Raw genomic sequence first — 57,671 nt, forward strand, 5'->3', positions numbered from 1 at the left:
AAAGTGATTACTTTGAGAAAGTAATGTGCATTTTATCAATATATATATAACGAAAAGAAGTTAGTCACCTATATATAGTAGGTGATTAGCTTCTTTTTCTCATTACATGGACTTTTTCAGTGCCCTCCAAAAAAGGGACGTGGTTTAACTTTTGCACGCGGTACCACCCTTATTGAAGAATATGATCCTTCCACTCAACGATTAACGGCTCGTCCGTTCTTTGCTACTGTTTGTTTCACAAAGAAAGCTCAAGGAATTGTAATTCGTGTTATCTTTGTGTCGATTTCCACCAACCATCGACTCTCTTTCTACAGGGAGATAACTACTACTAGATTTCCTGTCATCACTTTTCCATGTTTAATTGTCGTTACTAAAAATCATTTTCTCTTATTAATCTTCTAAGTAATGTTTCCATACTCTTTTGTTCCTCTACAGACAAGCCAGAGACGATCTCGATTTCACCTTTATGAAATTGTGGATAAAGTTCCTCCATCACTTGCTTACCCTTATCTGTCAACACAACGTAGGTCATTCTTTTATCTCTAATATCACTTTTTCGGAAACATAATTCTTTTTGTTCAAGCGTTTTGGTTATATTGCTGATTGTAGCCTTTGAGACACCAGCTGACTGTGCTAATTTTTTCGTTTCAATGGATTCCCAGATCCACAAATCATATAGCATGGAAAAGGCGGTCCAAGATAACCCATATTGAGATAAGACTTCTCGTTCCATTTTGTTTCTTAATCCTTGTGCGATTCGATATATATTCGTAGCGATTAAAATCGCATCCAGATTTAGCGAATGAATAGGGATTTTCGTTAAACGGTTGATGGTATCGATTTCTTCAGGAAGAAGTTCCCCATCCTCATTAAATGAATGAATAATGAATCACCTCATTAAGTTTTCATAATCGTTAGCTATGAAACGATATTAACAAAAGAATATTAAGAATGCAACAACATATTAATTCCACTTTGAATATTTTTTCCTAAACTATCCTGCTGCTTACATATAGTACAATCCTTCAAAATCATACCTGCACTTTAATATTCAGTTTTTTATAAAAATGTTCTTCAATTAAATGGCCCGATTGCTGAATAAAAAAGACAGCCAACTTATCTTTGCATCGTCATATTACACAATAAAATCAAACAGGGGAGGGAAAATCGGGGGAACTTAAATTCTCAATGCCATTAGTGTCTGGAATACTCTATATTTGTCAAAAGCGATAGAATATCAAAAAGGATTAGGTGACTTTAATGAGGACTTGCTGCATCATATGTCTCAGTGAGGCTGGGAGCATATTAATTTACTGGGAGAATACCATTTTAATTCGGAGAAAAAGGTCTCGTTAGATTCTTTAAGACCGTTAAGAACTTCTTAACGGTCTTAAAATCCGGGTAACCGTCGGGAAAATTTGCTTAGCATTGTAAATCCGCATATTCCTGACGCTACCCCATGCCCATCAAGCTAACTAAACAAATTTCCCCCAAAATGAAAAAAACGTTATTCTTTCAGTAAAATACTTGAAAAGGATGACGTTTTTTCATGGATCTCTCTCTTTCTGAAGAATTACATCTCTTCTCACAAGAATTACAACGTTTTCTATCTCCAATCGTCCTACAAAAAATCGCCAAACAGGTTGGTTTTGTACGACGATCTAGTAAGTATCAAACGGATGAACTCATCACGCTTTGCGTTTGGCTCAGCCAAGAAGTCGCGAATACATCCCTTACGCAACTAAACCAGCTAATATCATTACAAAGAGATTAGCTGGTCTTTTGTTCACCGGTCAAAATGATGAAAACTACGAAACTTTCAACTTAATAGGTTTTAAGCAATTGGAGCGATAAAACAGACACCTCTTCGTCTTCTAAAGTTATGACACAAAGATAAGGTAAAAATAAAAACTAGATTCTCTTCTTTTAAAAAGGAGAATCTAGTTTTTGGCCAATTTATCAATTATTGAAACCTATTATGATTAATGACAATAAAGTTATTTAATAAACGGAGGGTTACAGTTCAATTCTCATCAAACCAAGTTTGATGAAATGTGTATAATTAAGAAACAAGACAGACAGCAGCAAATAGAAGATTTAAAAACGAACTTAGTAATTTGACAGTCTGAACTCTAATCTGTTAAAGATGGAAGTTTCAAATTTTTGTGCTCTTAATTATATACAATACCACCATCAATCATAACTGATTGTCCAGTCATATAATCAGAATCTGAGGATGCTAAATAAGAAACAAAGTTTGCCACGTCTTCTGGTTCTTGTGTGCGCCCTAATGCAATGCCTTCTGAAAACTTTTTAAAGGCTTCTTCTTGTTCCAATCCCATGTATTCAACCATGCCCGCATCAATTCTATCCCACATGCCTGTTCCGACAATGCCAGGGCAATATGCATTCACTGTGATTTTATCTTTTGCATATTCTTTAGCTGCAGCTTGCGTGAATGCACGAACAGAGAATTTTGTTGCTGAATAAGCAGCTAACATCGTAAATGCTTGATGTCCTGCAATACTGCAAGCATTAATGATTTTTCCGCCTGTTCCCTGTTTTTTCATTTGTTTAGCAGCAGCTTGGATGCCATATACTACACCAAACACGTTTACTTGGAAAAGTTTTTCTAACTCAGATGGTTGGATATTATCAATAGGTGCTACTTGTTCAATTCCTGCATTATTAATGAAAACATCTACGCGTCCAAAATGATCCACAGCTGTTTTGACTAATGCTTCTTGGTCTTCCGGTTTAGATACATTCCCAACGAACGAGGCTACGTTTATGTTTTGTTCTTTAAATTCTTTAACAGTAGTATTCAGTACTTCTTCGTTCATATCGCTTAATATGATTGCAAACCCATCACTTGCTAATCTTTTTGCAATCCCTTTACCAATTCCTTGGCCTCCACCCGTGATAACTGCTGTTTTTTGATCAGACATTGCAACACCTCCTAAAATTTTCAAAGGGTAGATCGTACGATTCATCTTACTAGATCTTTTCCTCTTAATAGCTTCACACCTACTATTAATCTTTATTTCTCGTGCCTCTTATAGAACTAATAGATAAGGTGACTCTATATATTTAGTTAAAATAGTTAAGAAATCTGCTGCTGTAGCACCGTCTACGATTTGATGGTCGAAGGTTACACTAAATGGAATTTTCTTAACCGATTTGACTTTGCCCTTTTCAGTTAAGATTAATTCATCTTGGAAAGCCCCTACTCCTAAAATACCTGTTTCTGGCGTATTCAAAATAGGTGTAAAGTATTCAATTCCACTGGCTCCTAGGTTTGTAATCGTGAATGTCGATCCAGAGAGCAAATCCCCGCTTGCCTCACCGTTTCTAGCTTTCCCTGTTAATTCCTTTATTTCCCTTGCAAGATTACCGATTGTTTTTTGATGAGCATCCTTTATAACAGGGACTACCAAGCCATCTTCTAGAGAAGTCGCAATTCCCAGATGAACCTCATCAAACTCTGTTAATTGGCCATCCTGATAAAGAGAATTCATTTTCTTCAGATCTTGTAAAGCAAGAACGGTTGCCCTTGCAATCAATACCGTTAAAGTAAGTTTGACATCTAATTCAGTTGACTCGATTTCTTTCCTTAGCACTTTCTGGAAGTCGATTAAGTTATCCGCATTTGCTTTTCGATGTAAAGTTAATTGAGCAGTTTGTCCCAAACTTCTACGCATATTTCGAGCAATTGCTTTTCGCATCGGTGGCAGCCCTTCACCAACAACTTCAACATCGACTGATGCAGGTTGGGTTGGGAGATCTGATTTATAATCTAAACCATTTGCTAATACACGCTGGATATCTTGTTTGGTAATTCTACCATTGCCACCAGTACCTTTAATCAAATTCATGTCAAAATTATTATCTTTTGCCATTTTTTTAGCTAATGGAGTGATGAAAAGGCGATCACCTTTCATAGTCTTTTCTTCCTTGTTTACCAACACATCTGTATAGTCACTATTATCCGGTTTTTCAATTGCAGTAGTAGGTTGAACAGCCTCGTTATCGTTCGTTAAAACAGTCTTCCCTTCTTCTCCGATTACAGCAATAGTAGCACCGACTTTTAGTTCATCTTCAACTTCACCATTTTTGTTTAGCAAAACACCTGCTATCGGAGCTTCAATTTCTTGGTTCAATTTTTCCGAACTGATCATCAGAATAGCTTCACCTTGATTAACTGGATCTCCAACTTCTTTATACCATTCCACAATTTTACCTTCTGTCATCGTCATCCCTAATTTAGGCATTACAATTGTTCCACTCATTCTCTCGTGCACCTCCTAGTTCGTTACATATTTTTTCAAGTCAGCTATTAATTCATCTGCTACTGTCAACACCTTTTTTGCATCTGGAATGTAGGCTTTTTCTAAGTTAGATGCAAATGGTACCGGTGTATTTGGTGCACATATGGTTTTAATCGGACCATCAAGATAATCAAAAGCTTTATCTGCAACGACTGAAGCAATATCTGTTGCGGTATTGTTATGCGGATTTGATTCATCAATGACAATGAGCCGTCCTGTTTTCTCCACAGATCTGAGAACAGTTTCTTGATCCCACGGTGCTACTGTTCTTAAATCAATTACTTCCACCGAGATTCCATCTTTATTTAATGTTTCTGCTACTTCAAGAGCTACCTGAACCATTTTACCGATCGCTACAATCGTAAGGTCCGTTCCTTCTCTTGTCACATTGGCTTTACCAATTTCGATTGTGTAATATTCTTCAGGCACATCACCTTTCATGCCGTATAGCATCTTATCCTCTGAAAAAACGACTAAATTATCCTCTTCAATCGCTGCTAGCATCAACCCTTTGGCATCATATGGATTGGAAGGAACGACTACTTTAACCCCTGGAATGGAACCAAACATCCCATACAATGTTTGAGAGTGTTGGGCAGCTGCACCTGCTCCTGCACCATGTACCGTCCGGACAGTAAGAGGGATTTTTGCCTTTCCGCCAAACATATATCGCATCTTTGCACCTTGATTTAAGATTGGATCCAAAGCAAATCCGATAAAGTCGTTAAACATCAACTCAGCAATGGGACGTAAACCTGTAGCAGCTGCACCGACCGCTGCACTAAAATATCCATGTTCCGCAATAGGCGTGTCAATTACACGTCCTCTGCCAAACTCTGTCACCATCCCCTTCGATAATCCGAAAACACCACCAAAAGCATCATCATGGCGACCATCGTCATGAACTAAGTGATCTACTTCAGCACCACCTGCAACGTCAGTACCAATTAATATGACTGTCTCGTCTTTTCGCATCGCTTGTGCCATCGCTTCTGTAATCGCTGTCATAAACGTAACTTGTCTTTTTGTCATTATAATTCCCCCTATTCTTATGCAAAGATATCCGTATATAGAGTCGATTCATCTGGTAATGGACTAGCTTCTGCAAAAGCAACTGCCTCTTTAATTGTTTTTTCTGCTGCTGCTTCAATAGCGTCTGCTTCTTCTACAGTCATCCAACCATTTTCAATTGCTTTTTCACGAAACTCAGGAATGGGATCACGGTCTTTATTTGGATCGTTATCCGTTTTGTATTTTTGTTCGTCACCTTCAAAGTGACCATAGTGCCGATACGTATCACATTCAATTAAAGTAGGACCTTTCCCTGTCTTTGCCCTTTCAATAGCTTCTTTTGTAGCATTATAAACCGCTTCAACATCCATGCCATCCACACGGACGCCTGGCATATTATAAGCTGATGCTCTTTCAAAAACTGTTTCAGAAGCACTTGCATATCGAAATGGTGTACCTTCACCAAATTGATTGTTTTCACAAACAAAGATAACAGGTAAACCTAAAATAGAAGCAAGATTTAAACCTTCGTGGAACGTACCTTCGTTTGAAGCACCATCACCAAAGAAGCAAACAGCCACATTGTCTTTGCCTAACGTCTTAATGCTAAGAGCTGCACCGGCAGCTATCCCGAAGCCACCGCCAACAATCCCATTGGCACCTAGCATCCCTTTACCAACATCGGCAACGTGCATGGAGCCACCCTTCCCTCCACCTAAGCCATCTTTTTTTCCCATGATTTCAGCCATCATCCCATTGATATCGCAACCTTTTGCAATCGCATGTCCATGTCCACGGTGAGTACTTGTAATATAATCGTCATCATCCAACAAAGCCATTACCCCAGTTGCAACAGCCTCTTCACCTGCATACAAATGAACGAATCCCGGAATTAAGCCTTTCCCAAAGGTACGATGTACATCGTCTTCAAAAAATCTAATCTCATTCATCTTTTGATAAATCCAAAGCGCTTCTTTCTTTTCCATTATTAATTCCTCCCTCTATATTGTTTAGACATGAATAGCTTGTTGGAATAAAGCATTTGCACTTTCTCCAATTGCTTCAGAAACAGCTGGATGTGCATGGATAAGGCTTGCTAGCTCATTCATTGTTCCTTCCGAGTGCTTCATAGCCAATATCTCGCCAATTAACTCGGTTGCGTTGGCACCAACAATAACAGCCCCCAAAATTTCCTGATATTTAGTATCAGAGATGATTTTAATAAATCCTTCTGTTTCTCCCATTGCAATGGCTTTACCATTTCCAGCAAGCTGGGATATGGTTACCTTCACATCATAATGGGTATTCTTTGCTTGTTCTTCACTTAACCCAAATGAAGCGATTTCTGGATGTGTATATACACATCTAGGAATTTCTGTCTGTTGAAGAGTTTGAGGCATATCCCCATTCATTGCATGAACCGCGACTAGTCCTTCTGCACTCGCTGCGTGAGCCAATTGATAGCCTCCTATCATATCTCCTACTGCATAAACATGTTTTTTACTTGTTTCATAATAATCATCGACAGCAACAAACTTGTTACTGCTATCCATTTTTATGTTTAGATTTTGTAACACTTCAATATTTGGTGTTCTCCCGGTCGCGATTAAAAGAGTATCATATGAAATTTCTTGGTCCACTAACATAACCTTTTCTTTTTTCACTTCCCGGATATCAGCTTGTATGATCGTTTGAATGTTTTTCTTTTGTAATTGCTTTTTAATTACATTTCGTGCATCAAGGTCTTCGGTTAATAGAATGTCAGGTGCAACTTCAATAATTGTCACCTTTGTTCCCAATGGAGCCATAGCGAAAGCTAATTCTACTGAAATCACTCCACCACCAATAATCACCATGTTTTTTGGTAGTTTTTCCAGATCAAAGAATGAATCAGTCGTCAAATAGTCCACTTTATCCAACCCTTTAATTGGTGGAATAAAAGGTCTGCTTCCTGTTGCTAGCAAAATATCTCGACCTTTGATCTTGTCATTACCAATGGAAACGACTAAGTCTTCAGTAATTGATGCCTCTCCTTGAAATAAAGTAATTTTGTTTTTCTTTAGCAAATATTCAACACCACTTGTCAACGTTTGCACTACTTGATCTTTTCGCTTCATCAGTTTTGGGAAATCAATGGTCAATTCTCCAGTTTTTATTCCCCAGCTGTTTGCTTTTTGAATCTCTTCAACCATTTCACTATGTTTCAATAGTGTCTTTGAAGGGATGCAACCAACATTCAGGCACGCCCCGCCAATTTTTTTCTTCTCGACGATAGCGACTCTTTTCCCCAATTGTGCAGCACGAATAGCGGAAACATATCCCCCAGGTCCTGCACCAATGACAATAACGTCAAATTCCTTCATTTGTCTTCATCACCATGCTTTCGTCTTAAAGTGAAACCTTGATACACTAAAATATAATGCAAGAACCGTGCCAATTTTCAAGAACAAAATGAAAACGTTGTCAAATCAATAGATAGATAATAATATTGCATCTTATCTATTCTCATTCTCCTACATATACTGTTTCAATGAGACGAAAAAATGTCACATTGTCTCAATGCAAAAAAGCCCCCAAATTTATCCTTCTCATCCAAAAGAAGGGTGAATTTTGGGGGCCTCGTGAAAAATTTCCTTTTTACTTTCCATCAATCCAATCTTCAGCGGAAAGATGATACTGCTTGATTTTTCGATACATAGTAGCTCGAGAAAGATCGAGTACTTTCGCAGCTTTTGTGACGTTTCCATTTTCTCTGATCATTGCTTCAATTATTCTCTCTTTCTCGTTTTCACCTAAATTTCCAATCACTTCTGGTGGTAAATCGAATGGGAACATTATATTTCCTTCCATATTAAAAAGTGATTGTTGGATGACATTTTTTAATTCCCTAATATTTCCCGGCCAAGTGTATTGTGTCAAGCATTGCATTGTATCTTTATGTATCAGAATCTCTTGTTTCCCGAATTGACCACTCATTTTCTTAACGAAGTGATGAACCAATGCAGGAACATCAGAGATCCTTTCACGTAAAGCAGGAATTTTCAATTGAATGACACGAAGCCGATACAATAAATCTTCTCGAAATTGACCATTTTTAACTGCTTCATTTAAATCTTTATGAGTAGCTGCAATGACACGCACATCAAGAGGCGTTGTTTTATCTCCACCTATTCTTGTGACGACCCTCTCTTCTAATATACGAAGTAAATGGACTTGTAAATCTAGGGGCATATCTGCAATTTCATCAAGAAAAATTGTTCCTCCCTGGGCCAATTCAAACTTCCCAGGATTACCTTTTGATTTAGCACCGGTGAAAGCACCTGATTCATAACCGAATAGTTCACTTTCAAACAACCCATGTGGAATAGCACCGCAGTTAATGGCTACAAAGGGGTGATTACTACGGTTGCTAGCCTGATGGATCGCCTGTGCGAAAACTTCTTTTCCTGTTCCCGTTTCGCCCGCTAGAAAAAGTGTAGCATCGATCAATGATGCTTTTTGCGCCTTTCTCACGACTTCTTTATATTCTGGAGAAGAACCGATCATATCATCAAAACTATACCGTGTAGATTTAGAATTCACTGAACGGACTGATGTAAGCTGTTGTGGTTTTGGAGCGGCAGATGCTGAATTTTCTCTAAAAAATATTACTGCTCCCAGGTGCTCATCCTGAAAAGTAACGGGATAAATGGAGCAAATGAATTTTTTCTTATTTAGATTATCATTTACTTCTTCTCTTATAATAATCTTCCCATGTTGTAAGACAAATTCTACAAGTCTATCTAATTCGGGGAGGCTTTTGATTGATTGAATACCACTTAAAATAAACTGCGACCTGGCAGCACCATTTTTTTCTACAATCCTTTTTTCACTATCCACTACAAATATAGCATCTTCTATACCTTCCATTGCTGTATTCATAAATAAATTATTACGTAAAATATACTCATAATATTGTTGATCAATAGACTTGGAAATATTGTTTGCTTCTGATATGACGAGCCCAATTGTATGTTGATGCACTTGATTATAGTTACCTGCAATATTAATAATTCCTAATAGTTCATTTGTAAAAGGAGCTAAAATAGGGTAGGCCACACAATACCATTCATGATTTTTTTCACAGAAATGTTCCGAAAACAAAACTCGCGATGGCTTTTTCGTCCTAAGTACCATCCCAACCGCATTTGTTCCCGCAGACTTCTCACTCCAGGTTCCCCCAGTAAAAATATTTATTCTCTCCGCTTTTTTCAAGACAGTCTTTTCACCGGAGGAATGTAAAATAGTACCGTGTTTATCCGTAATTGAAAACATTGTTTTAGAATCATTTAGGATATCGGTCAAACTTTTTATTTTTGGTGTAGCAAACGAAAGCAATTGTTCGTTTTTCTTGAGTCGATCTTCCAAGTCGTTCTGTTTGATAATTTCATTAATTTTGTTTTGAAAAGGGCTGATGCCTAGTTTCTTAGAATTCTCCCATGAATCGAAGATTTCCCCCCGTATGCTTCCTTCGTTATATTGACCTACATCTTGATAGCGCTTCCAAATATTTTTAGTAGAAATTTTGAATTCTTGCGAGTCAACAATAGCCCTTCTAAGTGTCTGATTCATCATTGGCTCCTCCAACAGTAGATTTATAACTATTCACTAACACGACTCTGTTCTCTCACCATAACAAATATTCGAGTTAATTATATCATAAACTACCGCCTAGTATATCCGTCATCTTCTACTAGATTGGGTCAATCATTTGTGAGAGGTTGATCAAATCGTTTAAAAAAAACGAGCTAAACTAGGTTGGGAAGCTAACGCTGGTGTTCCAATGATTTGAGTAAATGCAGGATCTTGCGTCAGTTGATCAGCAGCTTCATCTTCGGAATACCCAGCAATGATTTGATAAATCTTTTGACAAAGTAAATTTTCATTTGAATGAATGTAGTAAGCCCTTGTTTCTTTCAAATCTAAGTGTTTAGCCAATGTCTTTGAGAAACCAATTTTTTCGTCGAACTCTCTGAAGATGAACTCACCTGTATCACCGGAAGCAGATTCATATTACTGGAAAGCGTCCGATTGTTAATTAACAAACAGAATCATTTATCCTTAAGTATACTCATAACGTTTTTCAATTTGGGTCTTTGAAGTCTTCTTTATTTGGTTTTCTCACAAACGTAATACTTCCTTCATCACAAGCCCCAAATTTTATGAAATTTTGTTGTGCCTGTCTTAATGAAACTTCATTTGCGCCACCTTCATAATCAGGGTCTCTATATTGAACCCCATCATCTTCCCAAAAACAAATGTTACAAATACCATATGTACCCGGAGGTTCTTCATCTAATGTGTTATAACCACAACAAGGACAAGTATATTTCATGCTTTCACCTCGATATTGTTTTATTCATTTTTTACTATAATAACTTGGGATTATTTATCCCGCATTAACGGGCAGTAATACCCCCACCTCTAAGCTTGAATGAATCACCAAGAAGCGAAGGTGGGGGATAACTGCCCGTAAAAGCCCGATAAGTCTCACTATCCATCAGTGGGGGATAAGGAAAACCCCCACTGATGGAAGTCTCGCTTTATGTAGTTAGTAAAATTAAATGTTGCTTTATAATAATAAACAGAAAGGTGTGAAGGTATATTAAAGTTTAATTATTGGTCTTATTTTAATATTTTTAGTTGGAGGTACGATCTATATTTTTAACAAAATGAAAAATATAAACAACGATGAAGCACAATTAGCAGATGGAATGAATTTTGACATTGATGAGATACAACCTTTCTTAAACAGGCTATCGTCCTCCGTATTGGATTCAGGTTTTACTGATGATGAAATCAATTCCATTCAATCTGAAATAGAAAAAATGAAGGAGAACAACGAAGTAAAAGAAATTGGTATCTTTAATGTTAATTTTAACGGACAACAAGCAAAAATACGCATTAAAGCTGAAATTCATATTGAAGATGAATTAAAAGAAGTTGTTTTATATATGTATAGTAACCAAGAATTAGTTGAAATCATAGATGAAGAAATGATGAAGCATGCAGATGAGATTGGTGCTTAAGCAATAAGAGATGTTGTAATTAACATCTCTTTCTTCAACTGTCCTGAACCGTTACTTTAAGTATATCTCTTCACAAACTTTATATTTTAGGATGATTTCCACCTTATAAATAATGGAGCCCATTCCACTTTTAATGACTATTTAATTAATTGAAACGGTAAAGCCTGTACATCGTAGCTGTTTGTACCGATGTATGCAACAAACGCACCCGGATCACTTTTATATTGTAAATCTGAATGATGATAGCGCAACTGCTCCTCTGTAATGATAAAAGAAACTGTTTTTGTTTCTCCAGGGTTCAACATCACCTTTTTGAAGCCTTTCAATTCTTTCAATGGGCGAACGACTTCTCCTACTACATCTTGAATATAGAGTTGAACAATTTCCGCTCCTTTTACATCACCGTCATTTGTTAGATCAACAGAGATGGTTATAGGAGTTTCAACCGTCATCATTCTATCCGATAGTTTTGCATTTCTATATAAAAAAGTAGTGTAGCTTAAGCCAAATCCAAATGAAAATAAAGGTTCATTTGGAATATCCAAGTACTTTGAAACATATTTCTCTTCTGCATTAGGCGCATTTTTAGGACGTCCTGTGTGAAAGTGATTATAGTAAACAGGTATCTGACCAACGGAATACGGAAAAGAGATGCTTAATTTGGCAGATGGATTCTTATCACCGAACATGAGGTCAGCAATCGCTGCTCCACCCTCAGTTCCTGGAAACCATGCTTCAAGAATGGCATCTACCTCGCAGGAGACACTGTGAAGGTCAAGTGGACGGCCATTAAAAAGAACCACTATCATTGGCTTATTTGCCTTCTTTAATTTTTTGATTAAATCAAGTTGAACCTGTGGTAAGTGGATATCAGCTCTGCTTGCTGCTTCTCCGCTCATCTCGGAGCTTTCCCCGAGCGCAAGCACAATGACATCCACTTCTTCTGCTATCTTTAGTGCAGCATTTTGCTGCTCGTTTGTTCCAACTTCAATTTCACAGCCTTCCGCATAAAGAAGAGAATGGGCTCCCACTTTTTCTAAAAGTCCATCATATAACGGAATAGCCTCTTCTTTTGAACCTAGCCAAGACCAAGGCCCTAATATATCATGGCTCTTTGCAAACGGACCAATAACGGCAATCTTCTGCTCTTTTTGAAGCGGGAGAAGATGATATTTATTTTGTAAAAGGACAATCGATTTAGTTGCCAACTCCCGGGAAATTTCACGATGCTGCTTGCTCATAATGATTTTTTTCGATACTGCTTCATCTGCACCACGATAAGGATTTTCAAATAAACCAAGCTTGGATTTTAGTCTTAAAATTCGTAGTACGGCTTCATCGATCAGTGCTTCATCAACCGCTTCCATACCTACTAACCAAGATAGATGCTTTACGTAGGCTGCCGTCATCATTTCGATATCGACACCGGCTACAATGGCTTTATAGGCAGCTTCTAATTCATTAGTTGCTACTCCATGCGGAATTAGCTCCTTCACAGATCCCCAGTCCGAAATGACGACACCGTCAAAATTCCACTCATCCCGAAGTATCCCGCGTAAAAGCTTTCGGTTCCCAGTGGAAGGAATTCCGTTAACCGTGTTAAATGAAGTCATGATCATTTGGGCTCCCTCATCCAGAGCTGCCTTGTATGCAGGTAAATAATATTCCCTCAGCTGTCTTTCTGACATATCAACTGTATTATAATCTCGTCCCCCTTCAGGAGCTCCATAAGCTGCAAAGTGCTTCACACAGGTTGCCACCCGGTATGGAGTGTTCTCAAGGTCAGGCCCCTGAAATCCACGGACAAAAGCTTTTGCCAATTGACTATTTAAGTAAGGATCTTCTCCTGTTGATTCCATTACCCTTCCAAAGCGTGGGTCTCTAACTAAATCAACCATTGGTGCGAACGTAACATGAATACCCGATACGGACGCCTCCAAAGCAGCAACCTGAGCGCTTTTTTCAGCAAGATCCAAATCCCATGAACATCCTATTGCCAGAGGAACCGGGAAAATCGTCTTAAAACCATGAACAATATCAGCCATAAATAATAGGGGAATACCGAGCCGATTGTTTTTGAGATGTGTTTCCTGAATATTGATAATCTCCTTAGCCCCTGAAGCACCAATGACAGAACCGCTATTTTGAACAATTTCTTTATTAATACCTAAATCAGTCATTGGACCCGTTTTGTCACCTTTATATTTTGAACCTTCATAGAATTGGGGAACTAATTGAATGAATTGAGTGATTTTTTCATCCAATGTCATCTGTTTAAGCAAATATTTAAGCTTTTCTTCATTCATTTTTATACCCATTCCTTTCGTACTGATCAAAGAACAAAAGCAATTTTATAATTTCAAATATAACAATAAAACTTTTTCATAAGCTATCCGAGAATTTACTTTTGTAACATCGAAAAAAATATTGAAGAAAATGCATATTAATATTTTTAAAGGCTCGGGGATCACGTGATTTGTTTTTTGTAGTAAGTGGAATAATTCAAAGATGCTTCTGATTCTTTTATTGGATAAGGTCGTGTATTCAAGCCTTTGTAGAGAATGCCGTACAATTCAATAACGAGTATGATAAGCTTGTTTGCCTGATAATGCCCCCACCCATAAATATAGAGCCAAAAATAAAAAATAGAATTACATTTGTTATTACAGTAAAGAAGAAAATACGACTATACTTTACCATTGAGTCCCCCTTTTTCGAAAACCAAAAGTTGAAGAGTTTCATATGTAAAGCTCAGACTAATTGTGCATTTGTAATAACATTTTAGTTTAAACATTGTTTTGATAATAACGGAAGTATAACTCAAAAATACGTTCCCTTTTTTGTAGTTGATTTGGTACACTTTGTACTAAACTACTTATTGACTATCATTTTATATATAAAACAATATAATTTATGCTATATTATATTGTTCTTGTATGTAAATTTATCCGCTCGTCTTTTTGTACATATTTTTTTACATTTTTCCTTCTTCTTTTTCTCGCATAATATACTCTGAGAACTAAGCAGTTACTTGGAATAAAAATCTAGTTTAATTTATACTATTAGAAATGGTATAGATCCACTCTACTATCGGTTGAAAACAAATTGATTTATTAAGGAGAATGATATGACAGTCCACACCTTTCAAGCAAATTTATCAAATGGGAAAGAAATTAGTCTACAAAAATACATTGGAAATGTTATGTTAATTGTAAATACAGCAAGCAAATGTGGATTAACACCTCAATATGAAGGTATCGAAAAATTATATCGTACATACAAAGATGATGGATTTACTGTACTAGGCTTTCCATGCAATCAATTTGGGGGGCAAGAGCCAGGAACAGATGATGAGATTAGTAACTTTTGCGCATTAAATTATAATGTGACATTTCCTCTTTTCCAAAAAATAGAGGTGAATGGTGAAAACGCACACCCTTTATATCAATATTTACGTAAGCAAGCACGAGAAGAAACAAATCTAGATGAAAACAGCCGATTATATCAGCATTTACGTGCAACTAATCCGGCAGTGTTGGAAGGGACAAACATCAAATGGAACTTTACGAAGTTTTTAATTGATCAAGATGGAAATGTAGTAAAACGTTTTGCACCAACTACCAATCCTGAAGAAATTACAGGAGAGATTGAAAAATTATTAAAAAAGTAATTGAGAAATAAAAAAGTATAGATAAACCAGCGTGATGACTAGTTTTTGTTTGAAATTTCATCTTTGAAATTGTTTTGATAGGTATTAATGTGGCTGACTCAAAAGGTCGTTAAATGACGACTACTTTTGGCAGTCTTTTTTGTCTTCAATTTAGCAGCTAGATTCTTGGGAATGAACCCTTTATTACATGTCCTTTTAAATAGAAATCGAAAACAACATACTCGATGACCTAGACTAGAAGGTTTTAATACTAGATTAGAATATCCTTCGATCTTTTTATCAAGTTCATACTTCTCACAGGCTTCAGATTATACACATTTCACTTCACTCTCTCGGGTTACGAATCAATTAATCTTGATTCTATTATGCTCAAAAAGAGTATATTTCATACTAGAGTTATTCAACAATCTAGAGTCAACCTCTCTTCATGATATAATAATAAATAATTTGTATATACCTAATTGACCCTTTATAAAAAGAAAGAGCGCCATTCTTATTCTGGAATTGCGCCTGATTAATAGATTGTTCCTAGTGATCCTTTTGAACAAACTATTCAACCAAGCTTGGTCTTAATAGGAACAAGCCTGGTCATTAGGATTTATTTTAACTCTTTTTGAGCATTCTCGTACTTTTCTTTATGCATGTGGTCAACATATTCGTCAGAAAGTTCCCCTACATGAATTATTTCTTCTCCTTTTTCCATGACATCCCCTGTTTCAAAAAATTCAGCTGGCATTGAAAAATCAATTAGAAGCTCTCCAGATGTACTATAGATACTGACAAATAAATTGTTCGGGGCTTCTTCCATTTTTAGAAGTTCTTTTAATGTTACTTCTTTATTATCTATTTTGAACTTCACGTTAATCTCGTATAAGGCGATTGTCTCGTTTAAAATTTGAACTAACTCATCCAATTCCTCGTCTGAGAGTTCAGATGGATCATTAACGGATAGGAAATTTTCCAAGCGGAGATCAAGTGCTTCCATTTGGTCAAGTTGATTTTTGTTATTTTCTTCTACTTGAGCTAAATAATTAAAGAATCTCTCCGTTTCTTCTTCTGTAAGACCTATCTTTGCCAACTCATTTTCAACCTCAGCCATATATTCATCATGGTTAACATAAAAATCAACCGCTGCATCCAAATCCTCGATAAATTTATAGTCATTCAAAGAGTCTTCGAAATGATCCATAAGGTCTGTTAGTTCTTGTTCTGTCAAATTATATTTCTTTAATAACCCCTGTAAATTTTTCGAGTTAATTGGGGTTCCCATGACTACTTTTAGGTCTTCCACTGTACTAAAATCATCTAAAGGGATCTCGTAGTATTCTAGATAATCCAGTAATTCCTGTTTCGTCCATCCAATCTCATCTAAATATTGGTTTAATTCATTTTCAGGTGGAGCTGCAATCACAGAGGAAACATTAAACAGGAATGGGAAAGTAAACAAGCATATCAACATAGCCTTTATATTGACCATTGGTAACCTCCTTTATAATTGGGTACATTAATAAAGTTCCCTCTTTGAATACATTTTTGCAACAAAATAATTACCAAAATGTATCCCAGCCCTCTCCTAATATGAAAAATAGTTGAATTTCATGATTCACCTGATGAATGAAAAGCTTCTGCTGTTAAGTAACAAAAAAATTGTTTAATTTACAATAAAATCATTTAAAAAATAATAAAGTTGTTTAAAAAAATGCGAGTCATTCTATTCAATAATCGGGCCAGATTGTGGAGGAACGTTTTTAACGCAAAAAGTGACGAGAAAAATGATTCTCGTCACTTTTTCATTACAATTTCACAAGTATTCTTCCACGTGCTTCCCCTTTTAATAAGGTTGAAAGAACATCAGGAAGTTGTTGAAGTGTGACTTCTTGTTGAACAAGTTCTTCTAAGTTTGCCGGTTTGAAGTCAGTGGCTAGACGATTCCATATTTTCACCCTTGTTTCCATTGAGCAGTAGACAGAATCGATTCCAAGTAAGTTCACGCCTCTTAAAATAAACGGGAAGATTGTCGTTGGAAGTTTGGTTCCAGCTGTTAAACCAGAAACAGCTACTGAGCCGCCATATTGAATTTGGCTTAACACAGATGCAAGAGGTTCACCACCAACTGGATCAACAGCTGCTGCCCATTTTTGTCCGCCTAATGCTCTAATCTTGCCATTGTAGACATCTTCACGGGAAAGAATCTTTTGTGCACCAAGATGCTTTAAGTATTCGTGTTCTGATTCTTTTCCTGTACTTGCTTGTACTTGATAACCAAGAGTAGAGAGAATAGAGACAGCGAAGCTACCAACTCCACCTGTTGCTCCCGTCACAAGAACGGCTCCTTTGTCAGGAGTTAGATGATTTTCTTCCAGACGTTGAACGGATAAGGCCGCTGTAAATCCAGCTGTTCCAATTGTCATCGCTTCTTTTAACGTAAGGCCTTTCGGAAGTGGTACAACCCACTCGGCTGGTATGCGAGCATATTCACTATAGCCACCGAAATGTGACACACCAATGTCATAGCTAGTAGCAATGACATTGTCCCCTTCTTGAAAACATGGATTTTTAGATGAAACAACGACGCCAGCTAAATCAATTCCCGGTACAAATGGATACGTGTTGACGATGTTGCCATTAGGAATAGAAGCGAGACTATCTTTATAGTTTACACTTGAATAATGAACGCGAATAAGTACGTCGCCTTCTGGTAAATCCCCCAGTGAAAGCGATTGAATGCCAACAGAAAATTGGTCGTCTTGTTTGTTAACAACTAGTGCATCAAATGTTTGAGTCATTGTTGCACCTCCTTTCAATCAAATTCATTATAACTCAAATGCTAATTTTTTTGACGAGTTTCTTGCTATTACATAGATTTATTCTTGTGCTACTTCTTCATACTCCCTGACAAGCTTATAAAAGGTCGTCTTGTTTAGCCCTACTTCCTGCATGACTTTAACAGCTGTCATCCCTCCTGCTTTCCAATCGATGGTACGCTTCTTTAATCATCTGTTACCTGAGCTTTTGATTGGCCAAAAGCTAGGCCATTTTGCTGTGACTTTCTTTTTATTTATCGTGATTTTCTGGACAAGTATGTTGGTAGTAATAATTCTTATACAGATATATATAAGTATAGTTTAAGGCGAGACTAAGTTCTTATTGCGCTATTCAACAAACTGGCCAGATTGTTAAAGATGAGCTTGAGCTTCTGTTCTTTTGTTTATTTAACATAATAATGGTGAACCGTATCACAAAGAGATTTTGAGTATATGTTGTTATAATATGTTGTTATAAAAGGTTCTGCAGCAATATTTTAATGAGAAACATTAAAGTAGAAAAATCGAACTAGTTTTTGCCGATTATAAAAAAACCTATGCTTTGAGGCATAGGTTTTTCACGTTCTTATTAGGAATTTTAGAAAATAAATCTAATTTATTTAGATAGTTGTTCAATTGCAAAAGCAATTGTACGAGTAATACTCTCAGATCCGATCGCACCTTTATAAATTTCATCAATTCCAGGTTTTAAATCTAAATCTGTAATCGTTTCTTTTAATTCAGTATTAATTGCTCCTAAACCGTTTTCGTTCTACGGATTCCTCGCTACACTCATTGCACATGGGGCATTCTTTCTATTCCCACCTTATTCCATTATTGATAAGATACAACCTAAACCTAAGTTGAGGTAAAGGGTTTTTTCGATTTTTTTTGGAGAAGCGAATTTATGTACTCAACAATTTTCCTTTTTGGTAAATCATATCAATGTTATTATCGTACTATTTGATAATTTATACGTTAGATAGGAATGGTCAGTATTTTTAATTTAACCTGAGGGTGCGTATGGTTAAACAGGGTTTCTTTATAAAAGATGATTGTGAAGAAATGTACTTAAGCTAACGGGGAGTTTAATTGAAGAAAGGAGAATTTATTTGTTCATAAATAATCCTGTTACAGAAAGTAAAACCCCTTCAGATACGATTGAAGGGGGTTTTTAAATACTATTTTTTCTCGATGATAACGAATAAAACACCTATGAGAATTAGGACAGAGCCGATCCAAAACATTACACCTATGCTCTCTCCTAGAATAAGCCATCCAAGTACTGTTCCAACCACGGGTTGAAAGAAGAAAAATATCCCCCCACTTGAAGCGTTAAGCATTTGTAATCCACGATTCCAAAGTAGAAATCCACCTGCTGTCGAGACAATACCCAAATACAAGAGTCCTCCCCAAATAGTCGGGTGAGTCATTTCAGAGATATTAATTGCGTGTAACCTGGGCAAAACAAAAGGGGTCAACATGATTACTGCTACCAAGCTAGAATAGGTTGTTACTACAATTTGTGAATAATCACTCGGCAAACGTTTTACAAGTACAGACATGAGTGCCCATGTTAAAGCAGCAATAAGTAGTGAAATACCACCAAGTTTACTAGATAAATCCAAATTCCCAACTCCAACAATAAGGAAAACCCCAATTGTCGCTAAACAAACGGAGAGTCCCTTTTTTAACGTCAACCGTTCTTTAAGGATTAAGCGAGCGAAAATAACCATAAATGCTGGTGTTGAAGAAGTTATCATGGCTCCCATTTGTGCTGAGGATAGCATTGTACCAACTTCCTGAGCAACAATTGAAATGGTGTTACCAATGATCCCAATGGCTATGATTATTAAAAAATAACGCTTCTCGATTCGCCATTTTTGTCGTGTTATGAAACCGATAACTAGAAGTGCTAAAATAGCTACTAAATATCGTATCCACACAAGTTCTAGTGGTGGTATGACTTCTACTACAATTTTAACAACAACGTACATAGCACCCCAAATACTGGAAGCTAAAATTAAATATATAGAACCTAATAAGGTGTTTTTCATTTTTGATACCCTCCGTCTTTTATTTATTAGGTCGAAAATGCCCCTAACGGAGAGATGTAGTCACCTTCACTCCATTAAGAGCAGAAGAGTGCTACTGGTACATCATTTTCAAATAATGGAGTCCAATACATTTTGATTCACCTCTAGTCCAATCTAACTGTAAATCTGTATTTTATTGTAGCATGGATTATTAAGCCAGTGTTATCAAGTTTTTAAAGAAATTCCTGTACTGAGAGTTAGATTGTGAAGAATTGCACTTAAAGTAATTGGTTCTTTTGTTCAATAAGGCTTTCAACGATCTTCAACAATCGGGCGCTATTGTTGAATAAAACTTAGATTTTTAAACGACTTTATTGTTATATTTTTTAGTGTAGTGAAGCATCTTACATCAAAAATTAAACAACTATATTTTTAACCCCGTCCTAAATTTAGAACGGGGTTATGCTTGTTTGAACGTTTAAAATTGAATAACTTTATTGTCATTTTACATCTGCTACTAATTGAATCCATTTCAAATGGTTCTTAGCTCCTGTTATATTAGAGGAAAAAGTGTAATGTACGAATGACAGAGATAAAAATAATGAAAATGATTCTTCATATAAATAAACGCATAATCGTATATCTATATATAAAAAGTAAAAAAAGGCCCCCTTTCTTATAGATTTTTTTGAACATATTCTACAAATTGTTGAATGGTTTCATAATATAAAAAAATGACCTACCCTTTAGGTAAGTCAAGTGCTTGGTATGCTAATTGATACTTTCCACCTGCAGCAACTTCTGAATGGTACAAAGCTTTTAAGGCAAAGTTTTTCTCAAGTTCGTGTTCAACCATCAACGCTTTTAAGCGCTTTTGCAATTCATTATTTTCTTTGATTAGCTGTTTCATTTGTGATTTGATATATTTCATGCGATCGTTCCCTCTTTTCAGAATTTGCATCTTTCCACCGTTTATTGCATTCATTGTTTACCCAATTAAGGGATTCACAAGGACGATTATGGTTGTCATAGTCGTCCTTGTTGAGCATGTCATTACTTGATCGCCTTACTAACTTTCAGCTTCTTCCCTTTGATGGTTGTATTATCCATCGCTTGTAGGACTAAGGAGCCTTTTCCATTAAGAATATCAACATAGGATAATTGATCTTGGATTGTGATAATGCCAATATCATCAGCTGTTACTCCAGGAATTTTCGCAATTGTTCCAACAAAATCGATTGCGCGGATCTTTTTCTTTTTGCCACCGTTAAAATGAAGTTTCATGATATCTTGATTTATTCGAGCTGTTTTATTATTTTTAACAACGCGGCGCCCGCTAGCTTTTTCTTCGAAGGCGTCTTTTCCTTCAGCAACTTCCCGATGTGTAGGAGCCTCCATCGTAGGGATCTCAAAACCAATGTACTTTTCAATACTTTTAATGAATTTACCTTCATAAGGTGTCGCAAACGTAATCGCTTTTCCTTTATTTCCAGCACGTCCGGTTCTTCCTGTTCTGTGTACATAGCTTTCTTTTTCCATTGGAACGTCATAGTTAATGACAAGCGTCACATTATCGATATCAATTCCGCGCGCAGCAACATCTGTTGCGACAAGATAACGGAAATTCCCAATTTTGAAACCGTCCATCACGGCAAACCGATCTTCTTGTTCTAATCCTCCATGGAGTTTTTCACAAGAATAATTGGCTTGTTCCAATTGGTTAAACACTGTATCCACATGTTCTTTTGTTCTACAAAAAATGATACAGCTCTCTGGGTTTTCCACAACAGTTACATCTTTAAGTAGTGAAATCTTTTCTTCTTCCTTCACTTCGATTAAATGATGTTCGATTGAACTTGTTGTTATTTCAGTCGCTGCAATTTCAATATTAATCGGATCTATCATATATTTATGACAGAGCTTTTCAACATCTTTTGGCAATGTTGCTGAAAATACCATCGTTACTCTGCTTGAAGGTAATTCTTTGATAATCGCTTCAACCTCGTCAATGAAGCCCATATTAAGCATTTCATCCGCTTCATCGATAATGAGATACTTTATTTGATCTAAAACGAGCGTTTCTCTTTCGATATGGTCCATAACACGGCCCGGTGTACCGACAACGACATGCGTTTTTTGTTTCAATTCTTCTTTTTGTTTCGCAAACGGTTCTTTTCCATAAACCGCCATCGCCTTAATTCGCTTAAACCGTCCAATATTCGTTAAATCTTCACGAACTTGAGCAGCAAGCTCGCGAGTAGGTGTAAGAATTAATGCTTGCGGTTTTTTCTCTGCCCATTCAATCATTTCGCAAACAGGGATACCAAAGGCTGCCGTCTTGCCACTGCCTGTTTGAGATTTTACGACAAGATCATTCTTTTCCAATGATCTTGGTATGACCTCACTTTGAACCTCTGTTGGAGTTTCGTATTTTAACACGCCAAGCGCTCTAGTTATTTCATCACTTAAATGAAAATCGTCAAACGTTTTTTTACTCATGTATTAACCTCATTTTTTTATAATCTATTTAATAATAGAAATCTCTCGACTAATTACCATATTCTCTAAATTACTATGTTCGGTATTTTCGACATGTAAGTCTAATCGATTTTTATGTTTAATGACTAAAAATACCATAGATATTTTGAAATAACAACTACAGAATTACTTGATACAAATAACAAGCCAACTTAGCATAACCAAATGGATCGAAAAAAGGAAATGATTGCTTGTTGCTGTAGTTATGTATTTTTGCTTTCGATACGTGTTCCTTAATACCTTTTCCGATCAAGTCGTTCAAAATGACATTCGTTGCACACTTGAAATTTAAACAATGATGGAAGGACTTTTCCACAGTTTTTACACTTTTTCTTTTGAATATGTACTCCCGCTTTTAATTGGTCATGAATTTTGTCACTAATTTCTTCCCGTACTCTTTCCCAATAGTAGGCCTCTGTACTTTTCCCTAATTTGTATAAAAACAATAGATGAAGGCCAACCGATTTATAGGAAAGTTCAAGCTCTTCAAGTCCTCCGTGTTTTAACTGTGGTTCAGGCAAGTCATACCCTTCCACGACTGCTTCAAGCTTTTGCTTCCATTGCGCTCTTAATGAAGGTTCATTTGTCGAAAAAGGTAAATGTAAAAAGTTATATAAGTCAGCTACTGAGAGTTTCGCCTCGATAATGGAATCTTCAATCATTTCATATAATACCTTTTCTTCAGATAAAGCTGCTTTTTTTGTTCCATTCGGACTTTTAAATTGCTCCCACAAGTGAAAAAAGAGAGAAAGTTTACGGGAATACTTTTGAAACCGTTCGAATACACTAGTTGTCGGTGCAATGGCAAACCCTTTAAGCGGCTCATCCTCTTGGTTTAGAAGACGCGCCATCGATTTCAGATTATTAGTAAACGCTACTTTTCCAGTATTATAAATACCTCTACGACCGGCACGGCCTGCAATTTGTTTTATCTCTTGCGATGTAAGCCATCTTCTTCGTGTACCATCGAACTTATCATTTTCTAAGAAAACAATTCTTCTGATTGGTAAGTTTAATCCCATGCCAATTGCATCTGTTGCGACGATGACCGTTGTTTCACCATTTATGAATCTCTGCATCTGCTTTTTTCTTGTTTCTGGTGGCATACTCCCATAAATCATACTCACTTGACGCCCACTGCGTTGAAGCTCTGATGCCGTTTCAAGCACGCGCCTTCTTGAAAAACAAACGAGTGCATCGCCTTTCCGTGCATGATTTAAACGAAACAATTGGGATTCTACTTCAAGTGGAATATCACGAACATAGTCAATGACCTCAACATGTGATTCGCCTAAAAGCTCAAGAATCATTTGTTTAGCGTTGAAGCTACAAATAATATGGACTTCTTTCGCATTTGCTTTCGTGATTGCTTTATACCATGAGAAGCCTCGGTCCTTATCGGCAATCATTTGCGACTCATCAATGACGACCACCTCGTAAAAATCCTTCTCATGAAACATTTCAACAGTACAGGCGATATGTGCAGCATTCGTAACCAGTTTTTCTTCTTCACCCGTTTTTAATGAACAAGGTACACCTTCATCATTTAATTTTTCATATACTTCGAGAGCTAATAATCGAAGCGGCGCCAAATATATGCCACTACTTGCCACTTTCATTCGTTTTATCGCTTGAAATGTTTTACCAGTGTTTGTTTCACCAACATGAAGAACATAGTGAATGTTTCGTCCAGCTGGAGGATTATATTCCCTACCGAAAATATCAGCAATCATTCGTGCTTCTTCTTCTTTTTGACGCTTGATTTCTTCGAGAGTTTCAACAACTTTCCGTTCTCTTTCAGATCGATCATTGGCAAAGATCTGTTGATGTGTAGCTAAATCAAAAGGAATATCAATTAATTTAATGAGATCTGCTACATATTCCTCTAACAAATCCTCAAAGAACTCTTGACTAATCGCTACAAATTTTTCAAACGCCACTTCCTTTAGAAATGTGTCAGATAATGGCTCATTGTACACTTTAAGGTAATCAGCAAATAAATGTGAAGAAAGACGCTCTTTAAGCCAATTAGGTCCAAAATCAAATAAATAATTGGAAATGAGCGTTTCATACTTTTCTGTTATATCTTCTTCATAGTGTTTTCTGTTAAAGGCAGATTCCATTTCATGATAGAGATAAGAAGAAAAGATCATCTCCTCTGAAAATAGAGGGTTTACCTTTTGCTCGATTTCAATTGCAAGGTGACAACCAAGTAAATATCGAGCATAAAGGTAAAGCTCTTCATATTGCTCTCCAAGTAGTTGGTCTATGTAATAATCGATTTTCCCCACAATTTTTCTAGCTGCTTCTCGTTGTTGTTGGAGTGTTATCCGATTTTGATAGTCTTCTTTTGCCTGCGCATATCTTTGTTCCCATTCTTCTCCCTGATTTACAAACATACTGTCTAGCCAGTCGATTAAATCAAATGGTTCGATTTCCCTTATTTCATTCCGAAACATTTGATTAATCAACTTTTTACTTAGCCCTTCGACTTCAAACCCCTTACCTGACAAGTATGCCTTCTTTTTTACGTTAGATGCTTGACTAGTTGCTGAATTTAACCAGGAATTTAACCAAATTTGATCAATATACCGTTTTCTTTCTAGTACATATTGTTCATAGGCTGGTAGGTTCTCTTTGCTTTCTAAATAGGTATCTATATCCTCGAGGGCCAATTTTTTTGTCCGCGCGATTGCTTTTAAATAAAAATCTTCTAGGATTTCATTCATAACAAAACTCCTTACACTGCTAAAATTAAAATGAAAACTTAAGGTTTGGTACCCATTGGTTCATATGACGACTAATTTCTTTATAGACTTCCTCTTTACCTTCTATTTCATTTAGCGGGTAGACTGTATAATCTTCACTTACATAGGTTGGGATAAATAAAGGATCCTTTAACGTGATTGTTGTTTCATCATTTTCCACGGTTTTTTCAACCTTTATTTGCATGATACCACCGAGATCTTTATAGTCCCCTAATTGACCAGAGAGAAAATTACCAAGTGAGTAAGCGACAAATGTACGTTTTCCATCTTCTTTCGTTATCCATTCCATTGGTTGGAGAACATGAGGATGATGGCCAATGATAATATCAGCACCAGCATTTGCAGTTTTATATGCTACTTCCTTTTGTTCATCGCTTGGTAGCCTTTGATATTCATTGCCAAAATGTAAACTAACAACGACAACGTCAGATAATTCTTTCGCTTTTAAAATCTCTTGTTCGATCATTTCTTCTTCGATTAAATTCACTAAATATCGTTTATCTTCTGGTACTGGAATACCATTCGTCCCATATGTATAAGCTAAAAAAGAGAAGATGATTCCGTTTTTTTCAATTGTTCTAATGTTCATTTGGTCGTCTGCTGAAAGATATGATCCTGTATATGGCATATCAAGCTCATTCCAGTGAGCAATAGCACTTTGAATCGCCTTTTCGCCGCGATCTAATGTATGATTATTAGCTAATGTGACAATATCAACACCACTTTTTTTTAATGCATCGCCTACTTCATATGGACTATTGAACGAAGGATAGGACGAAAGACCGATTTCTACCCCACCAATCATCGTTTCTTGGTTGGCCACAGTAATATCTGCGTTTGCTAGATAGGACTGTACTGGTAAAAGCAAAGGTATAAAATCATACTGATTGTTTCCGATATGTGCAGGATTGTAAACCCGGTCATGAATGAGTATATCACCAATTGCAGACAATGTAGCTGTTGAAATCGTAATCGCGGGCTCCTTTGGTGCTTCTTTTTTAAATTCCACTTCAGATTCTATTTCTTTATCTTGATTAGAAATAACATCTGGCACCGAGGAAATCTGTTGAATAATATAGTAACTGAAAAAAACTAAGATCATTGCTAAGAATGAAAAATAAATGAATAGACGTTTCATAATAAACTTCCTTTTTTTTTTTAGATAGAGCTCTTGTTCTAGTTTAACTCATAATCATTGGAATCATGCCATGATAAGCTCATTTAGAATAAAAACAAATTAAAAAGAGCATCTACTTGTCGATGCTCTTTTTAATCTAGTTTTTTAGAGATTACTAATATTACGTTTGAATCAAACTGTTACAATAGTAATCCTCTATCTTTTAATTCCCTGTTATAAATAAACCAAATTGCGATAATAATGCACTTCCTACATATGTTCCCATAAAGACGAATACAGCAACAATTGCCACTTTCCAAGATGTTTTTCGTAAATCAACTAAACGGTCGGCAACGGAAATCCCTGCATACGTAAGGATTGGAGTAGTGATTGAAAGAAAATCAACAGCACTAATGGCTGTAACAAAGAAATCTGAGATTAAGCAGGCAACAAGTGATGTGATAGCTACCCAAGACAGGGAAATCCTGAAGAACTTTCACTCCTGACCTCTTAGCAAGGTCTGCAATTAGAATTCCAATCATCGAAAACAACCACAAAACAAGTAGGCCAATGATTATCATTGAAGTGACTGGTAACGAATCAGGATTTTTCAACAGCTTTATTTCTTGTGTAAATAGGATTGAACCAATACTCAATAAGATAACTAAACCAAGTTTTACATATTTATTCAAGCTCTTCTCTATTATTTGTCACCTCTTACCATTAATTTATACATGAATCGTTGTAAAGGCACAGCCAAAAATACCATTGTAAAAGTTCCTAAAAAGCTTGTTAGTAATTGGCTTGCCGATGCATAGGCAATGATCGTGCTCTCCATATCAGGCATGGAACGCCTCGGTGAATACATAAATACTTACTTGTGTGAACAGCAAAGGCCGTACAGAATATAACATTTTAACCGAGTATATTGACAGTACTTGGACGCACTTTCAAGTCCATCAACAGCAGTACAGAAGGAAATTGCTGAAGTAAAACAAGGTTTTGTTCTAAATCGGAGTCAGCCTTTCTACTTATTCCGGAATCGTACCTTTAACTCCTTTTCACAAACCTAATAAAATAAAGGATTGCTATTGAAATGATAAAACCTAAACAAACAAATTAGCACCATGGAAAATTCTAAAAGGTTTACGCTTCTGACATAAAACGCTGGGGAGGAATTCACACCTTTTTGTGCTTATTATTTGTACCCACCCCACCCTCTTGGGATTACGAGCCATTTCGTAACTACCCAATAAACAAATGCTCCTACAAACATCGTGGGAAGTGTTGCAGTAACATATTGATATGGGGCATTAGATTCATACGTTATTGGATCAAGAAGATATAAATATGTGACAAAACCAACAACCATCCCTAAAATAGCGGCTGGATTCCAGCCCTTTAAGAATGCATAGGAAGAGGTTAAAGATGAATTGTATAGCTCTTTAATATCCAATCTTCTATTCCTAAACAAATGATAGTCTACAATCTGAATCCCGATTAGTGGAGCGAATAAAACACCTGATAACGCAAGGAAAGTTCCGAAATTCTCAAAAAACACTTCAGGGACAAAAATGACGATCAATGCTACCGGTAAGATCGCCAAAGCAGTCGTTTGATTCCATGACAGCTTTTGTATGAAAGGGATATGCCTTAGCCCTAAGCTTGAGATATAGACGCCAATAATAGCCGATCCAAAGTTTGCTAACGCGATGAAAAGCAGCGCAATACTTCCAATCACGACTCCTCCAAGCTCAGTCATCCAGCTTGTTGGATCTGGATCTCCAATGACTAAAATAGAGATTAGTCCAATGATGCTCATTATTGCAACAGGTAAGCCAAGTCCGAGCATTGTTGGAATAGTAGCCTGGCTTGTTTTCGGAACGACACGAACGATTCCGCCAATATAAGGCCACCATGCCATTAGACTGACTAAACCGATTTCAACCCCAGTTACATAATCCCAAAGTTTGTCCCCAGAGGATGCTAATGGCTTAGCTTCAGCAATGCCATTAATCCCAAAGTTATTTATGATCATATAAAACATCCAGGCACCTATTAACATAATGATGATTGCAATGATTTTAGAAATGGCCCGGACAGATAATGCACCTTTCCGTAAAGAAAACCAAACAAAAATTAGGGCGATAAGAGTAAGGACAGACATGGCTACATTTTGTTCACCGGTACTTATGAAGCCAGCTTCTAGTAACATCCTGCTGGCTGCTTTTCCGAAAAAGATAAGTAAAATCGAATTCCATCCTATAACAGAAACATATTGAAGAATTAATGCAATGATCCAACCTCTATTTCCAAAAAAAGTTTTAGAAGTTATCACACTTTCAAGTCCATATTTCGTTGTTACTGGAACAAGCGCGAGGGCAACTAAAAAGATCCCGATCATTGAGCCTGCAATTAATGCAGCACTCCCCATTTTTGCATTTAAAAAATAACCCGCAAAACCACCCATGAGAAAACACCAAGTCGCAACAGAATTGCTGATTGAAACTAGCAATAAATCATTCGAACTCCAATTTCTATCCTTTTTAAGAACAGGAAATATACTCTCCGTATCCGGATTATTATTCTGCAGATTTTTCCCCATTAAAACCATCCCCATATAAGCAGGCTGATGGGAAAGACAATCCCCAGCGATATATACCAAAAATAATCTCTACCTGTGAGGTCTCCCCCTTGGTTCTCTGGTAACATGATTTTTGCTATTCTTTCATCAACTTCTTGGGTCTCATTGTTCAAAGTTAAACCTCCTAATAATATTTCCTAAGAAAGATAGATTCTTCCCTTCCCATTTTTTCCGGCATTCTGCTAACTCATCTTGTATGAATAGGTGAAAATGATGGTTTCCATTTTCATTAATCGAATACCAGCCCATGTTAAAGACTCTGGAATAATAACGTTTTATACAAATCCCCAAGTCTCCATGCTGTACTTTATGATGATTTATCAAGTTATGTATAGGCAAAAAACAAACAAAAAATAAGCCAAAGTACTCCAAGGCTTGACTAGAACCTAAATGAGTGGAGACTTTGTCTTATATTTAACACTACTATTCTTTTTGAAATTTCCCCCAAAACAAATTAACAAATCTACCATCAGTGGGGTTTCTTTATCTCCACTTCAAAATCACTTCGAAATCGTGAAGTGGGGGGCTTACTACGCGGTAATTTGCGATAAATGTACACGCCTTTTAAATTACTTGATTAAGTTAAAGATTAAGTTTTTTAGAATTCCAATAACAATAAGTATATCTTGGTAATTTGGAACCAATATTATTATTGTTGTAAAAATAGAGGAGGTGGACACTATAAACTCACAACGAGCACAAGAAATTTCTTCTTCGCCAAATATGGTTAATGTAAGTTACAATGGGCAAAGTATTTACATTGAGCACGTGGATCAACAGAATGGAACAGCTACAATCCATACCCTTGATGAGCCTAATAATAAACAGAGTGTTTCAGTTTCCAGTTTACATGAACAGTAATTTGGCATGTATTTACTTGATGTAATAACAGCTATTAGAAAACATCATCTTCGGGTAGTGGCTTATGACCTCGAGGGGCTAGGACGCTTGCGCTGGACACGAAAACTAAGTCAAAAAATTTATACTTTCTTATCATTAAAAAAAGAGACAGGAATACGTTTCGAGGGCACTGAAAAAGTCCATATAATAAGAAAAAGAAGCTAATCACCTACTGTATATAGATGATTAGCTTCTTTCTGTTTTCAATATGTTGATAAAATACACATTACTTTCTCAAAGTAATCATTTTTTCAGTGGCCTAATACGTTTCCTGTCTCTTTCCAGGCTGTCGGGAAAGTCCCGCAGCCGTTTTTGTGTCTGTTTAAAATCTATATATTGTTTTATCAACTACAAAAAACACAATATATAGTTGAGAAATAACATAAATAGAAGAATTTCAAACCATCAATTTAGAAATACGGGGTTTCTCTACACTCTGAAAAGAGACAGGAATACGTTTCCTGTCTCTTTCTCTGTTTCTGATACAACTTCAATCAATCATGAAAGTTCGTTCCATCTGTCGTTGCATTGATCACGCCAGCACGGATGACAAAGTCACCAAAGTGCTCGCCTTCTTCTTTTTCTTTTGCGTAGCGGGGAAGAAGTATATTTAGTTCCTTCAATATCTCTTCTTCACCGATGTTTTCACGATACATTTTGCTTAAACGGCTACCATCAAATGCTGCACCAAGGTACATGTTGTATTTGCCTGGTGCTTTCCCGATAAAGCCGATTTCACCGAGTGCGTGGCGTGCACAGCCATTTGGACAGCCTGTCATACGGATCGTAATTTCCTCATTACGTAAACCATTTTCATCGACTATCGCATCGATTTTATCAATTAATGTCGGCAAATAGCGTTCCGCTTCCGCCATTGCTAAACCACAGGTTGGCAACGCGACACAGGCAATCGAACTGCGACGAAGAGCACTATAATGACTTCCGTCGGTTAAACCGTATTGTTCGATTAACTCGCTAATTTGTTCCTTTTTCTCGCTTGTTACATTAGCTATGATCAAGTTTTGATTTGCCGTCAAACGGAAATCACCGGTATGAATTTTTGCAATCTCACGCAAGCCGGTCATAAGCTTGTAATCAGCATAATCCGTGACCCGGCCACCTTCAATAAACAGTGTAAAATTCCAATTTCCTTTTACACCTTCTACCCAGCCGTAGCGATCACCGTTATGATCGAAATGAAATGGTTTTGCTTCATCTAGGCTCCAGCCAAGACGGTTTTCTAGTTCAGTTTTAACCGTTTCAAGTCCAAGGCGATCAACTGTGTATTTAAAGCGTGCATTTTTACGGGAAGAACGATTTCCATAGTCGCGCTGAATCGTGATGATTTTTTCCGCGACATCATAAATTTGCTCTGGTTTACAGAAACCAATTACTTTAGCAAGCTGAGGATAAGTCGTTTTATCACCATGCGCCATTCCCATACCGCCGCCGATTGCTACGTTAAAACCAATCAGTTTTTCATCCTCAACGATCGCAATCAATCCAAGATCCTGTGAAAAAACATCAATATCATTTGATGGTGGCACAGCAATTCCAATCTTAAACTTACGTGGCAAATAAAGCGGACCATACATTGGTTCTACTTCTTCCACTTCTGGTGTTCCGGCTACCTTTTCTTCATCAAGCCAAATTTCATGATAGGCTCTTGTACGTGGTAATAAATCATTACTCAATTTTTTCGCCCATTCATATACTTCTAAATGAATGTTAGATTGATAAGGATTCGGGTTACACATAACATTACGGTTCACATCACCGCACGCTGCAATTGTATCCATAAGGGAAGCATGAATTCCCTGAATCGTTTTTTTCATATTCCATTTTAAAATACCATGCATTTGAAATGTCATACGTGTCGTTATTTTTAATGTGTCATTTCCGTATTTTTGAGAAAGATCATCCATCACAAGCCATTGATCAGGTGTTGCTACACCGCCAGGCAAGCGAACACGTAACATGAACTGATACGCAGGTTCAAGCTTTTGTTTTTGGCGTTCAATCCGGAGATCTCGGTCATCCTGTAAGTAACTACCGTGATGCTTCATTAGTCGGTTATCATCATCTGAAATTCCGGAACTAAGCGGTTCAAGCATCGATTCCTTCAGAGTACCACGCAAATAATTACTTTCTCTTTTAATGCGCTCGACATCACTTGGCGGACCATCCGGAGCTTTTAATAATGGGTTTACCATGTTGTATTTCTCCTTTCAAACTTAAATCAATAGACGTCTCGTTGATAACGTTTTTGTTTTTTCATGTCAGCAAGATATTCTTCAGCTTTTTCACTGCTCATGCCGCCTTCATTTTCGATAATCTGAAGTAACGTAGTTTGAACATCCTTTGCCATTGAATTTTTATCTCCACAAACATAAACAGCTGCACCTTCTTGTAGCCATGAGAATAATTCTTTACTGTGCTCAAGCATACGGTGCTGCACATACACTTTCTCCTCAGTGTCTCGTGAAAATGCGACATCCATTTTCGTAAGTGCACCATCTTTAATAAATTTTTGCCACTCTGTTTGATAGAGGAAATCTGTCATAAAATGCTGGTCTCCGAAAAACAACCATGATTTTCCTTCCGCACCGCTTTCTTCGCGTTCTTGTAAAAAGGAGCGGAATGGTGCAATTCCTGTTCCTGGTCCAACCATGATGATTGGCGTATCTGTATTTTCTGGTAGTTTAAAGTTTTTGTTTTGTTGAATGAAAACTGGCAGTGTATCCCCTGGCTGAAGACGTTCAGCGCATAAAATCGAACAAACGCCCTTTCGTTCGCGTCCGTGTGCTTCATAGCGGACAGCACCGATTGTCAAATGGACTTCTTCTGGATTCGCATTTAAGCTACTCGCAATGGAATAGAGACGCGGCGGCATTTTCCGAAGTGCGGAAACAAAGTCTTGCGCCGACTCACCCCAAACACCATAATCACGAATCAAGTCAAGTACATCACGCCCTTGTAGGTACACTTTTAACTTAGCTTCATTCCCTGTCGAAACAAGCTCCTTTAAATCCTCATTCGTTGAAAGCTGTGCTACCTGTTTAAGAAGTGCTTTTGTTAAACCAGTAATTTCGAAATGAGAGGTTAGTGCATCTTTAAGTGAATGCATGTCACCTTGTTTATTAACTGCCACCATTTCATCTGGATTCCATTTTAATTCACTCAACAACATGTCTACCTCTAGTGGATCGTTTTCTGGATAGATCCCAAGGCAATCCCCTGCTTCAAATGTTAATCCGGAACCTTCAAGCGATAATTCAAGGTGACGCGTTTCCTTATTCGAACCTCTACCGTTCAAATTTATATTTTCAAGTACTTCTGCTCTAAAAGGATTCGTTCTAGAATATGCAGATGCAGCTGCTTTAGGTGCGACTGTAGTAACCTGTGTACCACTTTCGCCTTGCCCTTCACTTAAGCCATTCGTGACTCCTTCAAGCCATTCAGCTGCCGGCTCTTCGAAATCAAGGTCACAATCGACTCGTTTATAAAGACTTTTTCCACCAAGCTCAACTAAGCGTTTTTCAAAATCCTTACCTGTTTGACAGAAAAATTCGTATGAGCTATCACCAAGTGACAAGACAGAAAAGCGGAGATCGTCAAGCTTTGGTGCCCGTTTGCCCGTAAGATACTCATAAAATGTCAGCGCGTTATCAGGCGGATCACCTTCCCCATGTGTGCTGACAACGATAAGTAGGTTTTTGACCTTCTTTAAGTTATTAGGTTTAAAATCACTCATAGAAGAAACGGTTACTTGATAACCGCGATCACTAAGTGTTTTACCAGCATTCTCGGCAAGCGATTGTGCGTTGCCAGTTTGTGAGCCAAAAAGGATGGTCACTTCTTTTGAAATTGTTTGCCCAGCACTCACGTTAGGAAGTTTCCCACCCTGCGAATCGAGTGAACCCGTATCCAATAAAGATTGCTGAGCGGCAAGATAACCACTTAACCAAACTTTTTGTGATGGAGTTAGGGTTGATAGACTTTGATTAAGGAGCTCTACCTGCTCTTGATTAAAAGGACTGTTCATTACCTGAAGTTGCAACGATTTCCACCTCACAAAGAATATAAACTATACATACATCAATTGTTAATAATATCCGTTTTCCGCAAAACTTGCCATATAATTCAGAAAAATAATGAATACTATTATTATAAATATACTATTCCTATAAGTCCAATAGGTTTTATTAATACTAACGATTAACAAAACTAATGATAGATTCAATTTAGCAAAGGATTTCTAATTGTGTAGAAATAATAAAGTTGTTTAATTTCGGAAAGAGAATCGTTAAACATAGCCCCCATTAAAATATAAGGTTGTATAGAATGTAACCGAAGAATAATACTAAAATTAATATTCCTGTACCTTTCCAACCCATACCCACCTGATAAATCAGTTAAATTCTCATTACTTTCTCTATTTAATCCCTCGTGTAGAGAACAGTGGGATTATTTTTAAATTCACTTTGTCTTAATCGTTCTCTTTTTTCTTCAGGTGTTTCTTTTCGATTCATATTAACACACCTCTCATTCAAACTGCCCATTTTTACACTTAACCAATATCGAAATATTCTTTCTTTTATTATACAGAGAAATCAAAAAAGATGGTTTGAAAATCTAGTTTCACACCATCTTTTTAAACATCTTTATTTGTTTTTAAACGACTTTATTGTCACTCAACAATAAAATATATAAATTGTGTCTTCCCAACGAAACGCTAAGAACATACGGTACGATATTGTAGCTTCATGATTAATTAATGAACATATGGCCGTATTCTAAATTAGGCTTTTTTTATTACTCTAAAATCGCTCTCTTTAGTGGAATAACATGACAGGAGTTTTACAATATCCACATAAGTAAAAAAGAAAATTATCAATAAAATAATTCAAAACTTTGCTAGATTAAAAGCTAGATATACTTACCACTTGCTTATGTTTTTTTTATTTGCTAAACTAACTAACGAACGTTCGTTAAATAAGAGGTGATTTTATTGAAAAACAATGCAATTAAGGATGCAGCTCTAAAATATTTCACAATTCATGGTTATGAAGGAGCATCCCTTTCTCTAATAGCTGAAGAAGTCGGCATGAAAAAACAATCCATTTACGCCCATTTTAAAGGAAAAGATGATCTTTTCCTGCAAGTTTTACGTGATGCGAAAGAGACGGAGCTATCTTCAAAACTCCAATATTTCAGTAAAGTTGATTCGAAAAATCCTGAAAAAGATTTATACGGATTTCTACAATTGGTGATTGATCTTTTCCAAAAAAATGAGCAGTTAAAGTTTTGGCTGCGTATGTCTTTTTTTCCGCCAGTCCATCTTGAAAAAGAAATTGAACGGGAAGTCATTGATATCGAGGAAAAGATACAAACGATACTGGAAAGAAAATTTCAGGATTGGATCAATGCCAAATTAATCGTTGGAGATGCAGCAATGACTCCGACCTTTGCTTTCTTAGGAATAGTCGATTCCATTATGCTGGAGCTTGTATACGGCAATGATGAGAAACGGCTGGAGGCTAAACTAGCAGCCTATTGGACAGTATTTTGGAGAGGTATTTCAAATCAATGATACATACAAAAAAGAGGTGCTAATACATGAAGAAACCAATTAAAGAACAAAAGATGGTATTAATTATTCTTCTAAGCAATTTATTTCTTGTATTTCTAGGCATAGGACTCATCATCCCTGTTATGCCGTCTTTTATGAATATGATGCATTTATCGGGAAGTACGATGGGCTATCTTGTTGCCGTATTTGCGGTAGCACAGCTACTGATATCACCAATCGCAGGACGCTTTGTTGACAGTTACGGAAGAAAAAAAATCATCATATTTGGCTTATTCCTTTTTGGTGTTTCGGAACTTATCTTTGGTTTAGGCACGAACGTAACAGTGCTTTATCTATCAAGAATTCTAGGGGGAATTAGTGCCGCCTTCATTATGCCAGGTGTTACTGCCTATGTTGCAGATATTACCTCTGTTCAGGAACGACCAAAAGCGATGGGCTATATTTCTGCCGCCATTAGCACTGGTTTTATTATCGGACCTGGTATCGGTGGCTTTGTTGCAGAATATGGTGTACGCATGCCCTTCTTTTTTGCGGCAGCCATTGCTTTTCTAACATGTATTTCATCCATATTTATTTTAAAAGAGCCGCTAACAAAGGAGCAGCTTGTAGAAATTTCTGCTAGGACAAAGCAAACAAACTTTATAGGCGATTTAAAAAGATCGCTTAACCCGCTTTACTTTATTGCCTTTATCATTGTATTTGTCCTTTCTTTTGGTTTATCAGCCTATGAAACTATTTTCAGTCTCTTTTCTGATCATAAATTCGGCTTCACACCGAAGGACATCGCCTTGATTATTACAATAAGCTCAATCTTCGGAGTTGTGATGCAAATATTTATGTTTGGAAGATTGGTAGATGTGCTAGGTGAAAAGAAACTGATCCAATTATGTTTAATTTCAGGGGCAATATTGGCCGTGGCGTCGACCGTGATCTCTAGCTTTTTGACAGTGCTTGCGGTAACTTGCCTCATCTTCCTCGCATTTGACTTGATTCGTCCGGCATTGACGACCTTTTTATCAAAAGCCGCCGACGAGCAAGAACAAGGATTTGTCGCTGGAATGAACTCAACCTATACGAGCTTAGGTACGATCGTCGGGCCAATGATGGGCGGAATACTCTTTGACATAAACATTCACTATCCTTATCTTTTCGCTGCTGTCATCATGGTCATAGGTCTTAGTATTACTGTCATGTGGAAAGAAAAACAATTGGTAGAAAACTTAGCGAAATAAGAAAAAAAGCGCAAGCGCCTTAATTAGCCTCAGGCATAGCATAAGACGATTAGGAATAGAAGGTGTTTTTTACTTCAATTCCTAATTGGCTTAGACCCAAGAGGGGCTAGGCGCTGGAACTGGATGTCATGCGCTTATCCACAGTACAAGAATTTTATAATTTGCTAAACGATTAGAAAAGCTCGACGCGGCTTCGAAACAATCCAAGGTCCGGATTGTTCCCCGCGATGCTCATTCACTGTACTCTCTAACTGGGGGAGCTTCAGGAAAATTGACAATTTACAACGCTAAGCAAATTTCAAGTCGATTACCACGAGTATAAAAAGATCTATATTTTTATGTAGTCACCAAGCTTTTTCATGAGCCGAAAACTTAAAACACCTACGTTATATAAAACCATGCATGAATTAAAAAAGAGCCAAAACCTTATGTACCAAGGGTTTGGCTCTTTTTCAACTTTCTAAAAAATTCTGTGTTTGTTAAATAGTTGATCTTCAAGTCATCAGCCTTAGATGCTATCCTAAAAGTCATCTTATGATTGAGGATGAAACCACTGATTTTCGGAATGTTCGCCCGTATATCTGATGATGCTTTTCTTTTCCTACTTTGATCATAACCCCAACAACAGCAAGATTCCCTTTATCACTTTTATAAACTACATGAAGCTCCATATCGAAGTTTTTCCCATCGAATTGGTGTTCACTCCGAAATAATACATAAAAACTTATCAAATTGTTATGAAATGATAAAAATTTGTCATACTGTATACTACAAGATTTACATTCTTTACGAGGAGGTTGTGTGGATATGCCTATGCAGCGCACATTTTTGATGGTTAAGCCAGATGGAGTGAAACGAGGTTTGATCGGAGAGATTATGAAACGCTTTGAACAAAAAGGATTTACACTATTAAACGCAGAGCTTATGACCGTTGATCGAGCAAAAGCGGAAAATCATTATTTTGAACATCAAGATAAGCCGTTTTTTGGAGAATTGGTCAATTTTATTACATCAGGTCCTGTTTTTGCAATGGTTTGGGAAGGTGAAAACATTATCGAAGTTTCACGGACTATGATTGGGAAAACAAGTCCTTTAGAAGCATTGCCTGGAACAATCCGCGGTGACTTTGCATGTACGAAAGAGGAGAATGTCATTCATGGATCCGATTCCCTGTTAAGTGCTGAACGCGAAATTGCCAACTTTTTTGACTTGCTCTCAATCCGTTCACGAGACGAAGACTACCCATACGACGAACGAAAATCAGTTTGATTCATAAAGCAAGGCATCGGACGGCTAGCGTTTACTTTACCCCCTACTTTTTTGCTTAAGGTAGGGTACACCACTTGTTAATTTGCATGCCATCTATAACAAAAAAATGTAGTAAAATCTAAATTTTAGATTTTACTACATTTCAAATATTATTATTGACTAACTTATGAAGCCGTTACAGCTGAAAAACTTTTTGCGACAGCTTCAACTTTTGCTAAACCTTCAGTGATTATTGTTTCTGCTTGATCCTGCATTGCAGCATGGCCTTCAATGATAACCTCATTTACAATTTCCATACCAAATACGCCACCAACAACGTTTTTAATATAATTTGCAGCCATTTCCATCGGCGCTGCTTCTGGTGTTGAGTAAATGCCACCACGCGCACTTAAAATAACTGCCTTTTTGTCAGTCATTAATTGTACTGCTTGACCATTTTCGTCATATTTAAATGTGAAACCAGCTTGGTACACATAATCGATGAAAGTTTGTAATTTAGCTGGAATTGTTAAGTTCCAAAGTGGGAACGCGAAAACAACTACGTCTGCAGCTGTTAATGCATCCATTGCTTTTTGTTTTGCAGCTAAAAGACGTTGTTCGATATCTGTCATCTCTTCCCCAGATTCTACTTTACCGAAAGCGTTAAATAATTCTTGACCAAAGTAAGGCATATCTTCAGCAAATACATCGTAAGTAGTTACGTTAGCGCCTTCTAAGTTATTCATAAATGTTTCATACATTTTACTTGATACAGCGTCTGTTGCTGGACGATTGACGATTATTTGCCTTTACTACTAAAATGTTCATAAAATTATATATCTCCTTTTGTTATCATGAAGTAAGTTATCTTGAATTTGTAATATATCAAACTAATGTAAATGTCAATTTAACACACTTCTAACTTTTATTAATAGAATTTAGGATTTAGTTAAGATCTTTTCAATAGGATTTTGGTAGTGGATATTATTCTCGGATCGATGCTTTTTGAAAAATAAACCAATGAGGAATTTGACGATGATAACTGGAAATGTGATGAAAACAAAATGAAAAAAACGCAGAAATGAAGGCAAGCCATTTTTTATTGGCTTGCCTTACTCTCTATATGATGAAGAATGAAAATAAGGCAGCAGGTTATCCGCGTCTACCGCCTCTACCGCCTCTTTTTGTTTCAGTGTTACGTTTAAGGCTAGATAAGTTTTCTTCACTCGATTTTAAAAAACGAGCCATCTTATCTTCAAAGTTTTCCTTTGGTTTAAAATTACTTTTTGAGCGGCTATCTTTTGAACGACTATCAGTTCTTCCTTGGCGCGGTGGACGTTGAGAATAAGAAGATGTTTGCCCTTCTGGTCGGTCAATCGCCTTTTTGATGGACAAGGCAATTTTTCCTTCTTTTTCGCTTATCACTTTTACTTCAACTTCATCACCTATTTTGAGATGGTCATTAACATCTTTTACATAGCTATCTGCTACCTCACTAATATGCACGAGACCAGTTGTGCCTCCCGGTAATTCTACGAATGCTCCGAAATTAGTGATACCTGTTACTTTACCTTGTACTTTGCTGCCTATTTCTATTGACATAAAAATAATGTTCCCCCTAAATATTGTTATTAACAGTTAATTATAACAAATTTAAATAATAATATCAATAATATTCCGCACATTTTTTCTAACATTCTCCCATTTACCAAAAACACGCGGATATTTCTAATTTAAGAAGTTGTTTTTCACTTGGATTGTTCTTCCAAAATCTTTAACATCACTTCTACCTATACCACTTATAACAGTATAATCATAAAAGAATCACTAGACTAATTAGTATCCCCATAAAGTCAGTCTAAATTCGATTAAAGTGGAATGAAAAAATTAATTCACTTACTTGAATGTTGAATTCTTTAAGTAATTAATGTAAAAGTGAGATAGATTGCTGTGCCCCACATGATTAGTGCAGATACTTTATTTAAATTGGCAATAAATCCTCCTGAGTTGTTTAATCTGCCAACTCGTCTTCCAACTAATGCGAGAGAAAAAAACCATATCCACGATGTCGCAATACAAGCTAAGGTAAAGGCAAGCTTCTCTGTACCTGTGTACGAGATAGAGCTTGTTCCAATTACCCCGATTGTATCCATAATAGCATGGGGATTTAACAAAGAAACTGAAGCCGCAAAAGCAACCTGTTTTTTGGGTGCAAGTGCTTTTTCATCGGATGAATATGTACCAGGTTTACTTTTCCACGTCACATAGCCCATATACAGTAAAAAGATAATACCAATTGTTAATAAAATCAGCTTTATCCAGTAAACTCCCAAAACAATAACAGATACACCTAAAACAGCCAAAGATATAAGTAAAGTGTCACAAATGGCTGCAGTGATGATAACCGGTAAAGTTTTTTTAAATGTTGATTGGGTTGCACCTTGGTTAAAAACAAAAACATTTTGAACACCTAAGGGGAGAATAAGTCCAAGAGCCAAAATAACACCATGAATAACCGAACTTACCAATAAATTCACAAACCTTCCCACGTAGTATAAATTATTAATTTACCATAATTTATCTTTCATGAGGCATCTATTGTGCAATGAAATTCCCAAAAAACCCCATAAGAAAAAGGAGTCGCTGTAATAACCCTTTTATACTACATTCAAGCCACATAAAGAAACACCTCCAAGAATGATTAGTCGGAGGTGTTTCTTCTTATTATTTATGTGTTTTATTCGGCTTTTTCTTGCCAGGATTTCCTCTACCATGTAGTTGTTTGTTCTTTTCTTGTTTTTGTTGTTGTTCCTGCAAACTTTCGACAAATCCCTCTGAATTGATCATACATTCACCTTCCCTTTTTCAAAGTGTGGTTCCCATGTTAATATAACCATTTGATGTGAATTCATGAGTCAGAAGGTTATTTGCTTGAACAGGGATTGGTTATAGATAGTTGTATAATGGGAAATCCCGACTAGACCAATTTTTTTATGATTCATTCAAAATTTATTTTTTACTGGAGATCGCTTAACTCGGTTCACAATCATCCTAACCACTAATTGACCCAAGAAATATAAAACTGAAAAAATTATAATTACTTTGTCCCGATCGAATGGTTTAAACCAATATGTATCATTTTCAATAAAATTAGATGCTAAATATAGAGAAATGAGAGTTTGAAAGATAGTAAGTATTACTACTGTTACGGACTTAACATGAGAAGAAATGATTCCTGATAAAATGATGAAGAATACAAAACCAACGAAAAGAAATGATGCATCTTGATTCCTTACGTGTTGTTCATATTCGTAAAAATGAAAGAGAAAAGGAACAGGTAGTAAAAGAATTAAAAATTTAAGATAGTTCATTGCTGTTACTCCTTTTAAATCTGAGTTTTGTGAGTAATTATACAGTTAGCCAGTAACAGCTGTCTATTCTTTTATTACGGTTATCTCTTTGTTGGTGGTTCACGAGTATCTTACTCCTCTTTCGTTACCGTTCTCACACTTTCGCCTAGTCCAAAATCTCATTTTCAACAAAACTTCCCTTTATAATGACTTAAAGCAAGTAACGAAAAGAGGTATTCGTAGCTATGGTAATGGATATAAAATCCACCTGGTAGACCCTGACCTTTCGGATAGGTTGTTGTCCAATCACTTTTTCCAGATGTCTCAAGTAAATACGTCATTCCGCGCTTAATTTCGGGTGTCACTTTATTTTCCGCAGCAATAAGTGTATCCAATGCCCATGCCGTGTGGGTGCGAGTGCTTTCATTTAACGGTACATACTTTTTATTGATGTCGCTTTGACAAGATTCCCCCCATCCACCATCTTTATTTTGAATGCTGTATAACCATTTGATTGCTTTTTGAATCGAAGTACGATCTTTGTTTATGTTTACTGCAATTAAGCCAGTGATTGCTGCCCATGTTCCGTAAATATAACAAATCCCCCATCGTCCATACCAGGAGCCATCCTTTTCCTGATTTTGAAACAACCAATTCACACCCCGTTTTATTAGTGGATGGTTATAATCTGCATGAGTAAAGTTCCCTAAGAATTCTAACGTCCTCCCTGTTAAATCTGCTGTTGAAGGATCTAGCAACATGGATCCTCCGCCCTCAACTGGCAGCCAAGCAAGCAAAGGTTTATCAATATTTCTCTCAAACGCAGCCCAGCCACCGTCATCATTCTGCATGGAAATAAGCCATTGTATACCAGCGTTCCAAGCTTGACGATAAACAGGATTTTTTAAAACAAGTGATTGAATAGCTCTTAATGCGGCAGTTGTATCATCCACATCAGGATGGATTGTATTAATATTAGCAAAGCCCCACCCTCCTGGTAACGCGGTTTGATTATGGACAGCCCAATCACTGTATAGATTATGTTGCCTAGTCAACAAGTATATTTGCGCATTTTGAATGGCTTTGGCAGAAGACGAAACCCCAGCTTCTTGAAGACTATAGCTAATTAGCGCTGTATTCCATATTGTTGCCGTTGTATATTGAACGTGAATATGATTGTCGATTTTCGTCTGGAATGATTTTAATCCTTGAATCGCCTTAAGTATGATCGGATGTTGCTTCGAATAGCCTCGTGCCAGTAAAGCAAAAACCATTAAAAACGTAGAACTGAAATAACTGTAAAATGTTCCATCAGATTCGATTCGCTGCAGCATATACTGTTCGGCGCGGTTTAAAGCGATTTGATGGAGATGATGCGGATAGCCAATTAGACTTTTTATTCCGTGGTGAATGGATGAAGAGATAGAGCGAAAATCACCTAGCTCCTTTTCCCATTCATCATCCCCCCTATGTATAATTAAATCGGTTAAGTCTGGAGATCGATTTGTCTTGAGGTGAAATTTTTTATCTGTAGTGATGAGGAGTGGAATGAAAATAGCTCTTGCATACACCGAAAGATCAAAAATATTTACTGGAAAAGCAGGTGGCAAAAGCATGATCTCAACTGGGATGGGAATATGTTTTGGCCATTGATATTGTCCCGTTAAAGCTAGCATAATTTTTGTAAGCATATTTACTTTCTTTAAACCACCGTGTTTTAAAATAAATTGTCTTGCCAAGCGCATATCAGAATCATTTTTCGTACGGCGCCCGGAATAAAGAAGAGCATAATAGGCTTCAACGGTAACCGCAAGATTTCCTTCCCCTTCATCATCATATAACTTCCAAGCGCCATTTTCTCCTTGTTTACTTAGAATCCGCCGCACCAATGAGTTGATAAAATCTTCATCATTTATTTCTAATGAGCGCAATAAGATAATCATATAGCAATCTGTTGAAATCCCTGTTTCAAACGGATAGGTCCATGATCCGTCCAGCTTCTGTTCTCTCTTCAGAATGTCTACTAAACGGTTAATTTCAGCTTCGACCAAAAGTTTCATATCATTGTTAATCCTCTCTTCGTTAAAAGTAGTTTTTCCTATACATATTCCTTACAACGAGAGTGCATTCCTAGGACGGGAGGGAATTGAATGGTGATTGGCCGTTTTAGTAAAAAGAAAATAACGATCAAAGCATATCTTGAAATAAAAGAGGATTTAAAGAATAAAAGCAAAAAGCAATCAGGCTCAATTACCGAACTAAGCCTATCAAAAGAAGAAAGAGAAATCATTAACACTATTAAGGAACAAACGAAAATGTTCAATTTGAATAATGTCACGAGAACGAAGGCCTATTATGATTTTTTTATCCAATACCCTGAGATCCACTGGGCCCTTTTAGGTCATATGGTATCCCGAAATGGTGGTTGGCATATGACCGATTTAAAAGGTGATCTTTTTAATCGCTTATTGACGGAAAAAGAACAACGCCATTTCTTTTTATTTTTAGAACGTGGAAATTGGTTAATCTTTCAAGACGTTTATCCACAATGCTTACTTTATCAGCAAAGTTTACACGTCAAAAAAAATCTTTTTTATCTCCTTCCTTACTTTGGTGTTTCACTTTTTATGGAAACGATATGGAATTATTTTTGGGAGAATGGTGACTGTTATCTGTTAGCCATTGCAATGGTAATCAACGAACAAAGTTATTTAGAAAAAAGAGTGATTCAAAATCCTCATTTCAAAAAAACAGTCTTAAATACGATCGGATTTAAACTGTATGATTTTTTGCGTTTTAATCATATCATTTTCCCATTTATTAAAAAGGGAAAGTCAAAAAAGATAAGCTTAATTGGCGAAACTCTCCAGCATTTTGATTCACTTCATGAGCGAATTATGTTAGGTAAACGATTATATTCATTACTTTTTCAGCAAGAACCCGTCTTGCAAGGCGTTTTGCTTTGGGCTGACAAGCACCCACATTCAGGCTCAAGAAAAGATTATTGGCATCATTTGTTTCATCATGTGAACGAATCCCTGCCAGGATCCATTTACAAACGGAGGACAAAACAGTGCCAACTAAAAAAGAGTGCACATCGTATTTATAGTCCACCGTTGCAATTTGCTTGGGAAAATGTTGAGCAACAAGAAGCTGAACAAGGTGATTGGTTTGATGATTGGAGAATTATCGATTATTTAATGGAAGAAGAAATATATAAAGGTGGGGAAATTTATGATGAATATTGTAAAACAATCGAGAAAATCGAGCTTGCTATCATCGCAAAAAAGGCGATTTTTCTCAGACAGGAATAAAAATTTGAATATCTATCTAACCGTTGCTTTATTCGCTTCACTTGTCGGTACTTATTTAGATTTGATTTTCGTCGGTAAAGGAATGTATCATTTTCCAGTTAGAGTTTTCCCTGAGGTATTCTCTATTAATATTTTGTTTACTTTAGTTATCCTTCCTCTCTTTACTATTACCTTTTTGGTTGTTGCAAAACGCGTTCAGCCGTTTATCCGTTTCATAATGATTGTTTTTATTAGCATTGTTTTCTTTTTTAGCGAACAGGTTGCCGAACAACTTGGTTGGTTTATCCATCAGCCCGAATGGAATCACGGATATTCTTTTTTCGGATATTTGTTGTTTTTAATTGTTGTTTGGAGGTTATTTCTTTTCCTATTAAAGATTAGATAGCTTGATAAATCTGAAAACTTATGAAGAAATAGTCTTTCTTCTTTTTATGTTGTTTTATAAACTTTTTTTAAAATTTAAATTAATTATTTTTTATGCTATATATTTATTGAGAATTATTTTAAATGACCGAGTTAAACAATACTGCTTTGCTTAGCGTGCCAACTCCCTCTTTTCATACGTTCTTTTATCCATAACAATATCTTTTTGCGAACGTCAATCAGATCACTCTCATGTTTTAGTTTCTTATTCTGCTATTCTACTAAAAAGCGTTCGTAAATTTTTTTTCAAGTTTTACGAACATCAATAATAAGAGGTTTAAAGTGAAATTAACCCGTTCGTAAAAGTGTATTTTTATGAACGGGTTATGGACCGTATTTTTCTCATAATTGTCTGTAAAACAAAAAACATTGGATAAAAAATTGTTTTTCTAGTTTTAATAAGTAAACGTCACATTCTTTTCTATAAGTGTTTTTTCAAGTTTTTTCAACTTTTTAATCGATTCTTCTGATGAACGTTTACCAATTTCAATGACCAATGCATCTATCAATGCAATAATAGGTATTATTGAAAATTGTTCTTCACTAACTTCTACTTTCAGTGTTACAGACGCATATGAAATAATTGGACATGAAATATGATCTGTTATTAATATAATGCTATTGCCTAGTTCATAGGCCAGCTTAACGGCTTCGATAATTCGATTAGTGTAGGGTTCGAATGCAAAAACCACTAAAATTTCATCCTTTTCAAGCTGCAAAATCCTATCATAAATTACTTCTGTATCATGACCTAATTGCCTTATCTTAGGATAGAATTCTCCAAGCAACAGTTCAAAATATAATGCAGTTGCTTTATACCGTCGAGTACCCAAAACATTGATATAACTTGATTTCACAATGTAATCAATTGCGCTATCAAAATTTTCCAATAAATCAGAATCTAATGATTTGTTTAATAAATTCACTGATTCTTTCCAAACTTGCACTAAAGTTGGCACCTTCCCCCCTTCTTTTTGTATTTCTGTAAAAGACTTCTTCAATGTCCATTTTGAAACGGAAGGCATCGATTCATCATAGATATCTTTTCGTAAGTCATTAAAATTTTCATATCCCAAGGCATTTATCGTACGCACCACAGTTGAAATTCCAACTTTGGCATTAGTGGCAAGCTCCTTAATTGTTATCAATCCTATTGACTGATAATTTTTTAGAATATAATCACATAACTGCCTTTGTCTTTTGGGCAAAGACTCTTTAATATCAACTATTTTATTAATTGTTGTTTGATTATCTAAACTCAGGTTATTAGATTAGTATAATAACCAAAGGAGTATGCTTTATATGAATTCTCTTTCTTGGTCTTCTGCCAATCCTTTAGCTGGAGCAGTATGGACAAAGAAATGGAGGGATTAAACACGCTGAGGAATTAGGTTTGATTTATTCCTCAAGAATCCTCGAAAGAAGATTGAAATTGAAAGTAATTTGATTCTAGGTTTTCAGACTCTAGTGAATGGTTTTAATATGAACGCCAGGACGATCTCCAAACCAGTCCATATCCTTGTATATCAGCTGCTTTTCTTCATCTTAGATCGTCCCCCTGCGACAAGAATTGCTGAATACAAAACCAATGCAATTCCTAACACCTGCCATCCCCGCAGATGCTCTCCAAGAAAGAGTACTCCAGTTACTACTGCAACGATAGGTTCTATCGTTGCTAAAATGGAGGCCTTACTAGCTTCTAAATGCTTTAGTCCTGAAGTGTACAAAACAAAAGCCGCAACCGTTGCCACTACAGCTAACAACACCGCTGACACCCAAACATCTACATATTGAAATTGATCAGTCTTCCTTATGATGTCACTTGTCAATAACATGAAAATACTCGTATAAAGAAATGTGTACGTAGTAATGGTCAAGGCAGAATACCGTTTCGTTACAGGTTTACTGAAAATACTGTACAACGCATAACAAAATCCAGATAAAATCCCCATTAACAAGGTCTTCATAGGTATACTTTCTTGGCCAAATGGCAGTAGACCTACAACAAATGCGCACCCTATAATAGCAAGAGCAAGTGCCCAGCCTTTACGAATGGTCAAGGGCTCTTTAAAAAAAAGCCGAGATAAGATGGTTACAAACAAAGGCCCTGTATATAAAAGTGTTACGGCAAGGGATAAACTCGATTGAGCAAAAACTTCAAAGTAAAAAAAGTTAAATAAGGCAATACTAAAAATTCCCGCACCAGCGAAAAAAATATGATCTTTTAATCTAGTACGTAATTGATCACGATAAAATACTGCCATAAGTAGAATTAAAATAACGAACGTAAAGATCCCCCGAATCGCAACTACATCCCAAGCCGTGAAACCGCGAGCATACAATGGAGCAATAAATAAACCAATAAGTCCCCAGCATGCCGCACCAGCAATTGTAATGATGTAAAATCTCAGATTCGACAGTTTTTCCATATTTTTCACCCCCTATTCAATTATACGCTAATTTCAGTAATCAAACTATTAAGCATCCATTTAGTATTAATGCATCTGCTTGAAGCAAGACAGCATCTCCATCTTCTGGAGTTCCGCCCCATAACTAGAACTTCAAATTTAAAGCCTCCTATCCGTCTAGGTAGAAGATGACTAGTGGTTTTAATAAATCTAAATATTAAGCAAGTTAAGATGCAAAAGACTCTTTTTTTGAATGGAAGCAGGGTCAAATGTCATGATGAATCCTGCTCCCCACCGCCTTCTGTTCATGATAACGAGTGTGTTCTCCCCTACCGACCTCTATATTACTATCAAAATTTGTACAGTTTTTATGGACTTTATAGAATACGCTAGAAACAATCTTATCAGGCTAACCATTTATTGCTTAAGAAGAGATTTTAAAAAACACTCTATATGGAATTGTCTTGAATGTAGGAGTCCATCATTTTGAATATTTTATGAATCGATAAATTTGCGAGATTTCTCCGTTCCTTTAATGAGTAATCTAAATAAATCCTTCCAAACAGGGTATAGATAAAGAAAAGATATACAAAGGCTTTCTAGTCTTATTTTAAAGGAGTTGTTTTTTTGAAAGCAGCAGAGCTTTTTGTCAAATGCTTAGAAGAACAAGGTGTGGAATACATATTTGGTGTACCTGGGGAAGAAAACATTCATTTACTGGACGCGATCAATCAGTCGTCCATTCAGTTTATCGTTTGTCGGCACGAAACTGGGGCAGCTTTTATTGCTGGGGTTATGGGGAAATTGACGGGAAAGCCTGGTGTTTGTCTTTCAACACTTGGACCTGGAGCAACAAATATGGTGACAGGTGTTGCTTGTGCTACCTTAGACCGGATGCCGCTCATCGCAATTACTGCACAGACCGATCTTGCAATGCAGCATAATGGTTCCCATCAATATGTAAATCTTATCAATTTATACAGCCCAATTACAAAATGGAATACAGCAATTCTCGATGGTTCCATTATTCCAGAAGTTGTCTCAAAAGCATTTACATTAGCCTTAAACAATTTACCTGGAGCAATCCAGATCGAATTGCCAAGTGATATCGCTTCATCCCTTGTGCAAGGAAAACCTTTACAACATCAGCCTGTTGCTAAAAAAGGGGTTGCGCCAGAACAAGCCATTAATGATGTTGCTTCAGCAATTAACGAAGCAAAGTTCCCAATTGTTATAATCGGAAGTAATGTCGTACGAGAAAGTGCAGCTACTGCTATTCTGTCGTTAATTGAAAAGCTTCAAATTCCGTTTATAGAAACATATATGGCAAAAGGAGTTGTTCCAGCAAATCATCCACTTCATTTACAAACAATCGGTTTGCCAGAAGGTGATTTTGTAAATCAAGCCTTTTACCGTGCAGATTTAGTCATTACGATTGGTTATGACCCAATCGAATATGGTGCGAAAAAGTGGAATCCATTGCAATCACCGATCATTCATATTAATATCAATGAACATGATATAGACCGTTATTATCCAGTTAAAGCAACACTTTTAGGTGATTTATCCGTGAATTTACAGAGTCTAACCGACCAGCTTCAACAACGGAATGAGATTGACCCCTTTTATCGAAATCTAAAGGAAACAATTACAAATGATTTGTTGATTCAGCAGACAAGTAATAACTATCCGTTGGCCCCACAATTCATTATTAAGGAAATCAGGGAATCCCTATCAAGCGATGATATTTTGTTATCAGATGTAGGAGCTCACAAACTCTGGATTGGCAGACAATATGAGGCACTGCACCCAAATACGTGCATCATTTCAAACGGACTTGCTTCCATGGGAATTGGACTACCAGGTGCAATTGGAGCGAAACTTGCCCTCCCTGACAAAAAAGTAATCGCTGTATGTGGTGACGGATCTTTTATCATGTCATTAGCAGAATTTGAAACAGCGATTCGATTGAAACTAGCGATTGTTATTATGGTCTGGATTGATGAAAGATACGGAATGATTGAGTGGGAACAAAAAAACATGCTAGGTCATTCAGCAAATGTTCAATTTCATAACCCAGACTTAATGGCTTTGGCAAATGCATATGGTGCAAAAGGGTTCAAAGTAAACCATGCAGTTGAACTAAAAGAAATCTTGCAAAAGGCCCTTTCTGAAGATGGTCCGGTACTTATTGAATGTCCAGTTGATTGTGAAGAAAATTTCCGGTTAACTGAACGGTTAAAAAACTATAAATGAGTGATAACCTACCAATATTATTTTTAAAAGACATTTTTACTAATGAAGGACCGGATAGCCGAATATAGTATGCATGACGAATGATTGAAGGAGGAACAACAATTGTTACTTCGATCGATATCAATGCATGCGAAGGTTTTTTCTAATTCTTTTAATAAAACAGCGTCGATTACAAAAAAGCTTACAACGATTGCCCTGTTAACTACATTGTCGGCTATCCTTCAATCAGCTGGTGGATTCATTCCTGTAGCTGGTTTGTTCATTAGTCCCTTTGCCACGGCACCCGTTATTATTAGTACAACTTTATCAGAAAAATATGGGGTTCTAGGCTACCTGTTAACCATTTTCTTGCTCGTACTCATACAACCAAGTGAAGTGCTGATTTTCACTTTTACTACTGGATTATTAGGAATTGGTATTGGTCTTGCTTATCATGTATGGAAACGGCGCCTTAGTCTCATTATTTCAGGGGCAATCGCATTGCTTAGTGGGATTCTGATTGTCTTACTCGTCTTTCAGTTTCCATTATTAGGACCTTCCATTCAACCAACAATCGACTTGCCATTGTTTTTCTCACTTGCATTTTTTTCGTTTTTCTATAGTTGGTTTTGGGTTGAGCTAAGTGTTTTTTTGTTTAAAAGATTGAAACGATGAACTGCTCCTTTTTTTATTTAGGCTGTTTTCGCAAACTTTGTTGCTATTGTCATATAGAGTGCCACCAATAGTGACCGGTTCGTCCCCATATTTCAGAAATCGGTCACGTAACTCCATTAAAGTTGCCCGCTTTTGCTCTTTTTCCTTGATTCGGGCTTCTACCCCATCAAAAAACAACAATCATTTAGAAAATAGCCTTAGAAAAAAGGAAGTTTTTTAACGAGATGAAACAATTTTTCTATTAACACTTTACAATAAGTCCAATTATTTTAGTCTCCTTTTTTATTTTGTTTTATAAACTAATGTTAAATTTTTAAATTAATTATTTTTTATGCTATATATTTTAATGAAAACTAGCTTAAATGACTGTGTAAAGGATTTAAATGATTTTTTCACCATTCACTATCATCCTTACGTATCATGCTTTCAAATTTCTGTAATAGCATTGCCTTTCCGATATCATTAGGAGCCTAAGTCTTCGATAAATGCCCTCCGTCCGTAAATATGGGCGGTGTAAAATCTAATGCCATTTCCCAATAACACGTCAAAGATCTACCTAGCGCATCTTATGTTATTTGTTCTTTATTTCACCATCAATCCCATTATGGAAAACCTTCTCATCTCCCCTGCATCATGCAGAATAAAACTTCTGTTCACTAGTTTTGCAGACATTATTAATGAAATATTCGGAATATAAAGAACATAGATAAACTAAGAAAAACAACGAAATCATAAGAAAAGCCTCTATATTGTTCGCTTACATTGTCATTGTTTCCGTTTTCTCCAGCTTTGTAAAAAGGTAGCTGATGTCTGATAATGAAGACATAACATATTGGAGGGAGATATCTTACATGAAAAAATTTATAAAGTTATTAGTTGAAGCAATAGAATTACACGGAAAAGCCCAACCAGAATACGCTGCTTTTATAAAGAATATAAAAAAACAAAAATAAGGATGTTTTTAATGAATTTATCTTGTCAATTTCATCAAAGTGATCCAGCGACCGATTCTCACGTGTGAAAAGAGAATCGGTTCTTTTTATTTCGTTAAATTGTATTAACTGATTCAGATGCAAATGCATTTCCTGCTGATAACCCAATTGTCGATAAGATTGATACAAACGATACAATGACTAAAAATAAACTTTTCATACTTCTTTCTATATAATTAATACTAAATATTTCAATATAACCTTCAATTAACTATCTCCTTTTGGAAATTTGTTAGTATATGTTTGTATATCCATTTTTTGGTTTTATATCTACCTTACCAAGCCTATTAGCTAATGGTAACAGGATCAAGTTAAGCTACAGCGTAAAGTAGAGTCCCTTATACTATCTATCCAACTTAGTGTAGCCTATCCACTTCTGATATTATGCAGGTAGGCTTTAGAGTCTATCATTCATCAGATACTCCAGTGTCTAAAGGAATGATACTATAAAAACTTTATGTTAACTAGATTTATATAGAGTATTCATCCCCTTTTAGATTTTGATTTAGCTAAAATGGTAGAATAATGTAGCAAGTAATATCAAATTATTATTACAGATTACCTTCTAAACAATTCAAAAATGTAGAATTTCATTTATAATACAACTAGAATCATTTTAAAAGGGGCTTTTTATGGAACTAATTACCGGTAAAGTAATGATAATATCTCTATTTTTATTGATCATAACAATGATTGAAACTCTAGCTTATGCAACTAGAATTTCAGGAACAAGAGTAAAGTTAATTGCAACTGCAATATCTTTGTTTAGTACGCTAGTGATTGTTTCGAGATTTTCTACCATGATTCAACAACCTTTAACCGCAAAACTTATTGCAGAAGCACCTGGTTTAAACAAATTACATTATATAGAGGAACAGTATAGAATTTTAATTGGAGTAACATCCATTGGAGTATTGTTGGGAATACTACTCTTTCCGACATTCATCAATATTTTTTCACGAGCCATTATCCAGTTATCAAATCAACGTGGTTCCGTCATAGCACTATTTTTAAATCAATTTAATGTAAAGGGTATTGTAAAGGTCATTAAGTGTTTTCGAGTACCAAGATTAACATACCTAAAGGGCATTACGTTAAAGACAATTCCTAAACGTCTCTTTGTAATTAATGTAATGGTTTCTGCGGTATTTACGATTGGGGTACTTTCTTCTATCTATGCCTCCATGTTAGTTCCACAAGATTATGCTCAAGCTGCATTAATGTCGTCAGGGATTATTAATGGAATTGCCACTATTTTACTAACATTGTTTATTGATCCAAAAGCTTCGGTGCTAGCTGATAGGGTCATGAATAAACAATGTGATTATATTTACTTAAAGAGTTACTCCGTGACAATGATTAGTTCGAAATTAGTAGGTACTATCCTGGCACAGCTCTTGTTTATCCCTGCTGCCTATTATGTCGCTTGGTTTGCCAAATGGATTTAGTATTTATCTCATAGATAGCTCTAAGCTTATTTCAGCGTGTGAAAAATCAAACAACATAACGGTAGAAATGTTAAGAGCATGAACCATCTCAAACAAAACTTTAAGATGGTTCATGCTCTTAATCTACTTTTTATTTGTCATTATATTTAATTGGTGAATCTCCTTTTTCACAACTTGTAGGACCTTCATTACTTGGTATAAATTTATTCCAATATTCGCCCGACTTCTTATCAAAAATAATCATATTATGTTCGTTTGCAGGGACTAATTCATATCTATATTCATTGTTATTACTAACTAGATTTGTATGCATACTCTATACAAATCTAGTTAACATAATCTGATTATAGTCAATAAAAAGGATCTGCTCACGATTGGAAGATCCTTTTTTTGCTGCTTGTCCTAAGCACCCGTTCAATAAGGAGAAAAAAATATTATGCAGGGTCTCGGCATTCATACCAAGTAAAGGTTTGCTTCCCATTTTGTATTGTTACTCGTGCTTTCAATACTTTATATCTTTACCATATTGTATCTAAATGAGAAATCCCAAAAAAGGGAGGCCATTTTATGTCCCTAAAAGGAAGCCTGGTGCCTCCTTTTACATACAAAAAAATAAAGGTAGAGGAACATCACTCCCCTACCTAATATTTAAAAATCTATATCTATAACTTCTTTAATTGTTCCCGTTACTCGATCACTTTCAAGTAACTGACCTTCTTTAAAATCATCAACTTCTTCTTTATGGTCATTAACAGGTCTCGGCTCATTATAATTAGGGTCAACAACAGGTCGTAAAGCAAGTTCCTTTTTAAGTAAGTTAATTTCCCCTAAAAACTCATTACGAAATGAATCAAATAACGTTCGTAACTCTTCTTTGTCTGGTTTATGCAAATCCTGCTCAACAAGTTTCGTTACATAATCCCGCAACTCATTTACTTGCGCAGGTCTCAACCCATTATAATCAGCACTAGCGACAGGACGTAAAGCAAGTTCCTTTTTAAGTAAGTTAATCTCCCCTAAAAACTCGTCACGGAATGAATCAAATAACGTTCTTGTATCTTCTTTGTCTGGTTTATGCAAATCCTGCTCAACAAGTTTCGTTACATAATCCCACAACTCATTTGCTTGCGTTTTTTGCTCTAGAAATGAGTAAACCTCAGGAGGCATTTCAGAAGTGCTTATAGCAAACATTTCACGTTCATATTTATTACTTTCTTTCTTTCTCATTACTCCGACCACATCCGTTGATTGATTACTAGCTGTAAGAAAAGCTTTAGATAGTATGTAAAATGGTGCAGCCATCTGAACACCTAGATGAAAATATACGTTCTCTAATCTATCAACTAACGCTTCATCGAGGCGTTTATTTTGGTTGCTCATACGTTCTCCTCCTTTTCTTAGGCGTAAACTGCATTTGTTTCATGTCTACTTAGAATTTCAAGACCATACAAATTTAATTTTCTTGTATCCGGCAGGAAAATATGATTTTCCTCTCTAATTTCTTCTCCATACATTATATCGATCAATTCTTGGATGAACCGTTTAAGGATTGGAGCTATCCCACCAATATAAACATACTTATAGACCTTATCTTTGGGTGATGGGAATGTATTTTCAATCTTAGTGATTAAAATTTGTGTATAGTCTCTTAGTGACTCATGGATTTTCTCTGTGAGATCTACTTTTTTACCACTGTTTCCATCCCTTTGCTCCATTTTTGGTTTTTCGATGTTATTGATAATGAATTCTTCCAATGAACGAACATCATCAAAATACTCGAGTAACTTTTCACTTCTTAGTTTTTCAATGTGTTTCAAATATGAAATATCTGTGAAGCAGTTCAATGAATCCCTACTCTTAGGAACTTGAAGACCTGCAGGAAGCAATGCAAGATCAACGGTTCCTCCACCCAAATCCACAATTAAGGTTTCAAAATTTTTGAATGAATTTCCTTCTTCCCTATCTTGTAAATCAAAATCTTTTTTAATAGCCCAACGAGCAATTTCACTTTCAATACGACATTTGCTTGTTTCAACGTGAATGGTTACAACTTTTTCTAATCCTGGAGTCAATATAGTAACTTTGTGATCCCCTTCAAATCGCCAGGCCATTTTATTTTGCATTTCACTGAACTTGTTCGTTTTCTTAAGTAACCATATTGGAAGCATAGTTGAGAAATAGTTTATGTTAACTCTGTTATCTTCTTTGTCTTTTCCTTTTATTGCATTGTAATAAGCAACTGAAGCCAGGAACATCACATATGGAATTTCAGATTCAGTTTTATCATGCAACTTGTTTATATGTATGTTTCCTAAGACCTGTTTTTCTGCTGCATTCCCTACAAGATAATACTTCTCTACTCCGCCAATTGTAGTTGAAATTAGCAAACTTTGAAGAAGTGATTCGGATTCATGTAAAGCTGAAGGAAAGTGACCTGCTGCTTTATCCTTTGTTATTTCTACTACATTTGTTGGAATCTCAAAATAATAGCCATCCACCAGTGTTTGAAAGATTGAATTCCCAAAATCAACGTTCTGACGTTTTATATCCATTACTATTCCTCTCCCTCATCCTTTTTCTTGATAATAAGTAGTATATATTCCTTTCCATTATTTGTCTAAGGTTATCTTACAAAAACTTTAAATCTTAATTGAAGAGAAAAATCTATTTTCCAAAAAATTGATAGGTCAATTGTTTAATAGGAACAGGTACTTCCACTAAAATGAATTTGGTGTTTTTAAATTGTTAAATTTGTAATTTCTTTTAGGCACTTATAAACATTTTTAAAATTACTTCAGCAAAAAAAGTCGTTTAGATCAATTCAATTAGATCCTGAGTAGTGTTTTTAAATTCATTTAATATTAACCTCGACTGTAGTAAAAAATCCTTATTTTATCTATCAATTTGGATAGATAAAATAAGAGTTTTTATAAAGAGGCAACTCTTAACTTTGTATTGTCACTCCGCATTTTCCTGACACTACCGAATCTAGAAGCATACCGAACCACTCTCAGGCAAGTAAAGTATTACTTTCAATTTGCACTTTCTCGTTATGAAAAAATACCAGTACGTATTTGATTAGTAGAAAGACTAGGCATAAATAGCAATAATGATTCCGGATACGCTCATTTACATAAAAGCCTTTGTGAAACAATTTCTGAGAATATTTCCATTCCATCTGTTTTAGCAATATGGATGACATCTGAAAACTGTGAGCTTTGGGGCAAAATCGATGCCAACATATTCTCTTTTTCTAAAATGACATTCGGATGGAATACTACTTCCTTTTGTCCATCAAAAATAGCCACATAAAAAATTCCCGATTCCACAAGATCCTGAAAAAAGTGGCTACCATAAGACAACTCGGGCATTAGTCCTGTTTCATTTGATGCGAACTCACAGATAACTGACATATTACTCAACTCTGTAAAGTGAACAGGTACACCTAATGATGGTGTGGTCGTACCCCATCTACCGGGTCCCATCAGCATGACGTTTTTCCCTTTCAGCGCAGTATTGATCAAACCTATTTGTCTGGCAACCGCATATTTCCCTTGTTCATTACGCTCTAAATAGCTTTTAGTATGAACAAAAACAACATAATCAATAGGCAATCGTACATTTCCTCCCATAAAGTTCCCTTTTGTGGAGAAAAAACAAGCCTGATCATCTGCCAGTTTCGGGATCTCGACCGAATGACCTAATCCTCTCGTCTGCAAAGGGCGACATTGTAAAAGATTAATCTTAAAATGGTTGTCTTTCGTGAAATTTGCGGTAAATTCAATGTCTACTGGATAGTCATAAACCTTAGATAACAGAGCGAGCATATCTTTCATAAGCTTTGGAAATTCAGTATTCTTAAGCAGCTTTTGAAAATCAAGAATAAAAGGGAGTGGTCTATTGGTATAACCAAGCTCATTTAGGCGGTTCACCGTTTCATAGTCGATACGTGCAAACATTTGTTGATCAACCTTAATATCATAAGGGATAATTTCTTCCAATCTTTTGCTTGTTAACGTATTATCTTTTAAAGAGAGAACATCAACATAATGCTGTGAAAACTTCTTTTGATCTTCGTAATTCATCAGTGGTAAGCGTAAAGGATTATCTAAGGTAACAATTTTGGCATAATCACCAACCGTTCTATCTACCGCCCTTGTGCCAAGTCCAAATACGAGGCGAAGCATGCCCGCATCCATATCTACACTTTCGTCCCATACATAAAGGTTAGAGGAGTTTCCAACGCCTGCAAGATGCGGGAAAAAGGTTTCTTGATAATGGTCTCCAGAAACACGCTGAATCAATATCGCCATCTGCTCGTCTCTCTCAAAAAGACCCCTGTTCATCCTGTAGGCGAGCGCTTCCTCATTCATTGTACTCGCATAAACGGTACGAATAGCCTGTTCAAACGCCTCATAGCGTTCTTTAGGAGTACCCTGGTTTACGCAGAACACACTCTCATATTTACCGGCAAAGGCATTCCCAAAGTTATCCTCTAGTAATGAGCTGGAGCGCACAATAATTGGAGATTGTCCGAAATACTCCAAGATGTGAACAAACTGCTCCTGAATATTCTCCGGAAATTTTCCGTGGAGAAGCTTTTCTTTCAATTCAGGTGCATGTGTAAAATAACCGTCCTTCGTCTTTTGCTTTGTCCGTAGCTTCCACCAGCCATTTTGAACAATATAGGTGTAAAAAACATCTGATCCAAGATAAAAGGAATCATGTGGCTCCAAAAAAGGAGTAAATCGCTCCTCTTCATCCTGCTCTAAAATCTTTCTCGCAAGAAGCATACCGACACTCTTTCCACCGATAAATCCTGTTCCTACCTCTCTTGATGCGATCATCAAAATATCACTTAAAGTAAAA

General features: G+C 36.3%; 41 protein-coding genes, 7 pseudogenes and 1 other annotated feature (1 of these 49 running past the window's edge). Of the genes and pseudogenes, 13 read left to right on the forward strand and 35 right to left on the reverse strand.

Going from position 1 to position 57,671, the window contains the following annotated elements; all coding sequences use genetic code 11:
• Nucleotides 1-130: 130 nt before the first annotated feature.
• Nucleotides 131-353 (reverse strand) — a binding site (T-box leader).
• 17 nt (nt 354-370) lie between these two features.
• Nucleotides 371-883 carry a MarR family transcriptional regulator gene (locus tag K9V48_RS08730; protein ID WP_224138511.1) on the reverse strand — a complete coding sequence of 171 codons (513 nt, stop codon included), beginning with the start codon at nt 881-883 and terminating at the stop codon, nt 371-373.
• A gap of 298 nt (nt 884-1,181) precedes the next feature.
• On the opposite strand from K9V48_RS08730, the pseudogene K9V48_RS08735 reads away from it, so the two are divergent.
• Nucleotides 1,182-1,385, forward strand: a pseudogene (locus K9V48_RS08735) (Tn3 family transposase); the annotation flags it as partial.
• Between the two features lie 164 nt (nt 1,386-1,549).
• A pseudogene (locus K9V48_RS08740) lies at nt 1,550-1,744 on the forward strand (IS4 family transposase); the annotation flags it as partial.
• A 427-nt stretch (nt 1,745-2,171) separates the two neighbouring features.
• On the opposite strand, the gene K9V48_RS08745 reads toward K9V48_RS08740, so the two are convergent.
• The 8 genes and pseudogenes from K9V48_RS08745 to K9V48_RS08780 all read right to left on the reverse strand — a co-directional run bounded on the left by K9V48_RS08745 (nt 2,172) and on the right by K9V48_RS08780 (nt 10,713).
• Nucleotides 2,172-2,948 carry an acetoin reductase gene (locus K9V48_RS08745; RefSeq protein WP_224138414.1) on the reverse strand — a complete coding sequence of 259 codons (777 nt, stop codon included), beginning with the start codon at nt 2,946-2,948 and terminating at the stop codon, nt 2,172-2,174.
• A gap of 108 nt (nt 2,949-3,056) precedes the next feature.
• Nucleotides 3,057-4,289 carry a dihydrolipoamide acetyltransferase family protein gene (locus K9V48_RS08750; protein ID WP_224138416.1) on the reverse strand — a complete coding sequence of 411 codons (1,233 nt, stop codon included), beginning with the start codon at nt 4,287-4,289 and terminating at the stop codon, nt 3,057-3,059.
• Nucleotides 4,290-4,304: 15 nt separating this feature from the next.
• Nucleotides 4,305-5,360, reverse strand: a complete 1,056-nt coding sequence (locus K9V48_RS08755) for an alpha-ketoacid dehydrogenase subunit beta (protein WP_224138418.1) — start codon at nt 5,358-5,360, stop codon at nt 4,305-4,307.
• A gap of 17 nt (nt 5,361-5,377) precedes the next feature.
• Entirely contained in the window at nt 5,378-6,325 is a 948-nt protein-coding gene (locus K9V48_RS08760) for a thiamine pyrophosphate-dependent dehydrogenase E1 component subunit alpha (RefSeq protein ID WP_224138420.1), read from the reverse strand.
• 24 nt (nt 6,326-6,349) lie between these two features.
• Nucleotides 6,350-7,702 carry a dihydrolipoyl dehydrogenase gene (gene lpdA / locus K9V48_RS08765; RefSeq protein ID WP_224138421.1) on the reverse strand — a complete coding sequence of 451 codons (1,353 nt, stop codon included), beginning with the start codon at nt 7,700-7,702 and terminating at the stop codon, nt 6,350-6,352.
• A gap of 274 nt (nt 7,703-7,976) precedes the next feature.
• Nucleotides 7,977-9,950 carry a sigma-54-dependent Fis family transcriptional regulator gene (locus K9V48_RS08770; protein ID WP_224138423.1) on the reverse strand — a complete coding sequence of 658 codons (1,974 nt, stop codon included), beginning with the start codon at nt 9,948-9,950 and terminating at the stop codon, nt 7,977-7,979.
• Nucleotides 9,951-10,115: 165 nt separating this feature from the next.
• Nucleotides 10,116-10,385, reverse strand: a pseudogene (locus K9V48_RS08775) (transposase); the annotation flags it as partial.
• A 76-nt stretch (nt 10,386-10,461) separates the two neighbouring features.
• Entirely contained in the window at nt 10,462-10,713 is a 252-nt protein-coding gene (locus tag K9V48_RS08780) for a CPCC family cysteine-rich protein (protein WP_224138425.1), read from the reverse strand.
• Nucleotides 10,714-11,050: 337 nt separating this feature from the next.
• Here K9V48_RS08780 and K9V48_RS08785 point away from each other — a divergent pair, with 337 nt between their 5' ends.
• On the forward strand, nt 11,051-11,407 hold the full coding sequence (locus K9V48_RS08785; protein WP_224138427.1) for a hypothetical protein: 357 nt from the start codon (nt 11,051-11,053) through the stop codon (nt 11,405-11,407).
• A gap of 137 nt (nt 11,408-11,544) precedes the next feature.
• Here the strand turns inward: K9V48_RS08785 and K9V48_RS08790 are convergent, their stop codons facing one another.
• The gene (locus K9V48_RS08790) at nt 11,545-13,713 is read right to left on the reverse strand and encodes a glycoside hydrolase family 3 N-terminal domain-containing protein (protein ID WP_224138429.1); all 2,169 of its coding nucleotides are present in this window, start codon (nt 13,711-13,713) and stop codon (nt 11,545-11,547) included.
• Nucleotides 13,714-14,534: 821 nt separating this feature from the next.
• Between K9V48_RS08790 and K9V48_RS08795 the strand changes: the two genes are divergently transcribed.
• On the forward strand, nt 14,535-15,077 hold the full coding sequence (locus K9V48_RS08795; RefSeq protein ID WP_224138431.1) for a glutathione peroxidase: 543 nt from the start codon (nt 14,535-14,537) through the stop codon (nt 15,075-15,077).
• 598 nt (nt 15,078-15,675) lie between these two features.
• On the opposite strand, the gene K9V48_RS08800 is transcribed toward K9V48_RS08795, so the two are convergent.
• The 11 genes and pseudogenes from K9V48_RS08800 to K9V48_RS08850 all read right to left on the reverse strand — a co-directional run bounded on the left by K9V48_RS08800 (nt 15,676) and on the right by K9V48_RS08850 (nt 29,097).
• The gene (locus K9V48_RS08800) at nt 15,676-16,554 is read right to left on the reverse strand and encodes a processed acidic surface protein (RefSeq protein ID WP_224138434.1); all 879 of its coding nucleotides are present in this window, start codon (nt 16,552-16,554) and stop codon (nt 15,676-15,678) included.
• A gap of 316 nt (nt 16,555-16,870) precedes the next feature.
• The gene (locus K9V48_RS08805) at nt 16,871-17,863 is read right to left on the reverse strand and encodes an NADPH:quinone oxidoreductase family protein (protein WP_224138436.1); all 993 of its coding nucleotides are present in this window, start codon (nt 17,861-17,863) and stop codon (nt 16,871-16,873) included.
• 1,199 nt (nt 17,864-19,062) lie between these two features.
• A complete protein-coding gene (locus K9V48_RS08810; RefSeq protein ID WP_224138437.1) occupies nt 19,063-19,938 on the reverse strand; it encodes a DMT family transporter in 876 nt (291 codons plus the stop codon).
• A 718-nt stretch (nt 19,939-20,656) separates the two neighbouring features.
• On the reverse strand, nt 20,657-20,848 hold the full coding sequence (locus K9V48_RS08815) for a hypothetical protein (protein WP_224138439.1): 192 nt from the start codon (nt 20,846-20,848) through the stop codon (nt 20,657-20,659).
• A 122-nt stretch (nt 20,849-20,970) separates the two neighbouring features.
• Nucleotides 20,971-22,416 (reverse strand): DEAD/DEAH box helicase, encoded by a 1,446-nt coding sequence (locus tag K9V48_RS08820; RefSeq protein WP_224138441.1) that lies wholly within the window; start codon nt 22,414-22,416, stop codon nt 20,971-20,973.
• Between the two features lie 272 nt (nt 22,417-22,688).
• Nucleotides 22,689-25,184 (reverse strand): DEAD/DEAH box helicase, encoded by a 2,496-nt coding sequence (locus K9V48_RS08825; protein WP_224138442.1) that lies wholly within the window; start codon nt 25,182-25,184, stop codon nt 22,689-22,691.
• Between the two features lie 25 nt (nt 25,185-25,209).
• Entirely contained in the window at nt 25,210-26,361 is a 1,152-nt protein-coding gene (locus K9V48_RS08830) for a CapA family protein (RefSeq protein WP_224138443.1), read from the reverse strand.
• 202 nt (nt 26,362-26,563) lie between these two features.
• Nucleotides 26,564-27,044, reverse strand: a pseudogene (locus tag K9V48_RS08835) (hypothetical protein).
• Nucleotides 27,044-27,187: pseudogene (locus K9V48_RS08840) on the reverse strand (DUF3100 domain-containing protein); the annotation flags it as partial. The pseudogenes K9V48_RS08835 and K9V48_RS08840, both read right to left, overlap by 1 nt.
• Before the next feature lie 351 nt (nt 27,188-27,538).
• Nucleotides 27,539-28,945 carry a cytosine permease gene (locus K9V48_RS08845; protein ID WP_224138445.1) on the reverse strand — a complete coding sequence of 469 codons (1,407 nt, stop codon included), beginning with the start codon at nt 28,943-28,945 and terminating at the stop codon, nt 27,539-27,541.
• The gene (locus tag K9V48_RS08850; protein ID WP_224138447.1) at nt 28,945-29,097 is read right to left on the reverse strand and encodes a hypothetical protein; all 153 of its coding nucleotides are present in this window, start codon (nt 29,095-29,097) and stop codon (nt 28,945-28,947) included. Before K9V48_RS08850 ends, K9V48_RS08845 begins: the two co-directional genes overlap by 1 nt.
• A 568-nt stretch (nt 29,098-29,665) precedes the next feature.
• Between K9V48_RS08850 and K9V48_RS08855 the strand changes: the two genes are divergently transcribed.
• On the forward strand, nt 29,666-29,845 hold the full coding sequence (locus K9V48_RS08855) for a small acid-soluble spore protein H (RefSeq protein WP_224138513.1): 180 nt from the start codon (nt 29,666-29,668) through the stop codon (nt 29,843-29,845).
• Nucleotides 29,846-30,378: 533 nt separating this feature from the next.
• Here K9V48_RS08855 and cysI read toward each other — a convergent pair.
• The 3 genes and pseudogenes from cysI to K9V48_RS08870 all read right to left on the reverse strand — a co-directional run bounded on the left by cysI (nt 30,379) and on the right by K9V48_RS08870 (nt 34,446).
• Nucleotides 30,379-32,097, reverse strand: a complete 1,719-nt coding sequence (cysI, locus tag K9V48_RS08860) for an assimilatory sulfite reductase (NADPH) hemoprotein subunit (protein ID WP_224138449.1) — start codon at nt 32,095-32,097, stop codon at nt 30,379-30,381.
• A gap of 26 nt (nt 32,098-32,123) precedes the next feature.
• On the reverse strand, nt 32,124-33,944 hold the full coding sequence (locus tag K9V48_RS08865) for an assimilatory sulfite reductase (NADPH) flavoprotein subunit (RefSeq protein ID WP_224138451.1): 1,821 nt from the start codon (nt 33,942-33,944) through the stop codon (nt 32,124-32,126).
• 262 nt (nt 33,945-34,206) lie between these two features.
• Nucleotides 34,207-34,446: pseudogene (locus K9V48_RS08870) on the reverse strand (DUF6366 family protein).
• Nucleotides 34,447-34,895: 449 nt separating this feature from the next.
• On the opposite strand from K9V48_RS08870, the gene K9V48_RS08875 reads away from it, so the two are divergent.
• From K9V48_RS08875 to ndk, 3 genes are all read left to right on the forward strand, one after another.
• Entirely contained in the window at nt 34,896-35,477 is a 582-nt protein-coding gene (locus K9V48_RS08875; protein ID WP_224138453.1) for a TetR/AcrR family transcriptional regulator, read from the forward strand.
• A gap of 26 nt (nt 35,478-35,503) precedes the next feature.
• A complete protein-coding gene (locus K9V48_RS08880) occupies nt 35,504-36,709 on the forward strand; it encodes an MFS transporter (RefSeq protein ID WP_224138455.1) in 1,206 nt (401 codons plus the stop codon).
• An 813-nt stretch (nt 36,710-37,522) separates the two neighbouring features.
• Nucleotides 37,523-37,978 (forward strand): nucleoside-diphosphate kinase, encoded by a 456-nt coding sequence (ndk, locus tag K9V48_RS08890; RefSeq protein ID WP_224138515.1) that lies wholly within the window; start codon nt 37,523-37,525, stop codon nt 37,976-37,978.
• Between the two features lie 164 nt (nt 37,979-38,142).
• On the opposite strand, the pseudogene K9V48_RS08895 reads toward ndk, so the two are convergent.
• The 6 genes and pseudogenes from K9V48_RS08895 to shc form a co-directional block, all read right to left on the reverse strand.
• Nucleotides 38,143-38,785, reverse strand: a pseudogene (locus K9V48_RS08895) (FMN-dependent NADH-azoreductase).
• 324 nt (nt 38,786-39,109) lie between these two features.
• Nucleotides 39,110-39,559, reverse strand: coding sequence for a S1 domain-containing RNA-binding protein (locus K9V48_RS08900; RefSeq protein ID WP_224138457.1), 450 nt, complete (start codon nt 39,557-39,559; stop codon nt 39,110-39,112).
• Nucleotides 39,560-39,873: 314 nt separating this feature from the next.
• The gene (locus K9V48_RS08905; RefSeq protein ID WP_224138516.1) at nt 39,874-40,485 is read right to left on the reverse strand and encodes a LysE/ArgO family amino acid transporter; all 612 of its coding nucleotides are present in this window, start codon (nt 40,483-40,485) and stop codon (nt 39,874-39,876) included.
• 196 nt (nt 40,486-40,681) lie between these two features.
• A complete protein-coding gene (locus K9V48_RS08910; protein ID WP_111616351.1) occupies nt 40,682-40,804 on the reverse strand; it encodes a DUF4023 family protein in 123 nt (40 codons plus the stop codon).
• Between the two features lie 155 nt (nt 40,805-40,959).
• Complete coding sequence (locus tag K9V48_RS08915) at nt 40,960-41,328, reverse strand: hypothetical protein (protein WP_224138458.1); 369 nt, start codon at nt 41,326-41,328, stop codon at nt 40,960-40,962.
• A 164-nt stretch (nt 41,329-41,492) separates the two neighbouring features.
• Entirely contained in the window at nt 41,493-43,367 is a 1,875-nt protein-coding gene (gene shc / locus K9V48_RS08920) for a squalene--hopene cyclase (RefSeq protein ID WP_224138459.1), read from the reverse strand.
• Between the two features lie 90 nt (nt 43,368-43,457).
• Here shc and K9V48_RS08925 point away from each other — a divergent pair, with 90 nt between their 5' ends.
• Together K9V48_RS08925 and K9V48_RS08930 are read left to right on the forward strand one after the other, a co-directional pair.
• Nucleotides 43,458-44,621, forward strand: coding sequence for a DUF2515 family protein (locus tag K9V48_RS08925; protein ID WP_224138460.1), 1,164 nt, complete (start codon nt 43,458-43,460; stop codon nt 44,619-44,621).
• A 4-nt stretch (nt 44,622-44,625) separates the two neighbouring features.
• Nucleotides 44,626-45,006 carry a CBO0543 family protein gene (locus K9V48_RS08930; protein ID WP_224138461.1) on the forward strand — a complete coding sequence of 127 codons (381 nt, stop codon included), beginning with the start codon at nt 44,626-44,628 and terminating at the stop codon, nt 45,004-45,006.
• A 433-nt stretch (nt 45,007-45,439) separates the two neighbouring features.
• Here K9V48_RS08930 and K9V48_RS08935 read toward each other — a convergent pair whose 3' ends face one another.
• On the reverse strand, nt 45,440-46,306 hold the full coding sequence (locus K9V48_RS08935; RefSeq protein ID WP_224138517.1) for a MurR/RpiR family transcriptional regulator: 867 nt from the start codon (nt 46,304-46,306) through the stop codon (nt 45,440-45,442).
• A gap of 264 nt (nt 46,307-46,570) precedes the next feature.
• Nucleotides 46,571-47,473, reverse strand: a complete 903-nt coding sequence (locus K9V48_RS08940; protein ID WP_224138462.1) for a DMT family transporter — start codon at nt 47,471-47,473, stop codon at nt 46,571-46,573.
• Nucleotides 47,474-48,079: 606 nt separating this feature from the next.
• Here K9V48_RS08940 and K9V48_RS08945 point away from each other — a divergent pair.
• The 3 genes from K9V48_RS08945 (at nt 48,080) to K9V48_RS08955 (ending at nt 52,802) form a co-directional block, all read left to right on the forward strand.
• Complete coding sequence (locus tag K9V48_RS08945; RefSeq protein ID WP_224138463.1) at nt 48,080-49,708, forward strand: acetolactate synthase large subunit; 1,629 nt, start codon at nt 48,080-48,082, stop codon at nt 49,706-49,708.
• Between the two features lie 102 nt (nt 49,709-49,810).
• Nucleotides 49,811-50,362, forward strand: a complete 552-nt coding sequence (locus K9V48_RS08950; protein ID WP_224138464.1) for a DUF2232 domain-containing protein — start codon at nt 49,811-49,813, stop codon at nt 50,360-50,362.
• A 1,624-nt stretch (nt 50,363-51,986) separates the two neighbouring features.
• A complete protein-coding gene (locus K9V48_RS08955) occupies nt 51,987-52,802 on the forward strand; it encodes a lipid II flippase Amj family protein (RefSeq protein ID WP_224138465.1) in 816 nt (271 codons plus the stop codon).
• A 648-nt stretch (nt 52,803-53,450) separates the two neighbouring features.
• Here K9V48_RS08955 and K9V48_RS08960 read toward each other — a convergent pair.
• The 3 genes from K9V48_RS08960 to K9V48_RS08970 form a co-directional block, all read right to left on the reverse strand.
• Nucleotides 53,451-54,182 (reverse strand): hypothetical protein, encoded by a 732-nt coding sequence (locus K9V48_RS08960; protein WP_224138467.1) that lies wholly within the window; start codon nt 54,180-54,182, stop codon nt 53,451-53,453.
• A gap of 17 nt (nt 54,183-54,199) precedes the next feature.
• Nucleotides 54,200-55,354, reverse strand: coding sequence for a ParM/StbA family protein (locus K9V48_RS08965; protein ID WP_224138469.1), 1,155 nt, complete (start codon nt 55,352-55,354; stop codon nt 54,200-54,202).
• A gap of 573 nt (nt 55,355-55,927) precedes the next feature.
• On the reverse strand, nt 55,928-57,671 hold the 3' portion of the coding sequence (locus K9V48_RS08970; protein WP_224138471.1) for a PEP/pyruvate-binding domain-containing protein. Its footprint extends 806 nt past the window's final position; 1,744 of the gene's 2,550 nt are visible here — the last part of the coding sequence; the start codon falls outside the window, past its right edge — the gene reads right to left on this strand; its stop codon occupies nt 55,928-55,930.

The sequence above is a fragment of the Metabacillus rhizolycopersici genome (assembly GCF_020075705.1).

Excerpts from the sequence above, each read along its gene's own strand:
- K9V48_RS08745 (WP_224138414.1), bottom strand. The coding sequence starts at position 2,948 with ATGTCTGATCAAAAAACAGCAGTTATCACGGGTGGAGGCCAAGGAATT.
- K9V48_RS08750 (WP_224138416.1), bottom strand. The coding sequence starts at position 4,289 with ATGAGTGGAACAATTGTAATGCCTAAATTAGGGATGACGATGACAGAA.
- K9V48_RS08755 (WP_224138418.1), bottom strand. The coding sequence starts at position 5,360 with ATGACAAAAAGACAAGTTACGTTTATGACAGCGATTACAGAAGCGATG.
- K9V48_RS08760 (WP_224138420.1), bottom strand. The coding sequence starts at position 6,325 with ATGGAAAAGAAAGAAGCGCTTTGGATTTATCAAAAGATGAATGAGATT.
- lpdA (WP_224138421.1), bottom strand. The coding sequence starts at position 7,702 with ATGAAGGAATTTGACGTTATTGTCATTGGTGCAGGACCTGGGGGATAT.
- K9V48_RS08770 (WP_224138423.1), bottom strand. The coding sequence starts at position 9,950 with ATGAATCAGACACTTAGAAGGGCTATTGTTGACTCGCAAGAATTCAAA.
- K9V48_RS08780 (WP_224138425.1), bottom strand. The coding sequence starts at position 10,713 with ATGAAATATACTTGTCCTTGTTGTGGTTATAACACATTAGATGAAGAA.
- K9V48_RS08785 (WP_224138427.1), top strand. The coding sequence starts at position 11,051 with ATGAAAAATATAAACAACGATGAAGCACAATTAGCAGATGGAATGAAT.
- K9V48_RS08790 (WP_224138429.1), bottom strand. The coding sequence starts at position 13,713 with ATGAATGAAGAAAAGCTTAAATATTTGCTTAAACAGATGACATTGGAT.
- K9V48_RS08795 (WP_224138431.1), top strand. The coding sequence starts at position 14,535 with ATGACAGTCCACACCTTTCAAGCAAATTTATCAAATGGGAAAGAAATT.
- K9V48_RS08800 (WP_224138434.1), bottom strand. The coding sequence starts at position 16,554 with ATGGTCAATATAAAGGCTATGTTGATATGCTTGTTTACTTTCCCATTC.
- K9V48_RS08805 (WP_224138436.1), bottom strand. The coding sequence starts at position 17,863 with ATGACTCAAACATTTGATGCACTAGTTGTTAACAAACAAGACGACCAA.
- K9V48_RS08810 (WP_224138437.1), bottom strand. The coding sequence starts at position 19,938 with ATGAAAAACACCTTATTAGGTTCTATATATTTAATTTTAGCTTCCAGT.
- K9V48_RS08815 (WP_224138439.1), bottom strand. The coding sequence starts at position 20,848 with ATGAAATATATCAAATCACAAATGAAACAGCTAATCAAAGAAAATAAT.
- K9V48_RS08820 (WP_224138441.1), bottom strand. The coding sequence starts at position 22,416 with ATGAGTAAAAAAACGTTTGACGATTTTCATTTAAGTGATGAAATAACT.
- K9V48_RS08825 (WP_224138442.1), bottom strand. The coding sequence starts at position 25,184 with ATGAATGAAATCCTAGAAGATTTTTATTTAAAAGCAATCGCGCGGACA.
- K9V48_RS08830 (WP_224138443.1), bottom strand. The coding sequence starts at position 26,361 with ATGAAACGTCTATTCATTTATTTTTCATTCTTAGCAATGATCTTAGTT.
- K9V48_RS08845 (WP_224138445.1), bottom strand. The coding sequence starts at position 28,945 with ATGGGGAAAAATCTGCAGAATAATAATCCGGATACGGAGAGTATATTT.
- cysI (WP_224138449.1), bottom strand. The coding sequence starts at position 32,097 with ATGGTAAACCCATTATTAAAAGCTCCGGATGGTCCGCCAAGTGATGTC.
- K9V48_RS08880 (WP_224138455.1), top strand. The coding sequence starts at position 35,504 with ATGAAGAAACCAATTAAAGAACAAAAGATGGTATTAATTATTCTTCTA.
- ndk (WP_224138515.1), top strand. The coding sequence starts at position 37,523 with ATGCAGCGCACATTTTTGATGGTTAAGCCAGATGGAGTGAAACGAGGT.
- K9V48_RS08900 (WP_224138457.1), bottom strand. The coding sequence starts at position 39,559 with ATGTCAATAGAAATAGGCAGCAAAGTACAAGGTAAAGTAACAGGTATC.
- K9V48_RS08910 (WP_111616351.1), bottom strand. The coding sequence starts at position 40,804 with ATGATCAATTCAGAGGGATTTGTCGAAAGTTTGCAGGAACAACAACAA.
- K9V48_RS08915 (WP_224138458.1), bottom strand. The coding sequence starts at position 41,328 with ATGAACTATCTTAAATTTTTAATTCTTTTACTACCTGTTCCTTTTCTC.
- shc (WP_224138459.1), bottom strand. The coding sequence starts at position 43,367 with ATGAAACTTTTGGTCGAAGCTGAAATTAACCGTTTAGTAGACATTCTG.
- K9V48_RS08925 (WP_224138460.1), top strand. The coding sequence starts at position 43,458 with ATGGTGATTGGCCGTTTTAGTAAAAAGAAAATAACGATCAAAGCATAT.
- K9V48_RS08940 (WP_224138462.1), bottom strand. The coding sequence starts at position 47,473 with ATGGAAAAACTGTCGAATCTGAGATTTTACATCATTACAATTGCTGGT.
- K9V48_RS08955 (WP_224138465.1), top strand. The coding sequence starts at position 51,987 with ATGGAACTAATTACCGGTAAAGTAATGATAATATCTCTATTTTTATTG.
- K9V48_RS08960 (WP_224138467.1), bottom strand. The coding sequence starts at position 54,182 with ATGAGCAACCAAAATAAACGCCTCGATGAAGCGTTAGTTGATAGATTA.
- K9V48_RS08965 (WP_224138469.1), bottom strand. The coding sequence starts at position 55,354 with ATGGATATAAAACGTCAGAACGTTGATTTTGGGAATTCAATCTTTCAA.